This is a genomic window from Marinobacter sp. ANT_B65, from assembly GCF_002407605.1.
In the GTDB taxonomy this organism is placed as follows: Bacteria; Pseudomonadota; Gammaproteobacteria; order Pseudomonadales; family Oleiphilaceae; genus Marinobacter.
In genome coordinates, this window is sequence record NZ_NXGV01000002.1 from 518,555 (window position 1) to 576,225 (window position 57,671).

Sequence of the window (57,671 nt, forward strand, 5' to 3'; positions counted from 1 at the left end):
TTCACCCGGGTTGCGGTGCAGAACATCTTCGTAAATCAGTTCCAGTTTCTCATCAAGTCGGGCGGTCATAGGGTGTTCCTCGTTTCGGATCTTGCTTATTGCAGGAAAATGAAAAAGGTGTGCGCAAAAAAGGGGCGCTGATTTGATCACATTGTGCCCGATTTGGCAATAGCGCTCCTTTTTGGTGCCTACCTCCCTGTCTCTACCCCTACTACCACCAGAGAGATGCGGCATTGTGTCTCATGCGTGCAAACGCTGGCGCGTCTATTATTGCCCTCCAATATTCTGATTCAGACGGGTCCGCCCACGGGGACGCAGTAGTATGAAGGGTCGAGCATTTGCCAGATTTACACAGATGGCTGTGATTGGTTTCGCCGGGTTTCCGGCGCTGACGCTGGCACAGACTGCCGCAGAAAGCGTTCTTATCCGGGTGACGGAAGGGCAGCTGAGCGGCAGTGCTGATGGAGTGTTGGCCAGCGAGCCGGTGAACCGGTTGGTGTCTGATCCGTCGGTATCTCTTTCCCGAATGGGAGGTCGTGGTCTGGAGCCGGTAGTGCGGGGTCAGAGTCAGGACCGGGTGGATGTGCTGCTGGATGGTATTCGTGTCGAAGGTGCCTGTCCTAACCGGATGGACCCGCCAACCAGTCGGCTGAGTAGTGCCCTGGCCCCGGTTCTGGAGGTGAGAACCAATAACCGTACTTTGCGCTGGGGCCCGATCGCCGGAGGGCAGATTGTTGCGACTACTGCTGATCCCCGGTTCGATGACAACGCGACCACAGGCCAGGTAACGATTGGTGGATCGGACAATGGTAGCGGCAGGCTGATAAACGCCACGGCCGCCGTTGGCAGTGAGAATACATGGCTCAGGCTTTCTGGCGGATATGATGAAGCCGATGATTACGAAGATGGTGATGGTAATAAGGTGCGCAGTGCCTATGAAAACACCGAAGGCCGTGTTGATGGCGCCTGGACAGCCGGAAATGGGTTTTATATCAAAGGCATGGTCAGTCGTCAGGAAGAAGACGATGTGAAATACGCAGGCTCCGGCATGGATGCTCCGAAGACTGATACGGATATGTACCGTTTAGAGCTGGGCTCTCCGGTAGCTGATGGTGAGTGGAGTCTGCTTGCCTGGCAGGCAGACGTTGATCACATTATGGACAACTTCAGCCTGCGTTCTGCAGGCATGATGAAAATGCAGACGGATTCCACGACCGAGACACGTGGAATGCGCTTTATCCTTGATCAAAGCCCCGGCACTTCAACCGACTGGGCCGTCGGCGCAGACCTGGAGACCAATGACTGGGATGCGAAGCTGTCGAATCTTACCAACCCCATGCCGATGACGGTCTCATTCATGTGGCCCGGTGTGGAGCGGGAGCGTGTCGGGATTTTCGCTGAGGGTTTCCGGCGCATTGCCCGTGACGTAAAGGTTGGAGCCGGAGTCCGGTATGACCGTGTGGAAATGGATGCCACCAGGGCCGGCGATGTTGCGAGTATGGGAATGACTCCGGCCATGCTTTATCAGAGCGCATACGGCACAACGGATGTAAAGCCTGAAGATAACAACGTCAGCGGATTTTTATCCGGAGAATGGCGCCTGCCGCATAATCAGGCGCTGACACTGACGGCAAGCCGCAGCGTGCGTAGTCCCGGCGTGACCGAACGCTATCTGGCCCGGAATACCTCGAGTGGCAGTTGGATTGGCAACCCTGGTCTGGACACTGAAAAACACCACAAAGCTGAGCTGGCACTGAGTGGCAGCAAAGATCAGTGGAGCTGGAAGCCGGTGATCTGGGTTGATCAGGTGGACGATTTCGTAAGGCGTTATGAAGAAACACCGGCCGATGTTCGTTATGAAAATATTGACGCACGTCTGCTTGGCGTCGAGATGATGATCGGCTGGACGGACGGGACCTGGAACAGTAGCAGTACTCTTGCGTCAGTTCGCGGTGAGAATCGTGACAATAATCAGTCTCTCGCACAGATTCCTCCGGTGCAGTTTGTGCAAACTCTGGGCTGGCACCATATGGGACATAGTATTGAAGCCCGGTGGCAATTGGCCCGTCGCCAGGATCGTATTGATGCGGAATCCGGGCTGGATGCGGGAACATCGCCCGGATATGGCGTGTTCAGCCTGTCTGGTAGTCACCCGCTGATGGAGCACCTTACATTCAGCTGGGCTCTGGATAACCTGTTTGATAACACCTGGGCGCCTCACGTGAGCCGTGCAAACACAGATCCGTTCAACCCTGATGCGGTACGTGTGAATGAGCCTGGCCGCACACTGCGCGCTGCGTTGACGGCCAAATGGTAAACCAGGCAATGGCGGTTACCCGCTACTCATAGCCGGCGGGTGACATTCTGCCTCGCACAGGACTACCCTGTCCTGTGCGGGGCTTTTTTTTGAGCGCCTTTATGAGTTAACTATAGTGATGGCTGGAGCTGGATTTGTGGCGGGCTAATCCCGGGTCCGGAGTAGTTTGGTATGTCCTGGTCCTGAATATATTGATAACCTGTAGTTATTAGCTAATAACTGTTATCGGGGTGGCTGGTGGTGAAGCATATTATTGCGGTACTGGGCACGATCTTCCTTGGGCTGGCTTGCGCAGGCTCTGTTTCCGGTGACGAGACACCTGGCCGGCCAGAAACTGCTTCTGCTGCGCGGGGTGAGTTGCAGGAAATGCTTGTGCTGGATGGAGTGATCGAAGCCGTTCAGCAGAGCACTGTGTCTGCACAGACCAGTGGCACAGTTCAGAAGCTGCCGTTTGATGTGGATGACTCTGTGGTTGCTGGCGACTTGATCGTGCAACTGGAGAGCAGCGAGCAGCGCGCCCGCGTCAACCAGGCGCAGGCTGGCCGGGATGAGGCACGGGCTGCCTTTGCGGATGCTCAGCAGCAGTTCAGCCGGATTGAAGCCGTGCAAGCGCGCGGCCTTGTTTCACGTCAGGAATTTGACCGGGCCCAAAACAATCTGGCTGGAGCCAGGGCGCGCCTCGAGCGTGCAGAAGCTGCGTTGGCTGAAGCTCAGGAACAGTTGAGCTATACCCGCATAGTAGCGCCATATGGCGGCATACTGACTGAACGTCACGTGGAAATTGGCGAGTCAGTCAGCCCCGGCCAGCCCCTGCTTAGCGGTCTGTCTCTGGAGCAGTTGAGAGTTGTCGTAGACCTGCCTCAGCAGTATGCAGGCCTTGCCCGGCGCGACCGCCAGGCGCAGGTCACTCTTGCCGATGGCCGGGTGCTGGAAACCGGCGACATGACGTTTTACCCCTACGCCAATCCGGCTACCCATACTTTCCGTCTGCGAATGCGCCTCAGGGAACCCAACGGATCCCTGTTTCCTGGCATGCTGGTCAAGGTTGGTGTTCCGGTTGCAATCCGGGAGACTCTTTGGATACCCGCGAGCAGCCTTATTCGCCGTAGTGAGCTGAGAGCCGTCTTTGTGCTGGATGATCAGGGTCGTCCCCGGTTGCGGCAGGTTCGTACCGGTGTGAAGCAGGAAGGCCGCCTGGAAGTTCTGGCCGGCCTGAGTGAGGGCGAACAGGTTGTCATTCACCCGGCTGAGCTGGTTGGAACAGATCGTCTGAACCTGCCAAGGGCTCATGCTTCCGGAGAGGGAGTCAGGAATTGAGCCACGAACTGCCTCCGGTCGGTCCTTCCGGGGCGATTGCCCGGATTTTTCAGGATAATCATCTGACGCCCCTGCTTGCGCTGCTGTCCATCATTCTGGGTGTGCTTGCGGTGGTTGTTACGCCAAAAGAAGAAGAGCCGCAAATAGACGTCACCATGGCGGATATCATGATTGCTTTTCCGGGCGCCAGCACGCTGGAGGTGGAAAGCGCTATCGCTACCCCGGCCGAGCAGGTGATGAGTGAAATCGCCGGCGTCAAACACGTGTATTCGGTGTCCCGCCAGGGTCAGGCGGTTGTAACTGTACAGTTTGATGTTGGCATCCCGAGGCAGGAAGCGCTTGTCAGGCTTTATAACCAGGTATATTCCAATCAGGACTGGTTGCCGCAGGATCTTGGCGCCGCGCAGCCGGTGATCAAGCCCAGAGGCATTGATGATGTGCCGGTAATGACTCTCACCCTTTACGATCCCGTTAGTGGTCATACTGGTGAGGAGCTCACCCGTCTGGCTCACATGCTGGAAGTGGCGCTCAAACGCGTGCCCGGAACCCGGGATGTATACACTGTGGGTGGCGTGCCTGACCGGGTGGACATCCATTTTGACCCAGCTCTTCTGGCCGGGTTTAACCTTACCCTCGGCGATATCCGCGATGCCCTGAGAGCGGCTAACAGCAGCAGTCAGGAAGCCCGTATTACCCGGGATAATCTCTCTGTTCCAGTACAGGTCGGTACCTTGCTGGAAAGCGTAGGCGATGTGCGCCAGCTTGTTGTTGGTATGCACTCCGGCGCTGCGGTGCATCTGGATGATGTGGCAACCGTCAGTCGTGGCGGAACGGTTGTGGACCAGAGTGTCATGACAGGCTTCGGGCCGGCAGCGGGCGCCGGTAATGCCGGTAGGCCTGGCGATGTCTACCCTGCAGTAACGCTGGCAATCGCCAAGAAGCCCGGGCAGAACGCTGTGGATATCACCAGTGCTGTCAAACAGAGGCTGGACCAGATTCGCAACCGCGCCCTGCCGGAGGGTGTAGAGGTTATTGTCACCCGGGACTATGGCGACACAGCTTCTGTCAAAGCACGGAAGCTCATTTCCGATTTGATATCCGCTACCCTTTGCGTGGTATTGCTGGTGTTGATTGCCATGGGCTGGCGTCAGGCGTTGATTGTCGGTGTCGCGGTCCTGATTACCCTGTTGCTCACACTGGTATTTTCCTGGGCCTGGGGCTTTACCCTGAACCGCGTTTCTCTGTTCGCGCTGATATTTTCTATTGGTATTCTGGTAGACGATGGCATCGTGATAACTGAAAACATCAGTCGCCGGATCCGCAACTCCAACCATCCGGTGCGGGAAATCATACCGGTGGCAGTAGATGAAGTAGGCACGCCCACCATTATGGCCAGCCTGACCATTATGGCCGCATTGCTACCCATGGCATTTGTAACGGGCCTGATGGGGCCCTATATGAGTCCTATCCCCATCAATGCGTCTGCCGGTATGGTGCTGTCCCAGGTCGTAGCCTTTGTGGTTGCTCCATGGCTGGCGTTCCGGTTACTGAAGCATCAGAGAGGCGTAGCTGCACCAGAGGCTGGTGAGGCAGGTAGCTCAGCTGATGGTGTCAGCCCAGTATCCTTGAGAATTTTCGGCGGCATGCTTGCGCCATTCCTGGGCGACCACCGCTGGCGCCGGCGACTGCTTGCACTCGTGGTAATTCTGTTGACGCTGGCCGCGTCCTCATTGCCAGTGTTTCAGGCGGTCATCATGAAAATGCTTCCTTTCGATAATAAATCGGAGCTTCAGGTTGTCGTTGATATGCCTGAACGCACGCCAGTTGAGCAGACCCAACGGGTACTTATGGAAATGGGGCACTATCTGGAGAGCGTCGGTGAAGTAACCAGCTGGCAGAGCTATGCAGGCACTGCCGCGCCCATTAACTTCAACGGGCTGGTGCGCCAGTATTACCTTCGCAGCGACCCATACCAGGGCGACATTCAGGTTAACCTCAGTGATGAGGGCGAGCGATCCCGCCAGTCACATGATATTGCTCAGGCGTTACGGGAACCGTTGCTCGCCATTGCCAACCGGTATGGTGCCAGCGTAAAAATTGTTGAAGTGCCACCGGGACCTCCGGTGCTGTCGCCAGTGGTTGCAGAGATCTATGGTGCGGATGCGGGTCAACGTGCTGAGCTGGCTCGCTCCGTAGCTGTTGGTATGGCTGAGGTGGAGGGGCTGGTAGATATAGATACCACGCTGGAAGCGCCAACCCGCCAGTGGGAAATTGCTGTGGATCGTGCCAGGGCTGCCCGTTATGGAGTGTCGCAGGCCCAGGTGGTTGAGGTTTTGCAGCTGGCGCTTGGGGGTATGAATGTCAGCTTTCTGCATGATGATCATGCCAAATACTCAGTACCTGTCCGGGTAACTCTGAGCGAGGGCGACAAGGCGCAGCCGGCTGTTCTTATGTCCCTGCAGGTGCGCAGTCGTGCTGGTAATCTGGTACCTCTGGCCAGCATTGCTCAGGTGCGCGAAGCCGACTGGATGGGTGCCATTTATCACAAAAACCTGCTGCCGGTGACCTACGTAACCGCGGATATGGCAGGTGCAGTGGACTCCCCCCTGTACGGCATGTTCGCTATGGTATCGCGCCTGACGCAGCAGGAAGGCGCGCCCGGGCAGTTCTTTATCGATCAGCCACCGTTACCGGAAAAAGGCACGCTCAAGTGGGACGGTGAGTGGCAGATTACCTATGAGACTTTCCGGGACATGGGGGCTGCATACAGCGTGGGCATATTCATGATTTTTGTGCTGCTGGTCGCCCAGTTCCGTTCATATATCCTGCCGCTGGTTATTATGGCGCCGATTCCGCTGACCATGATCGGTATCATGCCGGGACACGCCATGCTGGGCCGCGAGTTCACCGCCACCAGCATGATAGGCATGATCGCTCTGGCCGGGATTATCGTACGTAATTCCATATTGCTGGTGGTGTTTATCCGGCAGTTACTGGACGAAGGTATTGAACTGGACCGGGCCGTGATTCTGGCGGGCGCTGTGCGTATCAAGCCTATCGCCCTGACAGCCATATCTGCGATGGTGGGTGCCTACTTTATTCTTCATGACCCTATTTTCAACGGGCTGGCAATCTCTCTGGTGTTCGGGCTCACGCTATCCACCTTGCTGACTGTATTGGTTGTGCCACTGCTGTACTACACGCTTGCCAGGCGGGGGTGGATCTAGTGGTTTTAGCTGCCAATCCAGTAACGTTGCATTTTTACATACAGGAATGAGGCGCTCCAGGTAATCAGTACCAGCCCTGAGAGCCCTTCTATTCCGGTCAGGAACCTCAGGTCACCGACGGGTTCGATATCACCGTAACCGACAGTGGTGAAGGTGCTGAAAGAAAAGTAGACGCAATCCAGAAAGCTGCCGTTGAAGTTACCCGTCAGCGAACCCCAGGCGTCTGCGTGGTGCATGTAAAAGTAGGCTCCGGCAAATACCCACACTTCTGCCATGTGGGCGATGAGCACGCCAAGAACAGCAATGACCAGGCGGAAGTGGTGGCTTTCATGCATTTTAGCCAGCAAGGCGCTCAGGCGAACAAGCACTTCGTGATGCATAAGCACAACGAACACCACGATGAGAGAGTTGATGGCGGTTGCACTGAGCAGGTTGGCATGATGCTCTGTAAACAAGGCGTATAGCGCTCCTGAGCGGTACGTTCGGAGTCCGGTTGGTAATATTCATCATATTACTCTTTATTGTACCCCGAAGGTGTCTTCCAGAGAGACCATACTGATAACCTCTGTCCTGAGACAGATCTGTATTTAACTTAGCTGGCCAATACACCATGTCCAAACGACTCATACCTCTGATTATTCTGGCAGCCGGTGTTCTGGGTTTCCTGTATCTGAAAATGACCCGGCCGGAGCCTGCGCAAGTGAGCGCTACGGAGCGCAGCTGGCGGGTACAGGTGCAAGTCGTTGAGCCCGGAGTTCATACACCCGTGTTGCCTTTGTATGGGGAGGTGGTTGCGCCGGAAAAACTGTCGGTGGTGGCTGCTCTGGCCGGGCGAATAGCAGAACGGCCCGTGGCAGAAGGTCAGCGAGTGAGTTCCGGGGAACTGTTGGTGGCTTTGGATATCCGGGACATTGAGCCGGCACTGGCTCAGGCGGAGGCCCAGGTGGCCGATCTTGAGGCTCAGATACGCGCTGAACATGTGCGTCATGGCAATGATCAGGCGGCGCTGAAAAGCGAGCAGGCAATTCTGTCCAATGCCCGCCGGCAGCTGGAACGTACCCAATCCCTGGCAGGCCGTAACCTTGCTTCCCGTGAGAGCCTGGAAAGCGTAACGGATGCAGCGGTGAGAGCCGAACTTACCGTCAGCATTCGCCAGCGTGCTATCGACGAGCACCCCGCGCGGCTGCAAAGCCTTGACGCCCGACTGGCCCAGGCAGCTGCAACGCTTGCAACAACGCAGCGTGATGCTGAGCGGTCCCGGGTTACAGCTCCTTTTGACGGTGTTGTAACGGACGTTCAGGTTGCCGTGGGTGATCAGGTGACACAAAACCAGAAACTGCTCTCGGTTTATGCCAGCGATGGGCTGGAGCTTCGGGCGAGGGTGCCTAACAGGTATAGAACTGAGCTGATCAGTGCTCTGGAAGAGGGTGCAGATCTTTATGCTTATGGGGATCGGCGGGAGTTTCGCTTCCGGCTCGGGCGTTTTGCCGGCACCAGTGATCCCGCCGGAACCGAGGCGATCCTTGAGTTGACCGGAGAGACAGTGGGCTTACGCCCGGGTGCACTGGTACCGGTTAATCTGGAACGACCGGAACGGAGCGGGACCCTGGCCGTTCCGTTCAGTGCCCTGTATGGGGCAGACAGCGTGTATCTGGTTACAGACGACAACCGCATGCAACGTGTCATTGTGGAGCGTGTGGGCGAAGTAATCTCTGCCAGTGGCGAGCACAGTCTTCTGATCGCTGGTGAGGCCCTGAAACCTGGTGCAAGCCTGGTTGTCACTCATCTGCCTAATGCTCTGACAGGGTTGAAGGTAGACATTGCCAGTGCTGGCGAAGATAAACGGAGCTCTGCTCCATGAAGCGCAAAAAAGGCGTTATAGGTTTCTTTGTACATCACAAGGTTGCTGGCAACCTTGTGATGCTGATGATGCTGCTTGCCGGCGCACTTGCCCTTACCCGCATGAATATCCAGTTTTTCCCTACATTTGCACTGGACGTGGTCAGTGTACAAGTGGTCTGGAGCGGTGCCTCTGCAGAAGATGTGGAACAAGGCATAACCAACCCTCTGGAACAGCGCCTGCGTAGTCTGGATGGCCTCAAGAAAATGACCTCCACCTCGGCCCAGAGCATAGCGTCCATTACTCTCGAATTTGAAGAGGGCACTAACCCGATCACAGCACTGGATGATGTTCGCCAGCAGGTGGATGAGTTCACAAACATGCCGGCTGACGCTGAGGAGCCTCAGGTTGCCCGGGTTGAGCGCTATGAACCCGTTGCCCGGTTGCTGGTGTTTGGTGACATGGAGCGCAGTGAGCTTCGGGCTCTGGCCTATCGCTATGAAGATGAGTTGCTGCAAAGAGGTATAGACCGGGTGTCGTTTACCGGATTGCCGGAGCAGCAGATCAGCATTGATGTGCCCGTGGAAAGGCTGGAGACGCTGGGGTTGTCTCTTGGGCAGATTGCCGACCGGGTGGCTTCGGTTTCACGGGATTTGCCCGCTGGAATTATGGCTCAGCAGGATGCAGCCCGGGAACTGCGGTCTGTCGAGCAACGGCGCAGCCCGCAGGCATTTGAGACTGTACCTGTGCTCAGCGATGAACGTGTACAGCTGCGCCTCGGGGATATCGCGACGATTCGGCAGGAAGATCGTGACAGTCAGGTGTCTTTGATGCGCAACGGCTTTCCGGCCATAGAGCTGCAACTCCAGAGAGCGGAAAACGGTAACTCCCTCGCTGCAGCAAAGGTTCTGGAAGCGTGGCTGGATGATACGCGGGCAACGCTGCCTCCGTCTTTGCAGCTCGAAGTTTACGATGAGTCCTGGCAACTGCTGAACGACCGTATTTCTCTTTTGACCACCAACGGGCTGAGCGGACTGATTCTTGTGGTCTGTCTGTTGTATCTCTTTCTTCCCGGCCGGGTTGCGCTCTGGGTTGCAGTCGGGATACCCACCGCCTTTCTTGCCGCTTTGGGAGTGCTCTGGCTGATCGGAGGTTCTATCAACATGATTTCCCTGTTTGCGCTGATTATGGCGCTGGGGGTCATTGTGGATGATGCCATTGTGGTCGGCGAAGATGCAGACGCCCATGCCCGTATGGGGGAGGACTCCATCTACGCCTCTGAAGGAGCTGCCAAGCGCATGGTCTGGCCAGTGTTGGCGTCTTCTCTGACCACTGTTGCTGCCTTCATGCCCCTCCTGGTTGTGGGAGGAGTGATTGGCAACATTCTGGGCGATATCCCCGTTGTCATGATCTGTGTACTCATTGCCTCGCTGCTGGAGTGTTTCATCGTGCTCCCGTCGCACTTGAGGCATGCATTCAGCCCACGGAATTCGGGCAAAGCTGATGCAGAACCGGTACGCCCAAGCCGGAATCCGGTTGTGCGTTTTCGTGACGGTTTTGAACGGCGGTTTGATCATTTTCGTGAGGGGCCGTTCCGCCGGTTTTCCCGGCGTAGCCTTGAACACCGGGGAATTACCATGGCCAGCGTACTGGCTCTGGCCATCTTCACCGTTGGTTTGCTTGCTGGCGGGCGTCTTGGCTTCAATTTCTTTCCGACCCCGGAACCTTCAGTGCTCTACGCCAATGTGAGCTTTGTGGCGGGTACAGACAGTGCCACGGTAGACCGCTTTATGGGTGATATGCAGAAGGCGTTGAATGAGACGGAAGCAGCGCTGGGCGGCAACCTTATTTTACACGCGGTTACCACAGAAGGGGCGACTCTGGGCGCTGGAGGAAGCTCCCGGTCCGGTGATGAGCAGGGCGCGATCATGATTGAACTGGTGCCCTCGGATCAGCGCCAGATACGCAATCTTGAATTTATCACTGAATGGCGTAGTCGTATGATTCTGCCGGCCGGGCTGGATAATCTCGCCATTTCAGAGCGCCAGTCGGGGCCGCCGGGCCGGGATGTGAACGTGCGTCTGACCGGTGATGACTCAAGAAATCTGAAACTTGCGGCAGAAGAACTGACTCAGGCGTTATCGACCCTGCCCGGTGTACTGGATGTGGAAGATGATATGCCCTGGGGACGGGAACAGCTGATTTATCAGGCGAGTGCATACGGCGAAGCCCTGGGTCTTACCACCGCGGATCTTGGCGGCCAGTTACGGGCAGCGTTTGATGGCCGGGTCGCCCAGATTTACCAGGACGGGAGGGATGAAATCGAGGTGCGGGTTCAGTTGCCGCGGGATCAGCGCGAGCGATTGTCTACCTTTTCCCGTATGACGGTACGAGTACCCGATGGGCGCTTCGTGCCTTTGGATCAGGTGATGAATCTTGATCACCGCCAGGGGTTTGAAGCATTACGCCATGCGGATGGCAAGCTGGCTATAGAAGTAACCTCAGCCCTCAATACCCGTGTCAGCACCGCGGCACAGATTCTTGAAAGCCTGCAGGCCGACGCGCTGCCGGACATCGCCAGCCGTTTCAATGTTCACTACAGTTTTGAGGGCCGGGCAGCGGACCAGCGTGAAACTATTGCGGATATGCAGACCGGCCTGCTGGTGGGCATAGCGTTGATGTATGTGGTGCTGGTATGGGTGTTTGCATCCTGGAGTCTGCCGCTGATTGTGATGGCGATCATTCCTTTCGCCCTGGTAGGCGCCTTGCTAGGCCACTGGCTGATGGGGTTGCAGCTTACAGTTTTGTCTCTGTTCGGGCTTTTTGGTCTGGCCGGTATTGTGGTGAATAACGCGATCATTCTGGTGTCTTTCTACAACCAGCAGCGTCAAAAGGGGCTGGATATCAATCAGGCACTGAACGAAGCTGTGGTTCAGCGGGTGCGTGCTGTATTACTGACATCCCTGACCACAATCGGAGGTTTGCTGCCTCTGCTTTTTGAAACCTCCCTGCAGGCTCAGTTTCTGATACCTATGGCGACCTCCATAGCTTTTGGTCTGGGGCTGTCCACGGTACTGGTGCTGCTGGTTATTCCGGCTTTGTTATCCTGGCTTGAGCAATTTCGGGAGTGGCGTGCCCGGCCTACCAGGTAATTGTGCCAGTATCCGTATCCGGACTGACGGGGCGTATGTCAATGACAGCCTCGTTCTCGCCGGCCTCTTTTTCAATCAGTTCCCGAAGCCGAACTCCCTGCTCTTCCATGGGGTCGGAGAGATCAATGATGATCTCAACGCGGCGATTTTTCGCGCGATTTTCTGCCGATATATTTTCCACCCTGGGTTCGGTATCGGCTAGTCCTTTAACTGCCAGGCGCGTGGGCTCAACATCGCCGGTAGCCAGCAATACGTTTGCGACAGCGGCTGAACGGGCAGCGGAGAGATCCCAGTTGCTGTAGAAGCGGGATGTTCGTATAGGTATATCGTCGGTGTGCCCTTCAACCATAAGCTTGCCGGGCATCTCAGCAAGCACTTCTGCCATTTCCAGTAGCAGTCCTTCAAACTCATACGTCAGGTCTGCAGAGCCGGAGGGGAAGGACCCTTTCTCCTCAACCCGTATAACGATACGGTGCTGATCCTGATCTTTTTCTACGGTAATGCGGCCATCGTCAATGGCCTCCTCAAGAACTTCCTGAATGCTGGATGTACTGGCCTCAAGGAATTCCTTTGCAGCTGCTTCCAGCGCCTCGTCTGTAGGGCTTTTCAGGGTCTGCAGCTCGGGTTGCTGATCAGTTGTGGTTTGCTTTACTTCGTTGACCAGCGTGGGCTCGGGAGGCGCGGGCGAAAACTTGTCGAAAATCGGACTGGTGCCCTGGGGGATTTCGAGTGCCGGTACATCACGCTGGACGCCGAACGCTTTTGAGAGCTCACCAGCAATCTGTTTGAACTTCATTGCGTCAATTTCGGAAAACGACAACAGAAGCACAAAGAAACACATCAACAGTGACATCAGGTCGGCAAAGGTCACAACCCAGGCCGGAATGCCCGGTTTTTCCTCTTCTGGCATCTCGTCCATGGGGCTTATCCGCTGGTGGCCTCTGCATCAGGCGCTTTGTCTCGCTTGTTCGGGGGCAGGTAGCTGGAAAGCATCTGTTCGATAATACGCGGGTTTGTGCCCTGCTGAATGGCCACCAATGCATCGGTGTAAAGCATTTGCAGGCGAGCCTCTTCGGTCATGCGCAGGGAAAGTTTGTCCGCAATCGGGGTGGCGATCATGGTCGCAATCATCGCACCGTACAGGGTGGTAAGCAGAGCAACAGCCATTGCCGGCCCGATGGACTTCGGGTCTTCCATGTTAGAGAGCATCTGTACCAGACCAATCAGCGTGCCGATCATGCCCATTGCGGGTGCCACGTCTGCCATGGCCATAAATACCTTGGAGCCTGAGCGGTTGCGGTCCAGAGTCATCAGGCGTTCCTTGTCCAGGAGCTGTTTGATGGTTTCGCTGGTCTGGCCATCGACCAGCATCTGGATACCGCTATTCAGGAAAGGAGAAGCGACGTCCCGCCCTTCAAGCCCCAGCGCCCCTTCTTTTCGGGCAATGTTCGCAACTTCCACAAGCTCTTCAATACTGGCCTGGGTTTCCGGAAGTTTGAATTTGAAGGCCCGGGCAGCCGCTTTAAAGGCGCCGAGGAACTGCGGAATGCTGAATTTGGCGAGCACAACCAGCATTGTCCCGCCAACAACGATCAGCAGTGATGCAGAGTTGAGGAAAACATCGGGGGCCGCACCAAGAACAACGGCGGTTACGATAAGTAAGATGGCGCCAAGAAGGCCTATCAGTGTGGCGAAATCCACATGTTCTCCGGGACGTTTGACGATTTATAGTGAAGGCGGTCAGATTACCTGTAGTTCATAATTCAATCAATCCGCTTGTGCTGATTGCCCGGCGTCTTTTTTGACCTCTTTCCAGGCTGCGTACTTGTGCAGGTCAGACTCGACCAGCTTCAAACATAGTGCAACCACGCCCGCATCGTCCAGAAAACCAAAGCCAATAATGAGGTCGGGAATAAAATCCAAGGGATTCATCACATAAATAAGTGCCCCTGCAACCGCGGCAATGCTTTTCCAGGGAATGTCTCTGTAACTTCCGTTCCAGTAGTCCCTGAGCATGGAAAACATCAGTTTGATATCGGCACTGAACCGGTTCAGTTTACCACTGTTTTTGACCTTTTCTTCAATAGCCCGCTGTCGCTCGAGCAATGTCTCCAGGTCGGCGCGGTTTACTTTCTCTGCCTCGGCATCTAGTTGTTCCTGCGCTTTCTTCTGGCTGAACAAAGCCATGAACAAGTGTCCTCTCTTGATTTAGTGGGATAATCCAGACTAATAATGTCACGAAATGAGCTGGTATGCTGCACCAACTGCACGCGATGCGAAAAGACGTAAAAATCCGGACGGAGCTCTCCGGTTATCTGGAGAAAGGTGAAATTCGGCCGGAAAAGACCACCAAGGTCTTTGAATTGGTGCGTGAAAGCAGGAGCGTCAGCTCTGTGATAAATTTCACACCATCTGTCTGATGAGCTTGGGCTGTGGATACGAAGAATCTGTAATGTGATTTCTTCGGGACGAGTGGATAAAGAGGCCTTTTTATTATGCTGAATATACTCATGATTGGCGCCGGGGGGATTGGTGGTTATTACGGCGCAAGGCTGGCTGAGGCGGGACACCGGGTTGTGCTTACGGCTCGTGGCGAGCATCTTGCTGCCCTGCAGAAAAAGGGCCTGACCGTTCACTACGAAGGACGAGTGATGGAGTGCCAGGTGCCTGCTGTTGATCACACAACCCTGGTGCAGAACTATCAGTCTGGCGATTTTGATGTGATTGTCATTGCTCTCAAATCCACTGCGACAAAAGCCGTGCTGGATGAGCTAAGCCCCTGGCTGGGGCAAAGTGATGTGTTGGTTTTGTCGTTGCAGAATGGAGTAGATAACGAACCCATGATTGCCCGGGCACTTGGTGAAAGCCGTGTTCTGGGTGGGTTAGCGGTACGTATTGGCGGCCATATTGTTGAGCCAGGAGTCGTGGAAGCCGAAGGCGTTGCCCAGATTGTTATGGGTGAGTGGCCTTCTGTACCAGAGGCACAGGATGCCCGGCGCCCGGTACTGGAAATCCTGCAGAATGCTTTTGACAAGGCAGGCATTCCTGCAACGGTTTCAGACAACATTCGCTACGAGCTATGGCGTAAGCTTGTGATCAATAATGGTGTTAATCCGATCTCTGCATTGACAGGTCTGGATACACAAAGCCTGACCCGGCACCCCCGGTTCAGCCACGTTGTGTACGGCATGATGGCAGAGACTGCCGCTGCTGCAAAAGCTGATGGACTTGAGCTCAGCAAGGACGACGTTGACGAGATGTTCGCCCTGATCAGCAGCTTTAACGCGATCAAAACCTCCATGCTGGTTGATAAAGAAAAAGGCCGCCCCCTGGAACTGGACAGCATCGCGGGGGCTGTACTCCGCCGTTCTGAAAAACTCGGTATTGATGCCCCCTACACAATTACCGTCAATGCCCTTCTGGAACACGGGTTGGGCTAGCGGTCCGTCAGTTTTATTTCTATGCGCCGGTTTTTCCGCAAGGCTGCCGGCGTGGCACCATCTGCTACCGGGAAGAACTCACCAAAGCCTGCTGCCACCATGCGGTTTTCGGGCACGCTCCGGGCAGCCAGGTAGCGCACGACTGCCACAGCGCGAGCAGTTGACAGTTCCCAGTTAGAGGGAAACTGCGGTGTGTTGATGGGAATCAGATCGGTATGGCCATCAATGCGCAGAATCCACTCAAGATCTGCGGGGATGGTTTTGACCACCTCCAGCAACACTTTGGCCAGTTTGTCGAGCTCCTGCTTACCTTCCGGGCCCAGGCGGGCGGAACCGGATGCAAACAAAAGCTCGGAAGGCAAAAGAAAACGATCACCGACAATGCGGATGTTTTCATTGGCGGCCAGGATGTCTCGCAGCCTTGCGAAGAATTCAGACTGGTACTGTTCCAGTTCGTTGACCCGCTCAGCCAAAAGAGTATTGAGGCGTCTGCTGACATTTTCCAGTTCCCCCTCTTTGTCTGCCGTCATTTCTTTCTGCAGCTTGAGTGCAGCGGTTATTTGTTGCAGCTGGTTCTGGAGTGATGCGATCTGACTGGACAGTTGCAGGATCATGTTCTGCTGGCTGGCAGAGAGTTCATCCTTGTCGTCCAGCTCCTGATTCATGTTCGCCAGCCTTTCTGCCCGGGCTTCGGCATCAGCGGTCTGCTGCATTAACCGGTTGCGGGAAGCCTCCAGGCGTTGTTGCAGTTCTTCATTTTGGGCCAGGCTGTCGCTGAAGTTGTTCTGAACGGAGAGCATTTGCTGCTCCAGGGCTTCTGTTTTGCTTTGTTCCAGCCCCAGGAGTTGAGAAATTTCGCTCAGCCTCTGGTTCAGGCGAGCCAGTTCAGAATTACGGTCAGAAAGGGTCTGCGACAGGAACAGCTGGCTGACTACATAGATCAGCAGCATGAAGATAACCAGCATTAGCAGGGCGGAGAGCGCGTCTACGTACCCTGGCCAGACGTTGGTGGTGCTCCGGCTTCGGCGTCTGGATCCGATCATGGCTGGCGTTCGTCGCTGTTAAAGGGATCGACCAGATTGGTGACGCCGGTCAGCCATTCTTCCAGTCCGTCATAAAACCTGTTCTGGGCATGCCCGGCCTGGATATCGAGAAAGCCCAGTATCAGAGAGCCGCCAAGACCGAGCAGCGATGAGCTGAACGCTGTACCCATGCCCTGCAAGGGCGTTAACAAGCCTGTCTGAAGGTTTGCAAACACCTTACCAAAATCACCCTGGCCCATATCCAGATTGGTAATTACCTCACCAACCGCATTGATGGTGCCCAGCAAACCCCAGAATGTGCCCAAAAGTCCCAGAAAAACCAGAAGGTTTATGAAGTATCGGGTTATTTCCCGTTGTTCGTCCATTCTGGAATGAATGCCATCCAGAACTGTGCGCAGTGAAAGGGTTGAGAGGGTAAAGCGGTCCCGCTTGGATTCTTCGCCCAGCTGTCGCGCCAAAGGCTTGAGCAAACGGGGCTCCTCCAGCACAGACAGGCCGGAATGTCCGGTGCGGAACTGGGAGATCCAGCGCAGTTCGGGAAACAAGACAAATACCTGGCGATAGGTCAGGCCAATGCCGACAAACAGGACCCCGACAATCAACAGGTTGAAGACCCAGTTTGCCATAAATGCAGTTATCAGGGGCTTGTGGACCAACACGCCAACAATCGCAACAATCGCGAGGAAAAAGGTCATCCAGAAAAGGGTGTGTTTTGGATTACTCATGAAAAAGGCCAGCCTCTTGAGATGTTCTTCAAAACGTTAGCACAGACTGGCGCATGTTGGTGCTTAATTGGCGGGAGATTACATGAGTGGCAAGCCCCTGACGGGGCAAGGGGCCGCGCCAGGGGGTGGGCTGTGGATTTCAGTCTTCCTGTAAAGCCTGAACCACTGCCTTGGCAGCACCCTCGGATGAGGCCGGGTTCTGCCCTGTAATCAGCTTTCCATCCACCACAATATGTGGCGCCCAGTCGTCGCCCCTGGAGTAGGTGGCGGTATTTTCCTTGAGCATGTCTTCGAGCAGGAAAGGTACGATCTTTGCTAGGCCAACGGCTTCCTCTTCGCTGTTGCTGAAGCCTGTCACTTTCCTTCCCCCAACCAGGTTCTGCCCTGGTTTGATCTCCACGTTTTTGAAGACCGCTGGCGCGTGGCAGACAGCACCAATGATCTTGTCCTGTTCGTAGGCGGCTTTGATCAGGGCAATCGATTTATGATCGTTGACCAGATCCCATAGTGGACCATGACCACCCGGGTAGAAGACGGCATCAAACCCGTTCATATCAACATCACTCAGCTTTTTCGTGCTGGCGAGTGCTTCTTTGGCGCGAGCATCCGCCTGAAAGCGCCGGGTAGTTTCTGTCAGGGCCTCTTCCGCCTCGCTGTTGGGATCAACCGGAGGCTTGCCGCCTTTTGGCGACGCAATGGTAATGTCTGCGCCTGCATCGCGGAATACGTAGTAGGGAGCGGTGAATTCTTCCAGCCAGAAGCCGGTTTTATGGCCGGTATCGCCCATCTGGTCGTGAGACGTCAGAATCATGAGGATTTTCATAGTGCCGGTCCTTTTCGTTGAGGAATTGGAATCACCTGTTTCATCGGACTCGATACCTTTCCTTGTGCTGCCAGCCCGGTAATTCAACTGTTGAGACTGGCTTCTTTTTACGCAGTCAGACCTTACACAGATCTGTAAGCGTCTATACTGTACACATGTCACAGCCATGTGTTCGTTTGAAACAGTGTTCAGAGGCAATAGACAATGCGAGGACTGATTGCCATTTTGCTTTCGGTGATGGCGCTTTCTGCGAACGCTCAGCAGGGAACGGAGACCATTCCCGCCCTTACGGTTACGGTAGGGGCCAATCATGCACCACCGTACCGGATTGTTAATGGTGGTGAGCCGTCAGGCCTCCATGTAGATATTTTCCGGGAAATCACGAAACGGATGGGGTGGAATACCCATTATCGGGAGGCTCCTTTCCGGCGGGTTCTGAAGATGATTCGCCTGGGTGAGGTAGACGTCGCGCTTGGAGTGCTGAAAACCCCGGAAAGGGATGAGTTGATGGAGTTTGTTGTGCCGGCTTTTCCGCCGGAACGGAGGTTATTTCTCTACGCCAGAGACTCCGACCGTATTGAGCGTTATGCGGATCTTTACGGTAAGACGATCGGAGTGATGGAGGGGGCCCGTTTCTTCAAGAGGTTTGATAATGATGAGCGGTTGCGTAAAGAAGTCGCGCCCCGGTATGAGAATCTGCTTCTGATGATGGAAAAAGGTCGGGTTGATGTTGTTATTGTCCCTGAACTTGTAGGCTTGTATACGGTCCGAGAACTAGGGCTGTCGGTTAAGGTGTCGCCCTTCTTTGTACCTGGGAAACGAACCTGGATTGCTGTTGCCAGGACATCACCTGTGCTGGAATATTCAGACGACATGCGCGCGGCGTTCAAGTTGATAAAAGCGGAAGGTATTTACGAAGATCTGGTGCTCAAGTATATGGACCAGTACGCTCTATAATCCACTAAGGCAAAACAGGATGATAGGTTACTTGTCAGGCTTAAGGAAAAATATGACTGCCACTGTCTGCAGGCTCTTGCCCGTCCTGCTGGTTCTGATCGCTTCTGGTAAAACAGATGCATCAACGTCGTTTTGCAAAACGCTGACAGTGAGTGGCAACCCAGAGTATCCGCCACTGCTGTGGGAGGAACCCCGGACGCCTGAGACTCTGACGGGTGCAGCAACAGCTTATCTGCAGGAAATTCTTGAACCCCTTGGAGTGACGCTGGATGTCCAGAATCTTGGTTCATGGGCCCGGGTACAGCGCGTTGCCAGAATGGGTGAGATTGATATGGTGGCCGGAGCTTTCATTAATTCAGAACGTATTGAGTACATGGATTATTTATTGCCTCCTTTCACTCGCCTTTCTGCTGCGGTATGGGTGCCCAAGGGGAAGGAGTTTGAATATCGCCACTGGCCGGATCTGAGTGGCAAAATAGGTGGCACGCTGATCAATAACAGTTTCGGGCAAGGCTTTGATCGCTATGCTGAACAAAATCTGGAAATTGTCAGCGTCAGAACCATAGAGCAATCCTTTGAAATGGCCCGGGCTGGTCGCCTTGATTATGTTTTGTACGAGCGGCTACAGGGGCAGGTAAAGCTTCAGAGGCTTGGCCTGGAAGACGAATTTGTTCCCCTGGATGTGCCGGTCAGCACTGAAGGGCTTTTCTTTGCGTTTTCCAAAAAATCAGAATGTAACACCTTCGAGTTCCGTGAACTCATTGCAGACCGCCTGTATACATTGAATAATTCAGGCCGTCTGGCGGAGCTTATCAGTGAATTTACCGCTCGTTACATGTCTCTGCAGCTATAGCGACTGCGGAATATCTTTTTAAACCCATCAGAGAGTTTCTATCAGTATGGCAATCTGGACCCGTAAACCGGACCTTGAAAATTTGGCTAAAGCCAGCGCCAACACCGCAGTCAGCCACATGGGTATCGAGTATACCGAGATTGGTGATGATTATGTGAAAGGCCGTATGCCGGTTGATGAGCGCACAGTCCAGCCTTTCGGGATCCTTCATGGGGGCGCATCGGTTGTGCTGGCAGAAACATTGGGCAGCATGGCTGCCAACTGTTGTCTGAAAGATCCGGGTACTGTTGCAGTAGGGCTTGAAGTTAACGCTAACCACATCCGTCCGGCTACTAAAGGTTGGGTTTATGGCACGGCCAGGGCCGTCCATATTGGCAGCGCGACTCAGGTGTGGGAGATCCGTATGGAAAACGAAGAGGGTAAGACGACCTGTATTTCCCGTCTGACAATGGCGGTGACAAAACGACGGTAAGTCCTCTTGTGTGGCCCCGGGTCAATCAGGAACTACGGAGAAAGGTGTACCTTGTTCCGGCCCCGTGCTTTTGACAGGTACATGGCTTCATCGGCTCGTGACAGCAGTGCCTCAAGCCGGTCGTCGTCAGCCGACAGCATAGCAACACCAAAACTGGCGGTTGGGTGAAGCTCAACCTGCCGGTATTGAATCTGCAGTTCCTGCAGCAAGAAGCGTAACCGTTCAGCCAGTTCCATAGCCTGATCCTGAGAGGTGTCTGGCAGCAATACGCCGAACTCTTCGCCGCCAATGCGTGCAGCAATATCGGACTCCCGGACTTTGGCCAGCAGCATGCTGCCAACCATTCTGAGAACCGCGTCTCCTGCTTCATGGCCGTGGCTGTCATTGATCTGTTTGAAGTGATCCAGATCGAACATGATAGCGGCCATGGACGTCTGATGCCGGCGAGCCTGTTTGAGGAATTGATTCCCGAACTGGAAAAACGCCCGGCGGTTATTCAGAAGGGTAAGTTCATCCTGCAAAGAGGCAGCTTCCGCTTTGTGCTGGGCATCTTGCAAAGCAAGTTCCATATGCTTGCGATCGGTGATGTCTGTGGCGATTTCCAGACGGACCAGCTTCCCGTCAGTCCACTCAATGGCCTGGTCCCGACACTGATACCAGCGTTTATCAACCTCATTCTGAAATTCCCAAACATGGGGGCCAGTTGCCTCCCCATGGCTGTTTATGAGCAGATGGTTTGTGCAGAAACTACAGGGGCCATCATTGTTCTGCAGAACTTTCCAGCACTTCTGAGCTTTCTGGCCTTTCTGAAAATCGCCCCAGACGTTGCTTCCATAAGCATTCAGATACAATATCTCGTGTGTATCGAAATCTGAGACGTACACCAATGCATCAAGATTATCGAGGATCGTCCGAAGCGCTTTCGTAGCCAAAGAGGGTTCGGCAGGATCAAGGCTTTGGGCATGAATGAGATGCCCGGGATCACGAGTCGTCATTGGCGTCAGTTTTGGGGGATGTTCCTGGCAGTATAGCAACGATTGATCGAACGGGAGCAATCCGGATCAAGCGATATTACTCAGGCGTAACCCCCATCCGGTATGTTAAGTTCAGCGCAACAACATAATTAGAACGCTACGTATATGGCCGATCAGGAAACCAGTAAAGGTGTTGCATTCGGGGTGTCTGCCTACACTATGTGGGGCTGCTTTCCGCTTTATTTCGCCTTGTTTGATGGTGTGCCAGCATGGGAAGTGGTGAGTCACCGGGTGCTCTGGTCCTGTGTCTTTCTTGCAGTTGTTGTTACCTTGCTGAAGCGTTGGCAGCCCGTAAAAACGGCTCTGGCGCGTCCTAAAAAGCTCGGTTTTGTTCTTGGCTGTGCAGTACTTATTGCAGTTAACTGGGGTGTTTACATCTATGCGGTGGAGTCCCGGCAGGTGCTGCAGGCCAGTCTTGGCTATTTTCTGACGCCCCTGGTTAATGTCGGGTTAGGCATGCTTGTGCTCAAGGAAACCATATCCCGCCTGCAGGTGCTGGCTGTGGTGCTGGCTACCATTGCAATTCTTTACCAGCTGTTTCTGTTGGGGGTAGTGCCCTGGATAACACTTGTGCTGGCATTCAGCTTCGGAACCTATGGCCTGCTTCGCAAGCAGGTTGCGCTGGATGGGCTTTCAGGCTTGTTCGTGGAAACACTTCTTTTGCTGCCAGTGGGGATGCTGGTGCTTGCGGCATTAAGTTATGCAGGGGTATCCCATTTCTTTGAGACTACTGAATCCACTCTTCTGTTACTTTCCAGTGGCATTGTAACCGCAGTTCCTCTGTTGCTTTTTGCCGGAGCGGCGCGCAGATTGCGGTTGTCGACTGTCGGCTTTCTTATGTATATCAATCCCAGTATTCAGTTTCTGATTGCGTTACTGGTATTCAATGAATCCCTGAGCCCGGAAAAACTGATGAGCTTTGTCATGATCTGGGTGGCGCTGGGACTGTATTCGTGGTCGGCCTGGGCCGGGCGTTCCAGGCTTGCTGCACGGTAAACCCTATTCTACCGTTTCCAGATACTGTTCCAGTTCCGTGGCCAGCCATCCCAGCACCGCGCCGCCCTGTGCCTGTTCGGATTCCAGTACGCTGAACACCTTCCACCAGCGTGCGCTGCGGTGGTGAACAATATTGAGTTTTTCCTGCCTCAGGGCATCCGCAATCAGAGGCAGGGGAAGGTCGGCCCAGCCGGCACCATCTATTACCGAATCCCGGATCAGTTCGTATTGGGTAAAGGCCAGGTAGTTGGCCGTTTCCGGAGATTCAGCTTCCAGCCTGTCGTTCTGCATAAAGGCCAGAGTGACTTCGGTATAGCTGATGAGATCGTCTTGAGTTACCCGCTTGAGCTGGCTAAGTGGGTGATCCGGTGCGGCGACAGTGAGCATGCGCACATCTGCGAGTTCCCGAAACCACTGGTAGCCTTCGCTCACCAGAGCAGGCATAAGGCCGTAGGCTACATCCACGGACTGGTTTTTGACCAGGGGAGGGAGCTCCCGCGGCGTCGCCAGATAAACAGAAAGGCTGGTCTGAGGAAAGTGGATTTTGAGCCTGCGCAGAAGGTCACGCCATACGGGTTCAGGGATTGAATCGTCCCGGGCTATCCGTAAAACGGATTCTGCTCCGCTAAGGTGATGCTGGCAGCGTGCGAAAATCTGCGTTGCGACCTGATCAAACCGCCGGCAATCCGTAACTATGGCCTGGCCGATGGTTGTCAGTTGTAACTGGTTACCGCTGCGCTCAAACAGTGCTACTCCAAGCTCATCTTCCAGCGCCGCCAGGGCGGTGCTGACAGTAGTGCGGCTCCTGTTGAGCTCCCGGGCTGCCGCGGCGATAGTGCCGTTGCGCACCACCGCCAGGAATACCCTTACTTGCGATGTTTTCAACAGCTCTCTCCTTGGTGACGGTTTTTCCGTCGGTCACCGACTTATATATGCCAGGTATGCCGCGATAATATGCTGTTAATTCACGGGAGATCAAAATGTTTAAGTCTATAGCGCGGGAAAATATGGCGCTGAGTTTGTCTGCGGTTGCGGCCGGCCTGTTTGCTCTGGCCGGAATTACCTGGGGTTTATGGATTGATTCGCTGGTTATCCTGTTTGATGGCGCCTACTCACTGGTGAGTCTGATGTTGTCGCTCCTGTCCTTATACGCAGCAAGGGTTGTGCGCCGCCCGGCCAGTAAAGAATATCCGTTTGGACATGGTGCCGTTGAGCCTTTGGTCATTGCCATCAAAGGGCTGGTAATTACGCTGGTGTGCTTGTTATCTCTGGCATCGGCGATTGCTGCGATGCTTGAGGGAGGGCGCGCTGTCAGTGCCGACAGGGCTCTGGTTTTTGCTTCTGTAAGTGTTCTGGGCTGTGCCGCGGTATGGGTATACCTGAATTGGGCGGAATGTCGTGAATCTTCCGGCCTCCTCGTTGCCGAGAAACGGCAGTGGTTTATGGATTCGGTACTTAGTGCAGCAGTGTTGCTGGGATTCGGTATTGCCTGGTGGCTGGAACAGAGCGCCTGGTCTGCCTGGGCTGTGTATGCCGATCCGGTGATGATGATTGTTATTTCTGCCTACTTCATACTTGTACCGATAAAAATGACCGCTGGTGCGGTGCGGGAGCTTATGCTGGCAGCGCCTTCGGCAGAGTTTGCCGAAGAGGTTCATGAGGCGCTCCATTCTGTAGGTCTTGCTCCGGAACAGGTGAAAATGGCCAAGGTTGGCCCGAGCCTGATGATGGAAATCAGCCTTCCTGCCAACTGGCCCGGGCACTCAGAACGTCTGAAAGGGAATATTTTAAGGCATCTGGAAGACCTTCCCGTACGCCCGGCGATTTTCATGCGCAGACTTATCCGTTAACTGGGGTGTTATGAAACAAGCGATAACCGGGTACCACAAAGATGAAGAGGGTCATTGGGTCGCCCGACTTGCGTGTGGCCATAATCAGCATGTGCGTCATACCCCGCCATGGGTGAACAGGCCCTGGGTGACCAGCGAAGAGGGGCGGGGTTCCATGCTTGGCTTTGAACTTGATTGCCGGAAATGTGATGACGGTGCAGATCCCGATGTTGTGCAGAATAATTGACAGGTTTGCTCAAGATCATTCAGATTTTGCCGATACAGTCTGAAGACAATGCCCCCTTGAGGATTTGGCGTAATGAATTTTTTGAACCACCTGCATATACGAACCCGTTTGCTACTGGCTGTTCTGATACCAGTGCTTGTTACAGCCGCGACTGTAGCCTGGATTTCAGTCAGTCAGATACAGGCTAATGGAGAGGCAGAGTTACAGCGCCTTGAATCCAGTCTTCTGGATGCCCGGAAACTGGGCCTGAAAAACCTGATTGATGCCGCCAAAGCGGTGGTTCTGGAAGCGAAAAATAATCCGGCACTGTCTGAAGACGAAGCGAAGGCCCAGGCAGCGTCCCGCATACGTGCCATAAGGTTTGAAAAGACCAATTACGTTTTTGCATACACGCGGGACGTATACAACCTTGCCTATGCTCCTGATCCTTCAAAAGAAGGTCCGAGCAGTAACCCCAGGCTCAGAGGGCTAGTAGAGGATCTTTTCAGTGCAGGGGCATCCGGAGGTTACTACGGTTACGACTGGATGAATCCGGCATCCGGTAACGAAGAGCCCAAGGTGTCCTACTCCACGATTATCCCGGGGTGGGACTGGATGATTGGATCGGGTGTCTACATTACCGATATTGATCGAAAAGTCGCGGCTGCCCGCCTGGAAATCGAAGAAAATATCGTTTCAACACTCGGCTTTATCCTGCTTGTTACCGCCATCGTTGTGTTCATCTCCTTGGTAATAGGTGTTTTGGTTGGCCGCACAGTAACCAGGCCCTTGAGAAACGTCAGTGAGATGATGAAGGAAATTGCTGATGGAGAGGGTGACCTGCGCCAGCGTTTACCGGAAGAAGGTACGGATGAAATTTCGGAGTTGGGTCGTCGTTTCAATGCCTTTGTTATCAAAATCCAGACGACTATCCGGGAGGTCGGTGCGACAACGGATCAGGTGGCATCTGCTGCTGAAGAGTTGAGTCGCGTAGCGAATGAAACGCGGGCATCTGTGCAGGAACAAGGGTCCGAAACAGACCAGATTGCCTCTGCAATAACTGAGATGGCAGCAACCATTCAGCAGATTGCCGGTAACGCCAGCGAAGTTGAAAGTGCTGCATCGGATGCAGACCGGATGGCCCGGGATGGCGGCGAAACCATTGCCAGTGCGCAGGGCGCTGTAAACAAGCTGTCAGAAGAAATTCAGGAAAGTGCTGTCAGTATCAATGCTCTGGCTGAAAAGTCAGACGATATCCAGAGGGTCCTGGATGTGATCCGGGCGGTCACTGAACAGACCAATCTGCTTGCACTGAACGCGGCAATTGAGGCTGCCAGAGCAGGTGACCATGGTCGCGGATTCTCGGTAGTTGCAGATGAAGTGCGCCAGCTTGCCCGGCGCAGTGCGGAATCTGCAGATCAGATCCGTGAAATGATCGATGGCTTTGTGAGCGAGACCCGCTCGGCGGTTGAGCGGATGAACAGCTCCCGGGACCGATCATCTGAAACAGTGGAGCGGATTAACCACGCGACGGGCGCCCTGACGACCATTGAGAAATCCGTCGGACAGATTCACGATCAGGTTACCCAGATAGCAACCGCGGCAGAGCAGCAAAGCCAGGTGGCGGACGAAATTAATCAGAACGTGGTACGCATTGTTGATGCAGCACAGCGCAGCGATACAGGTGTTACTCAGACGAATGAGGCCAGCCTTGAGTTGGCACGACTGGGTGAAAGTCTGCGGGATCTGGTGAGCCGCTTTAAGGTCTGATTCAGGCATTACAGGTTCTGTATGCCTGAATACGATAGAACAACTCTTGGCGCAGGGTGTCATCACGGGCTAAGATTATGGGCGCTTTTGCGATAAAGATATAACATAACAACACGATAAATGGTGCTAACGATGATGACTCGTCTTTTCAGAATGGCCGCGGCGACGCTGCTGTTCTCTGTTAGTTCGCTCGGCATAGCCGCAGAAAACTACACTCTGCGCCTTGCGCAAACCTGGGGGCCCAACTCGCCAATTCTTGGGGAAACCACCGAGAACATGGCAAAAATGGCCGAAGAAATGTCTGGCGGACGCCTGAAAATCCGTATCGACAGCTCCAACAAGCATAAAGCGCCTTTTGGCATTTTTGATCTGGTGCGTAATGGTCAGTACGACATGGGACACACGGCCTCTTATTACTACAAGGGCACCATTCCCAATGCGATGTACTTCACCACAATACCCTTTGGCCTGATTGCGCCGGAAATGTATGCCTGGTTTTACCACGATAAAGGCATGGAGTTGATGCAGAAGGTCTACGAACCATACGGCCTGCTCTCCTTTCCTGGCGGTAATACCGGCAACCAGATGGGCGGCTGGTTCAACAAAGAGATCAACTCTGTAGAGGATCTCAAAGGCCTCAAAATGCGCACCCCGGGGTTTGCGGGTGAAGTAATGGCCGAGCTTGGCGTAGCAGTAACCAACCTGCCTCCCGGTGAGCTTTACACGGCGCTTGAGCGCGGTACGGTTGACGCGGTTGAGTGGGTAGGGCCGGCTCTTGACTTCCCTATGGGCTTCCACCAGATTGCAAAGTACTACTACTCAGGCTGGCAGGAGCCAGGTGCGGAAGTACAGTTCCTTATTAACCAGAAAAGCTGGGATAAACTGCCGAAAGACCTGCAGGCAATTCTGCGCGTAGCCATGCGGACTGCCGCTTACGATATGTACATCCAGACCACTCACGACAGCGGTGTAGCCTGGGATCGTATGAAAGAAGATTATCCGGATGTAACGCACAAGACATTCCCACCGGAAGTTATCGAAGCGATGCGCGCAGCGACCAACAAGCTGCTGGCTGAAGCCGCTGCAAAAGATGAGCTGGCAAAGGAAATTATTGACTCTCATTTCGGCTACCTGAAACAGGTCCGTCAATGGACCAATATTTCAGATAAGGCCTATCTCGACAGCGTTGCTGGCGAATAAAACCTTCCAGAAGACCCCGGCTGCCTCAGCAGTCGGGTACTTTTTAAAGCAAAACCTCCCCCGCATAAATGTCACATTTGCCCAATCTGGGCTCTTCGGGTAGTACCCGGATGAATATTATTGTGTAAAAAAACGACACTGGCCTTTTTATGTAACGCTCTTTCTGAAAAAATACGCCGCTTATTATCTGGACCGGGCTGATGACTAAAACACTCCTATCGCTGAGCGGTATCAGCAAGCAGTTTGACGGTAAAACCGTACTGGATGAGCTCAGTCTGGCAATTGACGATGGCGAATTCATCACCCTTCTTGGGCCATCTGGCTGTGGTAAAACCACCCTTTTGCGCATGATGGCAGGCTTTGAACTCCCTGATCAGGGCAGCGTTACCCTGTCTGGTGTGGATATAACCCAGATGCCGCCAGAAACCCGCCCGTTAAATACGGTTTTCCAGAATTACGCGCTGTTTCCACACATGTCGGTTTTCGACAATGTGGCCTATGGCCTGAAGATGGAGAAGCGGCCGAAAGCGGAAATACGCGAGAGGGTTAAGGAAGTTCTGGCCATGGTCCAGCTGGAGGACTTTGCCGGACGTAAACCGCACCAACTCTCCGGCGGCCAGCAACAGAGGGTCGCAATCGCTCGCGCAGTGGTCAAGCGGCCCAAAATGCTGTTACTGGATGAACCTCTCTCGGCGCTGGACTACAAACTGCGCCGCACCATGCAGGTAGAGCTCAAGCGGCTCCAGCGTGAGCTGGGCATCACCTTCGTGTTCGTCACTCATGATCAGGAAGAAGCGCTGTCGATGTCTGATCGTATCGTGGTGCTCAAGGATGGCTATATTCAGCAGCTTGGCACGCCTCGGGAAGTCTATGAACGCCCGGCGAACGTTTTTACAGCGCGGTTTGTGGGCCAGACCAACTTTTTCCCCGGCCGCGTTACCAAAATTGAGGGTGAGCGCATCAGTGTGGATGTGTTTGGCCTGAACCGGGAACTGAGCAAGCCATCGTTCCGCGTTGCGATGAATCAGTCATTGCATGTTTTGCTGCGCCCGGAAGATATCCGGGTACTTGCACCGGATGACACTGAGGGTGTCGCAGGCAAGATCGTAGAGCGCAACTACAAAGGCAGTACTCTGGACTCGGTTATCGAACTGGAGGATGGCAGCCATGTAATGGCCAGCGAATTCTTTGACGAGGACGATCCAACGTTCGATTACAGTATTGGCGAGCCGGTGCGCGTAAGTTGGGTAGATGGCTGGGAATGGTTGCTGGCAGAAGAGGGTGACGAGCCGTTGACCGACGAAGAGGAGCTGGCAGCCGATGATGCAGAGCATTAAGCAACAGCCGTTCAGAGCGGCTGTTCTGGTGCTGGTATGGGGGTGGCTGCTGTTCCTGGTGCTTGCACCCAACCTGCTGGTACTGGGGGCGAGTGTGATGACACGAAACCCCGGAACCTTCATTTCCCTGCCATTGAACCTGGATGCATACCGGCAGCTGTTCAACCCCCTGTATCTGGAGGTATTTCTTCATTCCCTGTACATGGCAACAATGACCACGCTGGCGTGCCTGCTGATTGGCTATCCTTTCGCCTGGGCTTTGTCGCGAGTGGAAAAACGGCGGCAGATGCTGCTGATTTTTCTTTTGATTGTGCCTTTCTGGACAAACTCTCTGGTACGAACCTACGCTTTGAAGCTGATTCTGGCTACCAACGGCTTGTTGAACAGTGCTCTGATGTCCCTGGGCGCAATCGATGAGCCAGCACAGCTTTTGTACACGGAAGGTGCGGTGATCGTGGGCCTGGTGTATCTCTTGCTACCGTTCATGATTCTGCCGCTGTATTCAGTATTTGAGGATCTGCGCGAGGACGTTCTGCTGGCCTCTCACGACCTGGGCGCCGGCCGGTTTGCTACCTTCAAAAACGTTATAGTGCCCTTGACGCTGCCCGGGGTTCTGGCCGGGGTCATGCTGGTATTGCTGCCCGCCATGGGGCTGTTCTTTGTACCTGATATTCTGGGAGGTTCGCGCAACCTGCTGGTGGGTAACGTAATTAAAAACCAGTTTCTGGATGCCCGGAACTGGCCGTTTGGCGCAGCCGCCAGCATCGTTCTGACGGTCACTATGGCGTTGCTGATGTTTGCTCACCGGCTGAGCAAACGCCGCCTGGGCGAGGAGGGTGCCTGATGCGATGGCTTCCCCGTAGTTACCTCACGTTGGTATACCTGCTCTTGTATGTGCCGATTATTGTGCTGGTGGTGTTTTCCTTCAACGACTCGCGCACCGGTTATAACTGGGGCGGCCTTAGCCTGCGCTGGTACGAATCGCTGTTCAATAACCAGGCCATGGTGCAGGCCATGTGGAATTCGTTGTGGCTGGCGCTTACGGCCGCCACTGTATCCACTCTGATCGGGGCTCTGACCGCGCTGGCTCTGCACCGCTACCGTTTTCGTGGCAAGAAAGTCCTGAATGGCATGCTGTTTGTTGTCATGATGTCGCCGGAAATCGTGCTGGCCATCTCATTGCTCGGGCTGTTTCTGTTGTTGGGACTGCACCTTGGATACGTATCGCTGCTGTTGGCTCACGTTACTTTCTGTCTGCCGTTCGTGGTGATTACAGTGATGGCCCGGCTGGCTGGTTTTGATGAGCGCTTGCCGGAAGCTGCGCGGGATCTTGGCGCCAGCGATTTTACAATGACCAGAACTGTACTGATCCCGGTTATCATGCCGGCATTGATGGCTGGCTGGCTGCTCGGCTTTACGCTGTCCATGGATGACGTTGTTGTGAGTAGTTTTGTGAGCGGACCAAGTTATGAAATTCTTCCTCTGCGCATCTACTCTATGGTGCGCGTAGGTCTGAAGCCTGAAGTAAATGCACTGGGTACTCTGTTACTGGTGTTTTCACTGGTGATGCTGATGTTGTCGCAATGGATTCTTTCAAGGAGTAAACAATGAAGAAACTCGCACTGGCCGGCATGCTGGCACTGGGCCTGACGGGCTGCAGTTCCGATGATCCGCAGGTACTGAACCTGTATAACTGGTCGGAATATATGCCCCAGGAAGTACTGACCCGCTTTCAGGAAGAAACCGGAATTCAGGTGGTCTATACCACTTACGACAGCAACGAAGCCATGTACGCCCGCCTGAAACTGCTGGATGAGAGTGCTGCCTATGATCTTGCGGTGCCTTCTACATACTACGTCAGCAAAATGCGTAATGAAGGGCTGCTGCTGCCCATCGACAAAAGCAAGATCAGTGGGCTTGATCAGGTTGACCCTGAGCTTACTGGCCTGGACATTGATCCGGGCAACCAGTTCAGCGTCCCTTACCTCTGGGGCACAACGGGTATTGGTGTCGATACTGCAGATATTGACGGTGAGCCGGTTACTGCCTGGAGCGATCTCTGGGACGAGCGTTTCAAGGGCCGGGTAAACCTGACAAACGACATGCGTGAAGTCTTCCACATGGGCCTGCGTGTTCTCGGATACTCTGGTAACAGTACCGATCCGCAACAGATCGAAGAAGCCTATGAAAAGCTGACAGAGCTGATGCCTTCCGTAAGAACCTTTAATTCAGATGCGCCACGCATGCCTTTTCTGGAAGGGGAGGCTGATGTAGGTATGATCTGGAATGGCGAGGCCGTCATGGGGAGAGAAAGCATGGAGTCGCTTGAGTATGTGTATCCGGAAGAAGGCGTTATTGTCTGGCTGGACAGTTTTGTGATTCCGAAGAATGCCAAAAACCCGGAAGCTGCCCACAAATTCATCAGTTTTGTGCTGCAGCCGGAAATTGCTGCACTGATCAGCGAAGATATCGGCTATGCCACACCGGTACTGGCTGCCCGTGAGTTGCTAGACGAAGAGGTTGCAGGAGATCGTGCCAGCTACCCTGGATCGGAAGATATGGTGAATGCCGAGTTTCAGACAGATCTCGGTGATGAAGCCTTGCAGGTATATGCCAGGTATTGGGAAAAGCTGAAGTCCGGGCTGTAAAGACCCCTCTCCAGCCTGAGATGACAGGGTCTTCTCTTGCCCTGGCTCTGTCATCTCAGGTCGTTTTATGGGCTTTACTGTATTATATTTGTACACGTATTGGGTAAGGTATTCTATACTTGCCGCCAACGCTCTAATTGGCAGGACCCCAGCGTCAATGGCCACATCGTGTCTGAGCTTCCTGATTATCGTGTTTGGTATTCTTTGCGGGTTCGGTCCTGCTGCCGCTGCAGTTGGGCCTCAGCCTGTGACCGAAGGTTGGGAATATCACTGGGGAGATTTTCCTTTTACTGCTGAAGGAGTGCCTGATTGGTCTGTTGCGCAACAGCCAGAGCAATGGCACTCCATTGATTTCCCTGCCAACCCCCCCGGCCGCGACGGTCGGGATCAGGTGTGGTATCGGGTAAATCTGCCCGCAGGTGACTGGCAGGCACCTGTTTTTTACGTTTTGAGTGTTGATCTGATTGTCCAGGCCTGGCTGGATGGTGAAAAGATCTATCAATATGGAACTTTTGACAGGAATGGGCGTGGCAAGTTTGAAGGCTGGCCCTGGCATGAAATGCCATTGCCGGGGGATTACGAGAACAAAACGCTCTATTTCCGTGTTTTCTCTGACTACAAGGATATCGGTTTCTGGGGTGAAATCGGCATTCTGGATCACTCGTCGCTCACTCTCCATATTCTTGAAAACTCTCTTGAAGCCTTGTTTGTTGCCACTTTTTCGTTGCTGGTAGCACTGCTCGCGCTGACCCTTTCCCTGCTTCAGGGGGGTAAGAAAACGTTTTCCAGTATCGCCCTGTTCGCACTGGCCTCATCTGTCATGCTGGTGGCAGAGAGTCCGGCCAGTCAGCTCATTATTTCTCACGCCCTTTTGTGGGATTACCTGGCCGCTGGAAGCTATTACCTGCTGCCTGTGGCCCTTGGGCTTATGCTGGATCAATGGCTCTCTACCCGCCCCTCCCGCCTGGCGATCAGCCTGATCTGGAAGCTGCACCTGGGTTACATGGTGGGTGCGCTGGGTCTGGCTTTGGCGGGGATAGTGCCTCTCTCGTCTACCTTTCCTGTGTTTGATGTTCTGCTCCTGATTTCATTATCAGCCATGGGTATATTGACAGTGCCTCGCCTGCGATCATTTACCGGTGAACAGCAGGTACTTGTGATTGTGTGCGGTGTTTTTGGAGCCCTGCTCATCGCCGATATGGCAGTTGCGCATACTGTTTTGCCATGGGGGCAGGTCCCTGTCAGTTTTGGTCTGCTTGCCTTTACGCTGGCAGTTGTACTTATCTCCTTGAGACACTATGCAGGCACTCAGAAAGCGCTGCAGGAGTTAACAGTGACTCTGGAACAACAGGTGGCGAATCGAACTGAAAAAGCAGAAACCCTTTTACGGAGGGAGCAGGCGAGGGCAGGTTTACTGGCATTCGAGAATGAGAAGAGCCAGGTGTTTGCGGGTATTGTTGCCGAACTACAGGCATGTGTCGGCCTGAATCAGGCGTTTCAGGTGCTCACCAAAGCAATGCCCAGGCTCTGTAGCCCGTTCAAGGGTATGATCTACCGGCAAACCGCCGGCAGCAGTTATGAGCGTCTCGTACACTGGGGTTATGGTGACGAGCCCCCGGAGTTTCCACCAGTTATTGCCACGCTTGATAAGCTGCCGGATCCGGTTCAACTGATGCCAGGGTCTGTGGAGGATGCTGAAGCGGCCAGGAGCTTGCAGGGATTACTGTGCTTTCCTGTCAATGTTGAATTCGCAAGCCATGGAACCGGGCTTGAAGGCTTGTTGTTGCTTGATGGCAGGAGTATCAGCAACTCCATATACACGGAATACGGCGCTGCACGGCTGATGACTTCCATGAATCTCGTTGCTGAACGCATCGGGATTACACTTTCTGGCATTTCCTTGAGGGAGGATCTGCAGCGCCTGTCATACGAAGATGCACTCACCGGCCTGAAAAACCGCCGGTATTTTGATCAGCTTTTTATGCATGAAACCGCCGTAGCGCTGCGTAACAGCTTGCCACTGTCGCTAATGCTTATGGATATCGATCATTTCAAGCATTTTAACGATACCCATGGTCACGAGGCGGGGGATATGGCCCTGAGGGCTTTTGCCTCGATACTGAAGACCCGTTTCCGTGGCAGTGATATTGTCTGTCGTTACGGGGGCGAAGAATTTGTGGTGATTCTGCCAGGTTCAGATCTGGCGGGAGCCAAAGACCGTGCGGAAGAACTGTGTGAATCGGCAAGGAGAGAACCAGTGGTGTTTGAGGGCAACAACCTGGGCCATCTGACCGTTTCCATAGGTGTGGCTAACTGGCCGGAGAGTACGGACGAGCCGGGACAGTTGTTGAAGCTTGCAGATGAAACACTGTACCGGGCTAAAGCATGTGGACGCGATAATGTTGCGGTGTTTTCGGAGTCCTAGCCGGCGTCAGCCAGGTTTCATACCACAAGAACCGGGCACTTGGCGTGAGAGGCTACTCTGTGTGAAACGCTGCCGAGGATCATGCCGTCCTTATCGCTGTGAGTACCCCGGGTACCCACCACGATCAGATCAGCTTCCTTCTCCTGCGCGAATTTGATGATGACCTTTGAAGGGCGTCCTGCTTTGACGAAGCCGCGCACTTTGGTGGCCCCATGCTCTTTCGCCATATCCTTGGCATGATTGACTACCCCTTTGGCGTATTCTGAAAGAACCTTGTCCGGGATATCCATGTCCGCTGGCCGGCCGATGGAGAGCGATGCCTCAAACAGGCTATGGTGCTTGTAGACGCAGATAATAAAGATCTCCGCATCCGGGATCAGTTTTTGCAGGCCTATGGCCTTGTCCAAAGCCTTGAGTGAGGTTTTGGATCCGTCCACCGCTACCAGTATCCGCTTGAACATCGTTTTCTCCTTGAAAGTCCAGATCCGGTTATCTGTCAGTCTGCAAAGGCGAGATCACGCAGGAACAGAGCAATGTCCGGGAATGCAATAATCAGCCCGGCGGCAGTGATCAGCATCAAGATAAACGGAGGCGTTCCCCGGATAACTTCAAGATACGGCCGCTTGAAAATAGCAATGGCTGTGAAAATATCACAGCCAAACGGAGGCGTGGCAGAGCCGATTGCAACCTGCAAGGTAATGAGTACCCCGACCAGCACCGGGTCCAGACCTGTTGCCTGAATGGCTGGAGCGAAGATAGGTGTCAGTACCAGGATGACAACAATAGGGTCAACAAACATACAGGCAATGAAGAACGAGACGCAGATTGCGATAAGTACGCCTGTCGGCCCCGCTTCGTTAACGCCCACAGATTCCAGTATCGCCTGAGGGATCTGGGCAAACGAAATGATCCAGGAGAAGCCATTGCCTACGGCCACCAGAATGAAGACCACGGCGGTGATCAGGCCGGTGGATTTGGCGATCTTGTAGATTTCTCCAAGCTTCAGAGAACGGAAAATAATGAATTCCAGCAGGAATGCATAGAGCACGCAGACTGCTGCAGCCTCGGTCGGGCTGAAGATACCTCCGTAGATACCACCAACTATAATGACCGGGAAAAACAGTGGCCAGATGGCATCGCGCACGGAGGTAGCGCGTTGGCTCCAGGTTGCCTTGGGTTCTGTAGGAACATTGTTTTTGTAAGCGTAAAACAGACAATAGAGCGAGAACATGAGCAGGATCAGAAGGCCTGGGCCGACACCTGCGATGAACAGTTCGGCAATGGATGTCTGGGAGATAACCCCGTAAATGATCATGCCGATACTGGGGGGGATCAGGAACGCAATGTCACTGGCGTTGATGATCAATGCCAGAGTAAATGAATCGGAATAGCCGGCTTTGAGCATCTTCGGGCGCAGAGGTGAGCCAACGGCGACAACTGTTGCCTGAGTAGAGCCTGAGACCGCACCAAAGAGGGTGCAGGATGTTGCAGTGCTGATCGCCAGCCCGCCTTTTATATGGCCAATAAAGGCCATTACCATGTTGATAAGCCGGTCAGCTGACTGGCCACGGGTCATAATATCTGCGGCGAGAATGAACATAGGTACGGCAATGAGGGATGCGGGCCGGATGCCCCCCATCATCTGCTGAATGAAGGTGCCCATCTGGCCGAAGCCATCGAACATCATTACAAAACCAACGACGGCGGCGGTCGTTAGTGGAATCATCATCGGGAAGCCGAGGAGCAGCAGCCCGATCATGATGATCATTAGAATTGTCGCCATAGGTGAGCCCTTTTTGTCGTGACCGGTGCGAAACCGGGTCAGACTTCCGATTCTGTGTCAGCGTAACCGTCAATCACACCGGTGGAGAGATAAACGTCCTCACTGGTGAAGTTCTTGATGGCGGTGAGGAGATACTGGATACCGGTAACGGCGAAGCCCACGGGAGCCCATATATAAATCCACCAGATTTCAAAGCCCAGTGCCGGCAAAATACGGCCCCTGCTATACAGTGTTTCTATGTATCCATAGGAATGGTAGCAAAGGAAAAACATCACAACTGAGGTGAAAAGGGCAATGAAAATCATCAGTACTTTTCGGCCCTTCGTCGGAAGTGAGTCGTAAAGCGCGGACATCCGGATGTGACGCCCGTATCTGGCTGCGTAGCCGATACCGGCAAACGTAACCAGGATAATGAGGATGCGGTTGATTTCCCCGGAAAAGAACAGGCCTTCTCCGAATACAAACCGGGCAATAACATTTACGCAAGTGTTAACGGCCATCAGGATTACCCCGGCAGCCAGGATGACGGCTTCAGCGTTGGCTATCCATCCGTCCAGTGTTCCCAGAAACCCGGGCAGGCCGGACTCGAAAGATCCGGTATCGTCTTCTAACTCCGGGGAATTCTCGGGCATGGGGTTTGCTCCAGATCATATCGCTCCCTGCCGGTTACCGGGTTCGACAGGGGCGTGGTTAGTTCAATAAAACATCCGCCGGCGGGCGCCGGCGGACAAGAACGATCAGGGATCAGTCGTTCTGTACTGCTTCCAGATCCTGTTTGAACTGCTTCAGCAGGTCTGCACCGCCTTTTCCGGCCATCTCGATGAACTTCTTCTCAACCTGCGGAGCCCTGTCCTTGAAAGCTTTGATCTGCTCTTCGTTCAGACGGGTGACAGTTACCTTGTCACTGGCTTTCTGGATTTTTGCCAGAGCTTCATCTGCCAGGCCATCGATGTGCACAACAATTTTCTCGAAAGCATAGTCCGCAGCATCCTGAACCAGCTTCTTGTCCTCGTCTGACAGGCCGTCGTAGAAATTCTTGTTGGCCATAGCAGCTGTAGTGAACCAGCCGTGGCCTGTGTAAATCAGGTTGGGGGATACTTCATACAGACCGCCAGACTCGATCCAGAAAATCGGGTTTTCCTGGCCGTTGATCATGTTGGTCTGCAGGGCGCCGTATACTTCACCCCAGGGCAGCGGCGTCGGGGTGGCACCGAATGCAGAATAGGTTTCCGACAGCAGCGGGTTGGTCATAACCCGGATTTTTTTGTTTTTCAGTTCCTCCGGGGTAGTGATTGGCTCATCCAGAGTGATAACAAATTCGCCTTCCGGGTACATCTGCAGAAGCTCAAGGCCCTTTTCGGCATAAAGCTTCGGGAAGTCCTTGTTGATGGCGTCACTTTCTCGGAAGAACTTGACGACCGTGTTTATGTCGGTAGGCATGAGGTAAGGAATGAAAAAGATCTGAGCTTCCGGGATCAGAGCACCGGTAAAACCAGGCGACTGGTTAACAAAGTTCAGGATACCTGCCTGGGTTTGCTCCATGATGTCGTCGGACTCACCGAGTTCACCGAATCGGTATATCTGCAGGGTGTGATCGGAGTTTTCTTCGATGTATTCTTTGAACTTGTAGGCATATACGTCCTGGACGTCGCCTTCATATTCTTCATGTGCGTAACGCCAGTTAGCTGCATTCACTGAGTTTGCGGCGGTCATTGCCGCGAATGCGAACGCTGAAAGTCCGGCCAGTTTCTTGAATTTACTCATGCTGCTCATCGGGTTTTCTCCGTTCGTTTTTTTACAGATATCTATCGTTACATCACTAAAGACTGGCAAAACTCAGCGACTTTCGCAAGAAATTGGCCTTATTGGTTTATTTCTGACCAGTATCTGTTTCTTTAATGCCTGCCCTCAATAGAAATGCCCGGAACTCCCCGATCACCCGGCCAAGGCTTTTTGCGAGTCGGTGGCCGTCGGGCAGCATCAATACCGGAAGCTCCTGCTGTCGTGCGAGTTCAATTACCGGCATGGGAGGCACAATGTCATCGTCCCATCCATGGATAATCTGTACGTGCCGGGCCAGGATGCCCGGGCTGGATTGAGGGTAGTCTGGAAGTGCGAGTGCCGGAGCCAGCAGAAAGCAGCCGAGAACCGGTGTTTGTTCACTGGTCTGGGCACAGACCCAGCCACCCATGCTGGAGCCGGCCAGGATGATGTTTTCGGGTGCAGCGCCGCTGGCGGCAATCGCATCCTGCATCTGGGCAAGGCGAACGGCGGGATCCCTGCTGCTCCGGTGGTCAATTGCATGGGCCCTGACGTCTGCGAATGTTTCTGCCGATGCCTTCAGGGCCTGGATTTTGGTGCCGCCGGGGCCGCTTTCGAGGCCATGAGAGAGAAAAACATGGATTGTGTCGGTATTCATAGAGCATCAGCCCTGTCGGGTGTCGTCGAGTATATCCAGCGCATGACGGCGCTTTTCAGGAGCGTATATGTCTACCGTGAACATGAGCTCGTCTACCCTTACACCCTCCAGCCGTTCACTTAGCTGTTTTTTTATGGCGGCGGCATCGCCGAGCAGTTGAAGTGCCAGAAAATCCTTCACCCCTGCTTGCTCGCCGGCGTTCCACAGTCCGTCCATAGATTCCACGGGAGGCTTCATCCAGAGCGGCTGGCCTCTGAAAAGCGCGAGGATACGCTGGAAGCTGGTAGTTGCCAGGTATCGTGCTTCTTCCATGGTTTCTGCAGGCACTGCGGGAAGCGCAAGAATGGAGTAGGGCTGTTGCAGTTGTTCAGAAGGCTGGAAATTATCCCGGTAGACCTTCAGAGCCTCACGGTAAAGGCGTGGGGCGAAGTGTCCGGCGAAGGCATAGGGTAAGCCGCGCAGGGCCGCCAGTTGGGCGCTGTAGAGACTGGAGCCCAGCAGCCAGATGGGGACTCTGGTACCGGCGCCGGGAATGGCTTTAACCGCCTGGCCCGGCTGCAGAGGAGCGAGCAGGGCCTGTAGTCTTGCTACGTCCTCGGGGAACTGCTCAGCGCCAAGGCCGTCGCGGCGCAGGGCCCGGGCTGTTACCGGGTCAGTGCCCGGCGCCCGCCCCAGGCCCAGGTCTATCCGGCCCGGGTAGAGGCTTTCCAGTGTGCCGAACTGCTCGGCGATCACCAGTGGAGGGTGATTGGGTAGCATTACGCCCCCGGAGCCAACCCGAATAGTCCGGGTCTGTCCGGCAATATGGCCGATCAGCACTGAGGTAGCAGAGCTGCTGATGCCTTCCATATTGTGGTGTTCTGCGAGCCAGAACCGTTTGAAACCGAGCTTTTCTGCGTGCTGGGCATAGGCCACGCTGTTTGCCAGCGTGGCTCCTACGGTATCACCTTCGCGAACCGAAGCGAGCTCCAGCAGCGAGTAATCGGGAGAACGGCTCATGGGGCTCCGGGTTATCATTGCATTTTAAAACCCTGCTTCTGCAGAAAGTCTTTCATATGCGGGCGTAGTTTGCTGGTGAACAGGGGCTTGAGTTGTTCTGACCAGCTTGTCTCTTTGTTATTGCCTGTGCGCGCCATGTAATACTTGCTCATGGTCTCGTCGAAACTCGCGACCTGTGCCTCGTCCTGTTCGTCCTGGTAGTAGTCTTCCTTGAGGATGGTCTCTGTAGGCAGTCGGGGTTTTACTTCCGGATTCTGGTCAGGGTAGCCGAGGCACATCCCGAATACCGGGTAAACGTGCTCAGGCAGGCGAAGAAGCTCACTGATTTCAGCGGGATTATTTCGTATTCCACCTATATAGCAAAGCCCCAGACCTTCGGATTCCGCAGCAATAGCTACGTTCTGAGCCATCAGTGCGGCGTCGACACTGGCAACCACCAGTTGCTCTGTCATTCCACGGATCACGTCTGCACCGGCTTTTTCCGCCGCTTCAGTGGATCGCTTCATGTCGGCACAGAACACCAGGAAATCTGCGCATTTGGCAATGTAGGGCTGTCCACCGGCCAGGGCTGCGATTTTCTCCCGGTTTTCCGGATTAACCACGTGAATCACCGAATAGGCCTGAACGTGATTGGATGTGGCTGCACTCTGGCCAGCACGGATAAGCTCCAGAAGCAGCTCACGGGGAATCTTTTGTTCGGTGAATTTCCGGATAGAGCGGTGGGAGTTCAGTAGTTCGATGGTCGGATTCATGACGCCTCACAAAGGGTGTATTTCAGATAGCATACGAACGATATTCAAGCGCCGAGGATAAGGTGTTTGCAGGCAAGCTGCAAAGAATTATCCGCAACCAGTGAGGGCATTTGCATGAGCTCTACGCCTGCCGGGAGCTGCGTTACCGGCCAGAAAAAGTGGCAGGCCGCTTGGCGAGAAAGGCAGACACGCCTTCGGCGAAGTCGTCTGTGTGCGCAGCTTTCAGAAAGGCCTGCCGCTCGGCTTCCAGTTGTTCGGCCAATGACCGTCCGCCGGCCTGATCCAGGAGTTGGCGAAAGGCGCCGAAAGCTTTGGTCGGGCCACTGGCAACCTGATTTACAGTGGTTGCCAGAACCTCGTCATAGGAATCTGCGGACGCTGTGCGGGTTATCAGACCCCAGCCTTTGGCTTCCTCAGCACTGAGTTGGCGGCCAAGCATCATCATTTCAGCGGCCCTTGTAGCGCCGACCTTGTGTGGCAGAAACCAGGTGCAGCCGCAGTCTGGTACTGCACCTATGCCATTGTAGGCGATGAGAAACTTCGCGTGTTCTTCTGCCACGATGATGTCTGCCATCAGCGCCAGGCTCAGCCCGGCGCCCGCAGCCGGACCTTTCACAGCGGCAATCATCGGTGCATCCATATTCCTCAAACGGAGAATGGCTTCGTTGAGGGGCACCAGTAACCCGTTGATGAAATCTCTGGTCTGCTCCGGGGTACCCTCCATGCTGGCGACGTCGCCGCCAGCCATAAACGCTCTCCCGGAGCCGGTCAGCACAATGCAGCGTAAACCCGGTTGATGGCTCAGTGTTTTTACAGCATCCAGAAACGCCTCCGCCATGGGGATACTGATCGCATTCAGTATTTCTGGGCGATTGAAGGTCAGAGTGGCGACACCGGTTTGGTTATCAAATGCAGAGATTATCGGGTTGGCTGTCATGGTGCTGGATTCCGTCGGGGTGAGTGCTCAGATAACTAATAGAACAGACTCTTTTGGTTTTTATGATGAAAGTAGGCTACTTTAACATTCGATCAGGAACATAGCCTGACGTTGACGTAAACAACAATAACCATAATCGCCGATGTGCGGGGAATAATGTCCAGTATCCTCGAAATTACTAATCTGTCGCTTTCGTTCGGTGGTGTTAAGGCATTACAGGATGTGAGCTTTCACGTGCCGGAAAATACCGTTACCACGGTCATTGGCCCGAACGGTGCCGGCAAGACCTCCCTGTTTAACTGCATCTCGGGTTTCTACAAGCCTCAGCAGGGTTCTATCCGTTATCAGGGCGAAGTGCTTGGCGGAATCAAGCCGCCGGTCCGGGCTGCCATGGGACTTGCTCGCACCTTCCAGAATATTGCCCTGTTCCGGGGTATGACTGTGCTCGACAACATCAAACTCGGCGCCCACGTGCACATGAAAAGTGGTCTGTTGGGTTCACTGGCGTACTTCGGTGCAGCGCGCCGGGAGGAAATGGCAGTACGCAGGCATGTGGAACAGCACATTATTGATTTCCTTGAGATTGACCATATACGACGCCAGCCGGTAGCCAGCTTGTCCTATGGGCTTCAGAAACGAGTGGAACTGGCACGTGCTTTGGCCATGCGTCCGAAAGTGCTCATGCTGGATGAGCCTGTAGCCGGGATGAACCGGGAAGAAAAAGAAGATATGGCACGGTTTATTCTCGATATTCGCGAAGAGTGGGGCGTGACTGTGCTTATGGTTGAGCATGATATGGGCATGGTTATGGATATTTCCGACCATATTGCGGTACTCAACTTTGGCCAGGTAATTACGGAAGGCCTGCCGGAAGAGGTTCAGAAAAATCCGCAGGTTATCGAGGCGTATCTGGGTACCAGCGATCTGGACAGTCTGCGCAAGAAGCTGAATCCAGAAAGAGAGGTGGCTTGAATGGATTGGCTGTTTTTCGGGGAAATCAGTCTGGCAGGCCTGGCCATGGGTGGTCTCTATGCCCTGATCGGTCTGGGCTTTGTGATTATTTACAAGGCCACCCGGGTCATTAACTTCGCTATTGGCGAAATCATGATGTTTGCTGCCTATCTGTTTCTGGCCTTTGCCGGGGCCATGGAAATGTCGCCCTGGGTAGCTTTGCCATTGGCGGTGCTTGGCGGAAGTGTGCTGGGTGGGGTGATTGAAAAGGTGATGATCCGCCCGATGCTGGGAGAGTCCTCCATTTCTGTGGTTATGGTCACTATCGGTATCGCCAGTATTCTGGTGGGGCTGGTGGAGATGATATGGGGTGCAGATCCGCAGCTTCTTCCGGGTTTTCTGCCTCGCAAACCTGTGTTTATCGGCGAGATGTATCTGGCTCCCAAGATTGCTTATGGCTTCCTCATTGGTGCCGCGCTGCTCATTGTTTACCTGCTGTATTTCCGCTTTTCCCGTGGTGGTGTTGCACTGCGGGCCACAGCCTCAGATCAGGCTGCGGCTTATTCCATGGGGATTAACGTGCGCCGTGTGTTCAACCTGGCGTGGGTATTTGGCTCACTCGCAGCCTCGCTAGCAGGTGTACTGGTGGCGGCAACTGGAGGGCTTAGCCCACAGTTTGGGGCCATCGGGCTCAGCGTGCTGGTGGTCGTGATCGTCGGAGGACTCGACAGCATTGTTGGTGCGCTGATTGCGGGGGTATTTATCGGCTGGCTGGAAACGGTTGCAGGCGCCTACCTGGGTGGCGAGTACCGGATGCCCGCAACATTTGCAGTGCTGGCAGTGATCCTTGTGCTCCGGCCCTATGGCCTTTTTGGCACCCACGACATAGAGCGAGTATAAGATGCGCATTGGTGACGCCAAACAGAGTTATGAAGCCGACGAAGCTATCTGGACGAGTTCTACCCAGAAAATCTGGTTTGCAGTCTTATTGCTGACCCTTGCTGTCTTTCCTTTCATGGCTGATGCCTACCTGCTGTATCTGGGTTGCCTCGTCGGTATTGCGGTTATCAGCACCACGGGACTTAACATCCTGACCGGGTTTACCGGCCTGATATCTCTCGGGCAGGCGGGATTTATGGGTGTGGGTGGTTATACGGTGGCCTGGTTGTCCATGAACACCTCCCTGCCTTTCCCCATAACGCTGTTGCTTGCCGGATTGCTTGCCGCTGCCGTGGGTATTCTGGTGGGGCTGCCTTCCCTGAGGGTAAAAGGTCTGTACCTGGCAATTGCTACCCTGGCAGCCAGTGTTTTTCTTCACTTCATCTTTGCCGAGTGGGAATCTGTAACCGGTGGTATGGCCGGCTTGAGCCTGGAGCCGGCGCACCTGTTCGGGCTCACGTTTCAGAGCGACTTTGGGATGTACTTCATCATTGTACCGCTGGCGGTACTGATGGTGTTTGCTGCCAAAAACGTATTCCGGACCCGTATTGGGCGGGCATTTATCGCGATCCGGGACCGGGATATTTCGGCGGAAATACTCGGCATCAACCTGTTGCGCTACAAGCTGATGTCTTTTGCGCTCAGTTCATTTTATGCCGGTGTGGCCGGCGGCCTGTTTGCTTATTTTTACCGGGTTGTCACGCCTGAAAGCTTCCCTCTGTCCATGTCCATTTTCTATCTGGCTGCGGTCATCGTTGGCGGCATGGGTAACCTGCTTGGCGGTATTCTGGGCGCGGCCTTCATGACACTGATTCCGGAAGTTCTCAAGCTGCTCACGGCAGCCCTTACGCCGTTTTATCCAAACGCACCGATATTCATGTCGCCGATGCTGGAAATCATTTTCGGCGCTTTGATTGTCGGGTTTCTTATTTTTGAACCGCACGGGTTGGCGGAGATCTGGCACCGCATACGGCGCTTTTTCAGTATTTGGCCCTTCAGAAACTAGTGGATTTAACAACAATAAGCCGCAAGGAGAAGAAACATGCTTAAAAACATCTTCAGCAAAGGCCGCAGGCTCGCAGGTATCGGTAGTATTGCCGCTGCTCTGATGGCAGCGGCGCCTGCAATGGCGCAGGACAAGGAGCCCATCGTATTTGGTGGTTCTATCCCGCTGTCCGGGGTATTTGCCTTTGCTGGCGTGCACATCCACGCCGGTCTGACTGATTATACAACCTGGATCAACAACAACGGAGGCATCAACGGTCATCCGGTGAAGTATGTAATGGAAGACACCGGCTATGAAGTAGACCGGTCCGTCGCCGCGTTCAAGAAAATTACAGGCAGCAACAAGGTCCCGGTTTACTACGGTGACAGCACCGGGTTCATGAAAACCATTGCCTCTGAGCTGAACAGCAGGGGCACTACGCTCATGAGTGGTGCTTCGTTTGCGACTGCGCTGACAGACAATGAACAATACCCGTATCAGTTTGTTCCTGGCCCCAATTACACCCAGATGCTCGGGATCATTCTTGAATACATTGCGACCCAGGGAAAAGATGGCAAGAAGCCGACCGTTGCCTTTGTTTACAGTGATACCGAGTTTGGAAAGGACCCTATTGAAAACGGGAAGGCCAAAGCTGCCGCGATGGGGATTGAAGTTGTAGAGGAAATTATTACCAAACCTGGCAGCGTAGACGTATCTGCGGAGGTGCTGAAAATGCGCCGGGCGCGCCCGGACTTCGTGGTATTCCATGGCTATGTATTATCTCCCATCAACGAGTTTATGGTGCAGATGCGTCAGATGGGACTGGATACCCAATTCATGGGTACCTTCTGGTCTACTGACAAACTCATCATCAACAAGATGGGCGCAGACGCTGATGGTTACATGGGCGTTATGCCCTACAACTACTATGACAGCGCGGAAGGCGGACCCATGCTTGATGCACTGCGAGCCACGGCAGAAAAGAGCGATCCGGAGGCAGGCTACCGTCCGACCGGATACATGCAGGGCTGGTTTAATGCCATGGTATGGACTGAGGTGGTCAAGCGCACCATGGATGCCGGCAAAGAGTTGACGGCGGAAAACATGGCTGAGTCTCTTGCTTCTATTAAAGACTGGGACACAGGCGGCATTATCGGTATTCCGGTTACCGTGAAAGACATGTCCTTCCCGGTTGGCCGCATTTGGCGTGTAAATGCCAAAGAAGGCCGCTACGAGCCAGTATCTGACTGGATTCACCTCGACTGAGACGCCGTATGGAAGCCTTGCTGGAAATCGATAATATTGAAGTGGTTTACAACAAGGCGGTGCAGGTCCTCAGGGGCCTGTCACTGCGTGTTCCCCGAGGTGCCATTGTGGCGCTGTTGGGCTCCAATGGTGCCGGAAAGTCCACCACACTGAAAAGTGTATCGGGCCTGCTGGCTCTTGAGGATGGTGAGGTGACCGCCGGAGAGATCCGCTTCAAGGGCCACTCTTTAAAAGGACGGGCGCCGGAAAAGCTGGTTCGTGATGGACTGTTTCATGTAATGGAAGGTCGCCGGGTGTTCGAGGACCTCACCGTTGAGGAAAACCTCGTTGCGGCGACCTACGCTCTCAGCGGCCGGAAAGTGTCGCTGGGTGATTCCTATGAGCTCGTCTACGACTATTTCCCTCGTCTCAGGGAGCGTCGCAAGCAGTTGGCAGGTTACTTGTCCGGTGGTGAACAACAGATGTTGGCGCTTGGCCGGGCGCTGATTGCCCAGCCAGAACTGATCATGCTGGATGAACCCTCTCTGGGCCTGGCGCCGCAACTGGTTGAAGAGATATTTACCATTATTGCCCGCATAAACCGGGAGCAGGGCACTGCAATACTGCTGGTGGAGCAGAATGCCGCTGTATCCCTCGCTATTGCTTCTTACGGTTACATCATGGAAAACGGCAAGATCGTTATTGATGGTCCTGCGGACAAACTGTCATCCAATGAGGATGTACAGGAATTCTATCTCGGGGTCGGAGGCAAAGAAGGAGAGGCCCGCAGTTACAGGGATATAAAACACTACAAACGCCGCAAGCGGTGGCTGTCATGACAATGCCGCAGATTCGTGATCTTACTCTGGTGCAGATGCTCCGGGCCCACGCAAAAGAGCGGCCTGGCATGCTGGCGCTTCGTCAAAAGGATTTTGGTATCTGGCAGGCGTACTCCTGGCAGGACTATTATCGGCGGGCACGGCATTTCGGGCTTGGTCTGCGTGCACTGGGGCTTTCTGAAGGTGGTCACGTAGCCATACTTTCGGAAAACCGGGTGGAATGGGTGATTGCCCAGATGGGCATAGGCCTGGTGAAAGGTATCTGCGTCGGGATATATCCCACGAGCCCCTGGAATGAGGTGGCCTATGTGCTAGAGCATAGTGCTGCCGAAATGGTGGTCTGTGAAGATCAGGAACAGACCGACAAGGTTCTGGAAGCCTGGCCCCAGCTACCACACCTCAAACACAACATTGTCATCGATCCCAAAGGGTTGCGTTCATACTCGTCACCGCCATCTTCGTTTGAAGAAATCGAGACCCTGGGGCGGGAGTTTGAAAGTAGCCATCCCGGATTGATTGATGAGCTGCTGGACAGCCAGCAGATGGATGATATTGCGCTGATGGTTTACACCTCCGGGTCTACCGGCCGGCCTAAAGGTGCGATGATCAGCTGGGGTAATCTGCAGGCTGCCGCACCCGGGCTGATCGAGTTGTTGGGCGTGGATCAGCACAGCACCAGTCTGTCTTACCTGCCGCTGTGCCATGTGGCCGAGCAGGATATGACCAATATTGCGCCTGTTTATGTGGGCAGTGCGGTGAGCTTTGGGGAAAGCCTGCGAACGATTCAGGAGGATCTTCGGGAGATTGCCCCAACGTTTTTCCTGGGGGTCCCGCGAATCTGGGAAAAGCTTCATTCTGCTATTTATATCAAGATGCAGGAAACGGGGCGTTTCCGGCAATGGCTTTTTAACCGGGCCATGAAAGCCTGTGAGCCAATGATGACCAGGCCGAAAGCAGAGTGGAGCCTTGGTGAACGTCTTACCTATGGTGCTTACTATTGGCTGGTTTTCCGTGCCTTGCAGAATTTTATCGGACTACGCCGCTGCACCATTGCACTTACCGGTGCGGCACCGATTTCCACGGGGATTCTTCAGTTCTTCCGCACTTTGGGGGTCCCCCTGGTTGAAGTATACGGCCAGACAGAAAGTACCGGTGTGGCCACCGCACAGCGAGTGGATAATGTGTGTCTTGGTACGGTCGGTACAGCAATTTCCGGGCTTGAGGTAACCCTCGGTGAGCAGAATGAGATCATCATGCGTGGCGGCACGGTTTTCAAAGGTTACTACAAGAACGATGAGGCAACAGAAGCTACTCTCAGGGATGGCTGGCTGCATACCGGCGATGTCGGCGAGTGGCAGGAAGGGCAACTCAGAATCGTTGACCGGCTCAAGGACATCATGATTACCGCCGGTGGCAAGAATCTGTCGCCCACGGAAATTGAAAACACGATCAAGGCGAGCCCCTATATCAAGGAGTGTATTGTCATCGGTGAGGCCCGAAAATATGTCTCGGCGCTGATTCAGGTTGATTTCGAGACCGCCGCAAAATGGGCAGAGCAGGAACGCATTGCCTACACGACATTCCGTAGTCTGACAGAGCACGAGAAAGTGCAGGAGTTGATTCAGGCAGAGGTAACCAAAGGCAACGACAGGCTTCCGCAAGTGGCGCAGATCAAGCGGTTCCACCTGCTGAGTAAAGAGCTGGATCACGATGATGATGAAGTGACCGCCACCATGAAAGTGCGCCGGAGCAAAATCTACGAGAAATACGCGGAGGTGATAGAAACGCTTTATGGCTGAGAAGCCATGGGCAGGACGCAAAAGTTAAACGGTATGAGAAAAATCAAATCTGACGGCTGGCGAGCAACCTGGGTCAAGCCTATTTGACTGAAGTTATGGTTTGCAGGGGTTATTTTGATTGATAATGACCTCCCCAAACTTTTGAGCCAGCTATCATGACTGAAAATCACAGCTTCGAAAAACTACCTGTCCCGTGGGTCCACCGGCGGTGCTTTGCCCGGCATGGCATCGTCACAACCATGGCCCTGGTTCTGTCCTTTCTCTTTTCCATGGGGTTCAGCGCGTTTGCCAGCGCTGCTGAATCCGGTGCCCAGAGCCTTACCCGCCATCCAGTGGGTTATATGGCTATAGCCATATTCGTTGTTGCATATGCGTTTGTAATGCTTGAAGAAAAGCTGCACCTTCGCAAGTCCAAGCCGGTGCTTCTGGCGGCGGGCCTTATCTGGTTCCTGGTTGCTGGTGTCGCGGCCATGAATGGCGATACCGAAAGTGCCAACGAAGCACTGAAGCACAACCTTCTGGAATACTCTGAACTCCTGCTGTTCCTGCTGGTGGCGATGACTTACATAAACGCCATGGAAGAGCGTCAGCTTTTTGATGCACTTCGTGGCTGGCTGGTGAGCAAAGGCTTCAGTTACCTCAGCCTCTTCTGGATTACAGGCTTATTGGCATTCTTCATCTCGCCCATTGCCGACAATCTGACCACGGCGCTTCTGATGTGTGCGGTATTAATGAAAGTGGGTGAAGACAGCCCGCGGTTTATAGGCCTTGGCTGCATCAATATCGTGATCGCTGCAAACGCCGGTGGGGCCTTTTCCCCATTTGGAGACATCACAACCCTGATGGTCTGGCAAAAAGGTGTGGTTGAGTTCACCGAGTTCTTCAGGCTGTTTATTCCTGCTGCGGTCAATTTCCTTGTACCTGCCGTGATCATGAGTTTTGCTGTTCCGAGTGAACCACCGAAAGATGCTACGGAACCTGTGATCATGAAGCGCGGTGCCCGCCGGACAGTTGTGCTGTTTCTGCTCACCATCACGACAGCAGTTCTGGGTCACAACTTCCTGCATCTGCCTGCAGTCGTTGGCATGATGATGGGGCTCGCGTACCTGCAGTTGCTGGGTTACTACCTGCAGCTCAGTTTCAAGCGTGGAGTGGCCCGCGAGCGGGTCTGGGCGGAAAATCACAAGAATACCCGCTTGCTTGAGCGGCTCGACAAAGCGGTACCTTTCGATATTTTCAATCCGATGGCCCGTACGGAGTGGGATACGCTTCTGTTTTTCTACGGTGTAGTGCTTTGTGTTGGCGGGCTTGGCTATATCGGTTATCTGGCCGAAGTATCCCAGCTGATATACGGCGACTGGAACGCCACGGGCGCCAATATTGCAGTCGGTGTCATGTCGGCCATCGTTGATAACATTCCGGTGATGTTTGCAGTGCTCTCGATGGAGCCGGATATGTCACATGGCCAGTGGTTACTGGTTACGCTTACGGCGGGTGTGGGTGGTTCCATGCTGTCAATTGGTTCAGCTGCCGGTGTTGCGCTTATGGGGCAGGCCCGGGGCTATTACACCATCATGACGCACCTGCGCTGGACACCTGTAATCATGCTTGGCTACGCGGCATCCATAGCTACGCATATGTGGGTTAACGCTAACCTGTTCTGACTGCGTCTGCACGGAGCCCGGAACAGGCTCCGTGCAGCAATGCCCTTTTGCCCAAGTCTTTCACCGCATGCTTTTCAGGGCCGTGGCCCACCTTTCCAGCTCAGCCAGCATGGCGGTAGCTGACGGGTCTATCAGATCGTTGGAGTGGAATACCTTGCTGTCATCCAGGTGGTTCCACGCCATGGGCACCATGACCCCTTCAACCATCGGCATCATCTTCAGTGTCGTCACCAACTGGCGGGCCAGAGTTGCTGCACGAACTCCGCCGGATGCGCCACCGTAGCTCACGAATCCGCAAGGCTTGTAGTTCCACTCGGTGTACAGGTAATTCAGTGCGTTCACAAATGCCGGTGGCGGGCAGAAATTGTACTCCGGCATCACAAACACATATGCGTCGGCTGAATTAACACTTTCAGACCAGTTTTTGGTGTGAGCATGCTCGTAAATGCCAGTGCGAGGATGATTGGGTTCGTTGTAAACCGGAAGGTCGAACTCTGCCAGGTCCACCAGTTTACAGTCAAAACCGGAGTTGTCTGCAGCAAAACCATGAAACCAGTTTGCTACAGATGGCCCTATGCGGCCGGGTCGTGTGCTGCAGATTATGATATTCAGTTTAAGTGCCATATACGGTGCTCCGGGTTAGTGTAGGTGCCAGGGTGGAGGTTGCAGTTGTTTAACAGGTATTGAATCTAAAGACCCGGGGGCGCGCGATCAAGCGAAGTATTCTGAGAGACATGAACAGGAAATCCGATCAAGTTGGCAATCGCCTCTGGCCGGTTCATAGGCCCAGTAGCAGGGGCGTAAGTAACAGCCCTTCGCCGATCAGAACCACGAACAATATCAGGGCCAGTAAGAAGGGTTTGAAACCAAGGCTGCGCAGTTTGTCGATCCGTGTTTCATAGCCCAGAGCTGCCATTGCCATTGCCAAGGCTATCTGGCCCGCCAGAACGAGGCTGTGATGAGCGGTCGGAGGCAGAGTAATCATGCTGTTAACAATGACCATGGCAACAAATCCGAAGGCGAACCAGGGAATTGTCAGGCGGCTGGCGCCCGCCTGCTCTGGTTGCGGTGTTTTATCGCGCCTTAACCACCACTGACCAACAATCAGCAGAAACGGAACCAGCAGCATAACGCGCACGAGCTTCACGATGACCGCATTTGCCAGGGCGTCGGTGCCGACAGCATCTGCTGCCGCAACTACCTGTGCCACTTCATGTACCGTTGCGCCGATATAGATGCCATAGAGGCTCTCATTCCACCCGAGAACAGAATACAGCGCCGGGTAGATGAACATTGCCAGACTACCAAACAGCACAACCGTTGCGACAGCCATGGACGTTGCTGCAGGCCTGGAGCGTATCGTGGCTTCGGTAGCAAGAATGGCTGCTGCGCCACAGATGGCGCTTCCGGCGCTGGTGAGTAAAGCCGTCTCTGCATCCAGTTTCAGAACCCGGGTGCCCAGTTGGTAGCCAAGCACGAGTATTGTGGTCATAACCATGATGTCCAGCGCGACCACTCCCGGGCCAAGAGCCAGAATCTGGCCAAGTGTGATTGAGAAGCCGAAAAGCACAATGCCTCCGCGAAGCAGCCAGCGTGTGGCGAACTTCAAACCCTGCTCAAGGCCGCCGGCTTTGCGGGCCCATGGCAGATTCCCGGCGAATATCCCCAGCAACAGTGCGAAGACCAGAGGGCTGACCCCGCTTTGCTGGATGGCAGGAATTCCCGTGAGAGCGAACCCGCCGATGGTAAGCATCGCGCAGACGCCTAATCCTTTCCACATAACAACCTGCTCCAACTAAATCGATATATGGATAGAATGCGCCGGAATATATGATTTGAAAAACAGGTAAAATACATAAAATAATCCTGAAAAATCGATATAGTCGTTCAGTGGCGGGCAGGCGGTACCTGATATTCGCTGATCTGTCGGCGAGTTCTGTACCCACGGCTGAGGCTGGTCTACGCTTTAGCAAAACAAATATTGTGAGCTGCTAGGCTGATATTCTGGGCGTTTTGATCAATTCTTTGTCGGTTGCGGTTCGACACCTGCCTCTATGCTCTTTGATACGCCTGATAACATAATGAAAAAGGAACTTTCTATGCGTAACACCCTAAAGGTGCGGTCTGGTCTGATGGCAGGTTTGACTGCATTCCTGCTCAGTGGCTGTTTCGATGGCTCTGACAGCACTTCCGGGTCCACTCCTCCTGATCTTGGCCTCACCAGCTTGTCCAGCGCGCCGGACCAGGTCAGTGGTGATGATGTCCTGATAGGCCTGGAAGGTGACTCAGCCACGATTGCGGCGGAAAAAAACAACCTGGAATTCTGGCTTAATGACGCCAGAATCAGTCCGGTGATGAGGGCGGGGCGAAATGGCCCGGAAGTTCTCGTGACAGGGCTTGCCGAGGGTGAGAACCGGCTGGAGTTGCACCACGTTGATTACGGCCCGTTGAGCGACCTGACTCTGGATGTGCATCCGATAACCGGGCCGATTTTCTCGGGCCCTCACCAGTATCCGTTTGTCTGTACGGTAACAACAGAGTTGGGGAAGCAGCCTCGGGTGGATACAACCGGGACGACAGGCTTCCCGGTACTGGACAGCAATGGCAGCCAGATTGGAGTGAGCAAGGACTGTTCGATCGACTCGTATGTGGAGTTTATCTATCGCACGACCGGGGGAAACTGGGCGCCTTTGCCGGCTGATGGTTCCCGGCCTGTGGACATGGCGACTACCGAGCTGACAGATGGCCGCACTGTTGATTTCATTGTGCGTCAGGAGCGCGGCACTATTAACCGCTTTATTTACAGCTTTGCCACCTTGGCTTCGTTGGGAGATGAAGCGGATGATGCCTCTACAGAAAACTGGAACGGCCGGTTGCTGTTCCAGTTTGAAGGCGGCGTTGCCATTGGACATTCCCAGGGGCGGATCAGTGGTCGGGCCCTTGAGCCGGAGGTGCTCAAAAAAGGCTATGCGGTTATCTATTCCACGGGCACCCGGACCGACACCCACTATAACCTTCAGGTCGGTGGCGAGACTGCCCTGATGGTAAAAGAGCACTTCATCAAACGCTTTGGTGTGCCGGAGTACACTGTGGCCATCGGCGGTTCTGGTGGTGGTATCCAGCAGTATGTCTATTCCCAGAATCACCCGGAGCTACTGGATGCAGGTGTCCCCCAATACTCATACCCGGACATGGTGACCCAGACCATTCACGTCGGGGACTGTGAGTTATTGGAGTACTACATGGACGTTACTGACAAAGATAACGCCAAGTGGCAGACAACGACTAACCGCAGCTGGCTTGTAGGGCTGAATGCTACGGATGAATACCCGGATCCGTTTGCAGGTGTAAAGCAGATGCTTGGTTATAGCAGTGCGCCCGGAATGACTGAGTGCGTCCCGGCCTGGCGTGGGCTGACGCCACTGGTGATGAACCCGGCTTTCGGTGCGGCGCGAAACCAGGAACTGATGCAGCCGGCCGGGGTGATGAACGAGGTCCAGTGGACCCACTACGATGACCTGAGAAATATTTATGGCCTAGATGGGAATGGCAATGCCCGCGCCCTGTTTGACAATATTGGTGTGCAATACGGGCTTGGAGCACTCCTGGCAGGCAATATTTCAAAGTCCGAATTTTTGAAACTGAATGCTCAGGTTGGTGGCTGGAAGCACCCTTCAGACATGGTGCAGGAAGGCTTTCCATTTACTGGTGGAGTTGACGATGTAATGGCCGATCCCGGCAAGTTTGATCCCTGGAGTTCCCGCAATATGAACCTGAGCCCGGATGGCATGCAACCGGCGCCCCGGACACAGGGTGACCTGGCAGCTATGGAAGCGGCCTATACATCGGGCATGGTTTTTGATGGCCAGCTCAATATGCCGGTCATAGACTGGAGGCATTACCTGGAGGAAGTACTGGATATGCACAACAGTCACCAGTCCTTCTCTGTGCGTCAGCGCATCATCAATAAAATGGGACATGCGGGCAATCAGGTGATCTGGTTTACCGACACCCGGCCCACTGATACATCCGACCCTGAGGAACCAAAGCCACTGGAAGAATCCGACCCGACCTGGGCGGCACTGGATGTACTGCACGAATGGCTAATGAATATCCGGGCGAATCCGGAGCGGAGTATTGCCGAAAACAAACCGGCAGAGGCTGTGGATGCCTGCTATGAAGCTGACGGTACAGTCATCGCCGCTGGAGAGGGTGTCTGGAATGGCATCCTCGATGGCCAGTCCGACGGCGACTGCACCACGAAGTTCGAAACCCACACCACATCCCGTATTGTGGCGGGAGGCCCGATTGAAGGCAGCGTGTTCAAGTGCAGCCTGAAGCCTGTAGCAACAGCGCTGACAGATAACACCTATCAGGGTGTTTCATTTACGGAAGACGAAGTGATCCGGTTAAACGAGATCTTTCCCGACGGGGTTTGCGATTACAGCCGGCCGGATCAGGGGCGCCCTGCTGGCTGAAAAACCGGCGGAAGCGTCAGGCTGACTCTTCCGCCAGGTTTTCACTGTTACTGGATGCATTTTCTTCTGTCAGGCCACCGAAGCGGCGATAAAAACCCTGGCTTGGCCCGGGTAGCGGGCCTGATGCGTTTTCCAGTACGGTTGCCAGGTGTTCATCCGCACGGCTGTATATGGCCCGGTAGAGGTTACGGCAAAGCTGCTTGGCGCTTCGCCCTTCCCAGTCGCCGGGCAGGAGTTCGTCTGGTAGCAGTGGGTCCCGCAGAAGTATTTTCCGGTATTCATGAACCAGCAGGATACGCGCTGTAACGCAGTCTTCCGGGCTCAGGTTGTCATCGGTACAGAGTTCCCGCCACAGCGGCCGGAATGTTTCCAGGAAGCGTTTATATCTGAAGCCAAGCTCGTCCAGATTCCAGCTTTCTTTGACTTGCCTGCGCAAAGCCCGCGGACTCCGCTGTTCCAGTGGCTGGGTCTGCATAACGATGGTGTCTTCCAGTGCGCCCCATTCCTGAAGCAGTGGCACCAGTTCGTTGCGGGTAAAGCGTGGATGCTCCATAACCCCCGTTGCCATGCTGCCGAAGCTCAGCCATTTCAGCTCTTCACGCACTTTGGCGCGGGTTTCCGGTTCAAGCTGATTGAGGAATACCAGGCACCAGCTGCCGTTCCAGTCGTCGGTGCCAAGCGTGTAGACATGAGCGAATGCCTGCTGGAAACGCCTCAGGCCGGCACCAGTTACGCTGTAATAGCTGCACCGGCCCACTTTTTCAGCTTGTAGCCAGCCGTCCTGAATCAGCCTGTAGACGGAAGTACGGACCAGCCGCTCACTCACGCCCATGGATGTCAGCAGTTTCATCAGACTTCCGAGCCAGACGTTGCCGCCGCGCGGGTGAACGATGTCCCCATAGGTTGTTATGATCAGAGAGCCCGCACGCAAAGGGCGTTTTTTCTGGAAGTCCCGGATCAGGCCATCGAGCTGTTGTTTTGCAGACATGGGTCTATTATTCCTTCGATACTTTCCGTCATGCTGTTTTCGCAGACTTGACGGCATTCGGGTGCTCATTATCCCCGATACAACCATTGGGTAAAGTGGTATGTGTTCAGGACGAAATGTCAAAAAGGCACTTAATGTACTAATACATTGGTATTGGTTGTTGTAAAAGTTATGTGCCTGAAGGCAGTCCCCAGTTGACACCGGTTTAGTGATACAATATTTTCCATTGATATTCGTCAACGGTATCGTATTATCGGGGTGACGGATAGCCAGTAATGGCAGTGATAGACTAATGTCTGTCACGCTGCGCTGAAGATGGGGCGCTGCAAGGTTGCACGTGATACGAAAAAGAGCAGCATTTGCAGAGAAAATCGTTCTGTTTTCGGAAATTCGGGGGTCTATAAAACCAAAACGCCCTCACCACATATGGGAGAACAACAAAAATGTTCAAAAAGATCACGCGTCGTGCAGGCAAGTTTACAGCCATTGCAGCGGCTGGCCTGCTGGCAATGAACGTTCAGGCAGCTGACCCTATACGTATTGGTTCCTTTCTTTCTGTTACCGGCCCCGCATCTTTCCTGGGTGACCCAGAGCTGAAAACTCTGGAGATGTATGTTGAAAAAATCAACGAAGACGGCGGCGTTCTGGGGCGTCAGCTCGAGCTTGTTCATTATGATGACGCAGGCAACGCTTCCAAGGCCCGTAACTTCGCAAGCCGGCTTATCCGTTCAGACCGGGTAGATATCATTGTAGGCGGAAGTACGACAGGTGCCACTATGGCTGCTGTCCCGATGGTTGAGCAGGCGAAGATTCCCTTTATTTCCCTGGCGGGTGCCGTAGTTATTACCACTCCGGTTAAAAAGTGGGTTTTCAAAACTCCGCAAACTGACCGTATGGCGGCAGAGCGCGTCCTGAATGATATGAAATCACGTGGCCTGACCAAGGTTGGTCTTATCTCGGGCACTGGTGGCTTCGGCAGCTCCGGGCGTGAGCAGACTCTTGCAGCAGTCAAGGAAATGGGCGGAATCGAGATTGTTGCTGATGAAACCTACGGCGGTTCAGACACCGACATGACAGCGCAGCTCACCAATATCCGTAGCACAGAGGGTGTTCAGACTATTCTCAACTTCGGTTTTGGTCAGGGCCCGGCGATTGTTACTCGTAACTACGCCCAGTTGGGTATTGATCTTCCGTTCTATCAGTCCCACGGTGTTGCCTCTGATGGTTTCCTCGAACTTGCAGGCAGCAGTGCTGACGGCCTGAGATTGCCTGCCTCGCCGTTGCTGGTGCCGGAATCCCTGCCTGCCTCGGATCCGCAAAAGCCAGTGGTTGAGGCTTACAAAAGTGAGTACGAAGCACGCTGGAACTCAAAGGTTTCTACCTTTGGTGCCTATGCCTATGACGGCCTGATGCTGGCGGTAGAAGCCATTGAGAAAGCAGGAAGCACCGATAAAGAAGCTGTGCGCGATGCTCTTGAAAGCATTCAGGGTCACGTAGGTGTGACCGGTACTTTCAATATGTCAGCTGATGACCATAACGGCCTGGAAGCTGATTCCTTCCGCATCCTGGAAGTTCAGGATGGCGGCTGGGAACTGATCAACTAAGCCCATTCCCATCCGTACTACAGGCAGACGGTCTCCCTAAGGGGTGACTGTCTGCCGCTGCGCGAGCGGACCTGATTATGTTTTCTGAATTTCTGCAGTACCTGTTTACGGGTATCACTATTGGTGCTACCTACGCCCTGATTGCTTTGGGCTTTACCCTGATTTATAACGCCAGCCATGTCATTAACTTCGCCCAGGGGGAGTTTCTGATGATTGGCGGTATGGCGACAGTATCTTTAACAGCCATGGGTGTGCCCATGCTGCTCGCGATTGTACTTGCTGTAATTCTTGCCGGGGTGCTGGGCATTGCTCTGCAGCGTCTGGCTATAGCGCCTGCTAAAAACGCAGATGTAGTTACACTGATCATTATCACCATCGGTGCGTCCATTTTTATCCGTGGTCTGGCCCAGCTGGTATGGGGCAAGGAATACCATGTGATGCCTAACTTCAGCAGCGACGAACCGATTGAAATTTTTGGAGCCGTGCTGAACAGCCAGAGCCTTTGGGTGCTGGGTGTCGGTGCGGTTCTTGTTGCGGTACTGGTATATTTCTTTACCCGCACGCTGACCGGCAAGGCGATTCTCGCCACTTCAATGAATAAAGACGCTGCCCGCCTTGTAGGCATTCGCACTCAGGTTGTGCTGATGCTGGCGTTTATGGTTTCTGCGTTGCTGGGATCCATAGCCGGCATTGTGGTAGCACCTATCACCTTTACTTCCTATGACATCGGAATAATCCTCGGTTTGAAGGGCTTTGTGGCCGCGGCCATTGGTGGGTTGGGCAGCGGCATGGGCGCCGTAGTCGGCGGCCTGGCTCTGGGGGTGGTTGAAGCCATGGCGGCGGGTTACCTGTCGTCCGATTATAAGGACGCAGTTGCCTTCTCAATGATACTTCTGGTGCTGTTCTTCATGCCCCGGGGCCTGTTTGGCGCCAAGATCGTGGAGCGGGTGTGATGATGGCTTCATTTTCGCAGTTCCGTCTAAAGGGCCTGGTGCTCCTGGCCATCGTAATCTTTGCGTTGCCACTGTTTATCACTAATCCCTTTCATTATGGCCTGGCCACGCAAATTGCGTTGATTGCCGGTGCGGTTGTGGGCCTTAACCTGCTGGTCGGTTTTGCCGGCCAGATCAGTCTCGGCCATGCCGGATTTTTCGGGATGGGTGCTTATTTCAGTGCCCTGATGACCAGTAATTACGGCTGGTCTGCAATTCCTGCTCTAATCGTGGGTGCCGTTGGCGTCGCGATCATTGCCTGGGCTGTCGGTCGTCCGATTCTGCGTCTCAAAGGCCATTATCTGTCCATGGCCACCCTTGCCGTGGGTTTTATTATCGCCATTATTCTGAACAATGAGCGGGAAATAACCGGTGGGCCGGACGGCATGCCAGTTCCTCCGTTTGATGTGTTTGGCTGGGAGCTTAGCCCCTTTGGCCAGTATTCCCTGTTTGGTATGGAGATCAGTGGCGATCTGGCCTGGTATCTGTTCGCCGGAGTGGTATTGCTGGCGGCAGTCTGGCTTGCCCAGAACCTGATCGATTCTCCTATTGGCAGGGCTTTACGTTCTGTCCACGGCTCGGAAGTCGCTGCCAGTGTAGTGGGTGTTAACACCGCAAAATACAAAAGCCTGGTGTTTGTGATCTCTGCGGTATATGCCAGCGTGA

At 54.2% G+C, this 57,671-nt stretch carries 51 protein-coding genes (2 of these 51 running past the window's edge); 30 read left to right on the forward strand and 21 right to left on the reverse strand.

Annotation, left to right across the window (positions count from 1 at the left end):
* Positions 1-69, reverse strand: partial view of an NADP-specific glutamate dehydrogenase gene (gdhA, locus tag CPA50_RS12505; protein WP_096782839.1) — the start only. 1,281 nt of this gene lie to the left of the window's left edge; only the first 69 of its 1,350 coding nucleotides appear in the window; its start codon is at positions 67-69; its stop codon lies off the left edge, out of view.
* Positions 70-322: 253 nt separating this feature from the next.
* Between gdhA and CPA50_RS12510 the strand changes: the two genes are divergently transcribed.
* The 3 genes from CPA50_RS12510 to CPA50_RS12520 all read left to right on the forward strand — a co-directional run bounded on the left by CPA50_RS12510 (position 323) and on the right by CPA50_RS12520 (position 6,861).
* On the forward strand, positions 323-2,317 hold the full coding sequence (locus tag CPA50_RS12510) for a TonB-dependent receptor domain-containing protein (RefSeq protein WP_179397216.1): 1,995 nt from the start codon (positions 323-325) through the stop codon (positions 2,315-2,317).
* Positions 2,318-2,557: 240 nt separating this feature from the next.
* Complete coding sequence (locus tag CPA50_RS12515) at positions 2,558-3,634, forward strand: efflux RND transporter periplasmic adaptor subunit (RefSeq protein WP_227519629.1); 1,077 nt, start codon at positions 2,558-2,560, stop codon at positions 3,632-3,634.
* Entirely contained in the window at positions 3,631-6,861 is a 3,231-nt protein-coding gene (locus CPA50_RS12520) for an efflux RND transporter permease subunit (protein ID WP_096782840.1), read from the forward strand. Before CPA50_RS12515 ends, CPA50_RS12520 begins: the two co-directional genes overlap by 4 nt.
* A 5-nt stretch (positions 6,862-6,866) precedes the next feature.
* Here CPA50_RS12520 and CPA50_RS12525 read toward each other — a convergent pair whose 3' ends face one another.
* The gene (locus tag CPA50_RS12525) at positions 6,867-7,292 is read right to left on the reverse strand and encodes a potassium channel family protein (protein ID WP_227519649.1); all 426 of its coding nucleotides are present in this window, start codon (positions 7,290-7,292) and stop codon (positions 6,867-6,869) included.
* A gap of 179 nt (positions 7,293-7,471) precedes the next feature.
* On the opposite strand from CPA50_RS12525, the gene CPA50_RS12530 reads away from it, so the two are divergent.
* Together CPA50_RS12530 and CPA50_RS12535 are read left to right on the forward strand one after the other, a co-directional pair.
* Complete coding sequence (locus CPA50_RS12530; RefSeq protein WP_096782841.1) at positions 7,472-8,722, forward strand: efflux RND transporter periplasmic adaptor subunit; 1,251 nt, start codon at positions 7,472-7,474, stop codon at positions 8,720-8,722.
* Positions 8,719-11,853: an efflux RND transporter permease subunit gene (locus CPA50_RS12535; RefSeq protein WP_096782842.1), complete on the forward strand. Its 3,135-nt coding sequence runs from the start codon at positions 8,719-8,721 to the stop codon at positions 11,851-11,853. Before CPA50_RS12530 ends, CPA50_RS12535 begins: the two co-directional genes overlap by 4 nt.
* Here CPA50_RS12535 and CPA50_RS12540 read toward each other — a convergent pair.
* The 3 genes from CPA50_RS12540 to CPA50_RS12550 all read right to left on the reverse strand — a co-directional run bounded on the left by CPA50_RS12540 (position 11,843) and on the right by CPA50_RS12550 (position 14,040).
* Positions 11,843-12,772, reverse strand: coding sequence for a flagellar motor protein MotB (locus CPA50_RS12540; protein ID WP_096782843.1), 930 nt, complete (start codon positions 12,770-12,772; stop codon positions 11,843-11,845). The two genes, CPA50_RS12535 and CPA50_RS12540, sit on opposite strands and share 11 nt — an antisense overlap.
* Before the next feature lie 5 nt (positions 12,773-12,777).
* Positions 12,778-13,554, reverse strand: coding sequence for a MotA/TolQ/ExbB proton channel family protein (locus CPA50_RS12545; RefSeq protein ID WP_096782844.1), 777 nt, complete (start codon positions 13,552-13,554; stop codon positions 12,778-12,780).
* 66 nt (positions 13,555-13,620) lie between these two features.
* On the reverse strand, positions 13,621-14,040 hold the full coding sequence (locus tag CPA50_RS12550) for a YkvA family protein (RefSeq protein ID WP_096782845.1): 420 nt from the start codon (positions 14,038-14,040) through the stop codon (positions 13,621-13,623).
* 308 nt (positions 14,041-14,348) lie between these two features.
* On the opposite strand from CPA50_RS12550, the gene CPA50_RS12555 reads away from it, so the two are divergent.
* Positions 14,349-15,293 carry a ketopantoate reductase family protein gene (locus CPA50_RS12555; RefSeq protein WP_227519630.1) on the forward strand — a complete coding sequence of 315 codons (945 nt, stop codon included), beginning with the start codon at positions 14,349-14,351 and terminating at the stop codon, positions 15,291-15,293.
* Here the strand turns inward: CPA50_RS12555 and CPA50_RS12560 are convergent.
* The 3 genes from CPA50_RS12560 to CPA50_RS12570 form a co-directional block, all read right to left on the reverse strand.
* Positions 15,290-16,336 (reverse strand): peptidoglycan -binding protein, encoded by a 1,047-nt coding sequence (locus CPA50_RS12560; protein WP_096782846.1) that lies wholly within the window; start codon positions 16,334-16,336, stop codon positions 15,290-15,292. The genes CPA50_RS12555 and CPA50_RS12560 overlap by 4 nt on opposite strands.
* The gene (locus CPA50_RS12565; protein WP_096782847.1) at positions 16,333-17,061 is read right to left on the reverse strand and encodes a MotA/TolQ/ExbB proton channel family protein; all 729 of its coding nucleotides are present in this window, start codon (positions 17,059-17,061) and stop codon (positions 16,333-16,335) included. Before CPA50_RS12565 ends, CPA50_RS12560 begins: the two co-directional genes overlap by 4 nt.
* Before the next feature lie 139 nt (positions 17,062-17,200).
* Positions 17,201-17,884: a type 1 glutamine amidotransferase domain-containing protein gene (locus CPA50_RS12570; protein WP_096782848.1), complete on the reverse strand. Its 684-nt coding sequence runs from the start codon at positions 17,882-17,884 to the stop codon at positions 17,201-17,203.
* 204 nt (positions 17,885-18,088) lie between these two features.
* Here CPA50_RS12570 and CPA50_RS12575 point away from each other — a divergent pair, with 204 nt between their 5' ends.
* Genes CPA50_RS12575 through CPA50_RS12585 form a run of 3 tightly spaced genes read left to right on the forward strand, consistent with a single transcriptional unit; the run spans position 18,089 to position 20,166 of the window.
* Positions 18,089-18,841, forward strand: coding sequence for a transporter substrate-binding domain-containing protein (locus tag CPA50_RS12575; protein ID WP_096782849.1), 753 nt, complete (start codon positions 18,089-18,091; stop codon positions 18,839-18,841).
* 52 nt (positions 18,842-18,893) lie between these two features.
* Entirely contained in the window at positions 18,894-19,694 is an 801-nt protein-coding gene (locus CPA50_RS12580) for a substrate-binding periplasmic protein (RefSeq protein WP_096782850.1), read from the forward strand.
* Positions 19,695-19,740: 46 nt separating this feature from the next.
* Positions 19,741-20,166, forward strand: a complete 426-nt coding sequence (locus tag CPA50_RS12585) for a hotdog fold thioesterase (RefSeq protein WP_096782851.1) — start codon at positions 19,741-19,743, stop codon at positions 20,164-20,166.
* A gap of 32 nt (positions 20,167-20,198) precedes the next feature.
* Here the strand turns inward: CPA50_RS12585 and CPA50_RS12590 are convergent, their stop codons facing one another.
* Positions 20,199-21,161 (reverse strand): GGDEF domain-containing protein, encoded by a 963-nt coding sequence (locus CPA50_RS12590; RefSeq protein ID WP_096782852.1) that lies wholly within the window; start codon positions 21,159-21,161, stop codon positions 20,199-20,201.
* 144 nt (positions 21,162-21,305) lie between these two features.
* On the opposite strand from CPA50_RS12590, the gene rarD reads away from it, so the two are divergent.
* The gene (gene rarD / locus CPA50_RS12595) at positions 21,306-22,196 is read left to right on the forward strand and encodes an EamA family transporter RarD (RefSeq protein WP_096782853.1); all 891 of its coding nucleotides are present in this window, start codon (positions 21,306-21,308) and stop codon (positions 22,194-22,196) included.
* A gap of 3 nt (positions 22,197-22,199) precedes the next feature.
* Here rarD and CPA50_RS12600 read toward each other — a convergent pair whose 3' ends face one another.
* Positions 22,200-23,081 carry a LysR family transcriptional regulator gene (locus CPA50_RS12600; protein WP_096782854.1) on the reverse strand — a complete coding sequence of 294 codons (882 nt, stop codon included), beginning with the start codon at positions 23,079-23,081 and terminating at the stop codon, positions 22,200-22,202.
* A gap of 95 nt (positions 23,082-23,176) precedes the next feature.
* Between CPA50_RS12600 and CPA50_RS12605 the strand changes: the two genes are divergently transcribed.
* The 9 genes from CPA50_RS12605 (at position 23,177) to CPA50_RS12645 (ending at position 33,631) form a co-directional block, all read left to right on the forward strand.
* Positions 23,177-24,046 carry a cation diffusion facilitator family transporter gene (locus CPA50_RS12605; RefSeq protein ID WP_096782855.1) on the forward strand — a complete coding sequence of 290 codons (870 nt, stop codon included), beginning with the start codon at positions 23,177-23,179 and terminating at the stop codon, positions 24,044-24,046.
* Positions 24,047-24,056: 10 nt separating this feature from the next.
* Positions 24,057-24,272 (forward strand): DUF3565 domain-containing protein, encoded by a 216-nt coding sequence (locus CPA50_RS12610; RefSeq protein ID WP_096782856.1) that lies wholly within the window; start codon positions 24,057-24,059, stop codon positions 24,270-24,272.
* Positions 24,273-24,344: 72 nt separating this feature from the next.
* Positions 24,345-26,021 (forward strand): methyl-accepting chemotaxis protein, encoded by a 1,677-nt coding sequence (locus CPA50_RS12615; protein ID WP_096782857.1) that lies wholly within the window; start codon positions 24,345-24,347, stop codon positions 26,019-26,021.
* Between the two features lie 153 nt (positions 26,022-26,174).
* A complete protein-coding gene (locus CPA50_RS12620; RefSeq protein ID WP_413772164.1) occupies positions 26,175-27,221 on the forward strand; it encodes a TRAP transporter substrate-binding protein in 1,047 nt (348 codons plus the stop codon).
* A gap of 200 nt (positions 27,222-27,421) precedes the next feature.
* Positions 27,422-28,558 (forward strand): spermidine/putrescine ABC transporter ATP-binding protein PotA, encoded by a 1,137-nt coding sequence (potA, locus tag CPA50_RS12625; protein WP_096782858.1) that lies wholly within the window; start codon positions 27,422-27,424, stop codon positions 28,556-28,558.
* A complete protein-coding gene (gene potB, locus CPA50_RS12630) occupies positions 28,542-29,402 on the forward strand; it encodes a spermidine/putrescine ABC transporter permease PotB (RefSeq protein ID WP_096782859.1) in 861 nt (286 codons plus the stop codon). Before potA ends, potB begins: the two co-directional genes overlap by 17 nt.
* Positions 29,402-30,169 (forward strand): spermidine/putrescine ABC transporter permease PotC, encoded by a 768-nt coding sequence (gene potC / locus CPA50_RS12635; RefSeq protein WP_179397217.1) that lies wholly within the window; start codon positions 29,402-29,404, stop codon positions 30,167-30,169. The genes potB and potC overlap by 1 nt, the downstream gene beginning before the upstream one ends.
* Entirely contained in the window at positions 30,166-31,206 is a 1,041-nt protein-coding gene (locus tag CPA50_RS12640) for an extracellular solute-binding protein (RefSeq protein ID WP_096782861.1), read from the forward strand. Before potC ends, CPA50_RS12640 begins: the two co-directional genes overlap by 4 nt.
* Before the next feature lie 157 nt (positions 31,207-31,363).
* Positions 31,364-33,631, forward strand: a complete 2,268-nt coding sequence (locus CPA50_RS12645) for a diguanylate cyclase (protein WP_227519632.1) — start codon at positions 31,364-31,366, stop codon at positions 33,629-33,631.
* 17 nt (positions 33,632-33,648) lie between these two features.
* On the opposite strand, the gene CPA50_RS12650 is transcribed toward CPA50_RS12645, so the two are convergent.
* The 8 genes from CPA50_RS12650 to CPA50_RS12685 all read right to left on the reverse strand — a co-directional run bounded on the left by CPA50_RS12650 (position 33,649) and on the right by CPA50_RS12685 (position 40,521).
* On the reverse strand, positions 33,649-34,092 hold the full coding sequence (locus CPA50_RS12650; RefSeq protein ID WP_096782862.1) for a universal stress protein: 444 nt from the start codon (positions 34,090-34,092) through the stop codon (positions 33,649-33,651).
* 35 nt (positions 34,093-34,127) lie between these two features.
* On the reverse strand, positions 34,128-35,414 hold the full coding sequence (locus CPA50_RS12655) for a TRAP transporter large permease (RefSeq protein ID WP_096782863.1): 1,287 nt from the start codon (positions 35,412-35,414) through the stop codon (positions 34,128-34,130).
* A gap of 38 nt (positions 35,415-35,452) precedes the next feature.
* Positions 35,453-36,046 (reverse strand): TRAP transporter small permease, encoded by a 594-nt coding sequence (locus CPA50_RS12660; protein WP_096782864.1) that lies wholly within the window; start codon positions 36,044-36,046, stop codon positions 35,453-35,455.
* A gap of 112 nt (positions 36,047-36,158) precedes the next feature.
* Positions 36,159-37,187, reverse strand: a complete 1,029-nt coding sequence (dctP, locus tag CPA50_RS12665; RefSeq protein ID WP_096782865.1) for a TRAP transporter substrate-binding protein DctP — start codon at positions 37,185-37,187, stop codon at positions 36,159-36,161.
* Between the two features lie 97 nt (positions 37,188-37,284).
* Positions 37,285-37,833, reverse strand: a complete 549-nt coding sequence (locus CPA50_RS12670) for an alpha/beta fold hydrolase (RefSeq protein WP_096782866.1) — start codon at positions 37,831-37,833, stop codon at positions 37,285-37,287.
* Between the two features lie 6 nt (positions 37,834-37,839).
* Entirely contained in the window at positions 37,840-38,832 is a 993-nt protein-coding gene (locus tag CPA50_RS12675) for an LLM class flavin-dependent oxidoreductase (protein ID WP_096782867.1), read from the reverse strand.
* 14 nt (positions 38,833-38,846) lie between these two features.
* On the reverse strand, positions 38,847-39,584 hold the full coding sequence (gene nfsA, locus CPA50_RS12680; RefSeq protein ID WP_096782868.1) for an oxygen-insensitive NADPH nitroreductase: 738 nt from the start codon (positions 39,582-39,584) through the stop codon (positions 38,847-38,849).
* Positions 39,585-39,726: 142 nt separating this feature from the next.
* Positions 39,727-40,521, reverse strand: coding sequence for an enoyl-CoA hydratase/isomerase family protein (locus tag CPA50_RS12685; RefSeq protein ID WP_096782869.1), 795 nt, complete (start codon positions 40,519-40,521; stop codon positions 39,727-39,729).
* Between the two features lie 156 nt (positions 40,522-40,677).
* On the opposite strand from CPA50_RS12685, the gene CPA50_RS12690 reads away from it, so the two are divergent.
* The 7 genes from CPA50_RS12690 (at position 40,678) to nhaD (ending at position 48,943) form a co-directional block, all read left to right on the forward strand.
* Positions 40,678-41,493, forward strand: coding sequence for an ABC transporter ATP-binding protein (locus CPA50_RS12690; RefSeq protein ID WP_096782870.1), 816 nt, complete (start codon positions 40,678-40,680; stop codon positions 41,491-41,493).
* On the forward strand, positions 41,494-42,372 hold the full coding sequence (locus tag CPA50_RS12695; RefSeq protein ID WP_096782871.1) for a branched-chain amino acid ABC transporter permease: 879 nt from the start codon (positions 41,494-41,496) through the stop codon (positions 42,370-42,372). It begins immediately after the preceding gene.
* A gap of 1 nt (position 42,373) precedes the next feature.
* Positions 42,374-43,417 carry a branched-chain amino acid ABC transporter permease gene (locus tag CPA50_RS12700; RefSeq protein WP_096782872.1) on the forward strand — a complete coding sequence of 348 codons (1,044 nt, stop codon included), beginning with the start codon at positions 42,374-42,376 and terminating at the stop codon, positions 43,415-43,417.
* Positions 43,418-43,453: 36 nt separating this feature from the next.
* Positions 43,454-44,662, forward strand: coding sequence for an ABC transporter substrate-binding protein (locus CPA50_RS12705; protein ID WP_096782873.1), 1,209 nt, complete (start codon positions 43,454-43,456; stop codon positions 44,660-44,662).
* Positions 44,663-44,670: 8 nt separating this feature from the next.
* The gene (locus tag CPA50_RS12710; RefSeq protein ID WP_096782874.1) at positions 44,671-45,480 is read left to right on the forward strand and encodes an ABC transporter ATP-binding protein; all 810 of its coding nucleotides are present in this window, start codon (positions 44,671-44,673) and stop codon (positions 45,478-45,480) included.
* On the forward strand, positions 45,477-47,279 hold the full coding sequence (locus CPA50_RS12715; RefSeq protein WP_096782875.1) for an AMP-dependent synthetase/ligase: 1,803 nt from the start codon (positions 45,477-45,479) through the stop codon (positions 47,277-47,279). The genes CPA50_RS12710 and CPA50_RS12715 overlap by 4 nt, the downstream gene beginning before the upstream one ends.
* Positions 47,280-47,434: 155 nt before the next feature.
* Complete coding sequence (gene nhaD / locus CPA50_RS12720; RefSeq protein ID WP_227519633.1) at positions 47,435-48,943, forward strand: sodium:proton antiporter NhaD; 1,509 nt, start codon at positions 47,435-47,437, stop codon at positions 48,941-48,943.
* Between the two features lie 60 nt (positions 48,944-49,003).
* Here the strand turns inward: nhaD and CPA50_RS12725 are convergent, their stop codons facing one another.
* Together CPA50_RS12725 and CPA50_RS12730 are read right to left on the reverse strand one after the other, a co-directional pair.
* The gene (locus tag CPA50_RS12725; protein WP_096782877.1) at positions 49,004-49,567 is read right to left on the reverse strand and encodes an NADPH-dependent FMN reductase; all 564 of its coding nucleotides are present in this window, start codon (positions 49,565-49,567) and stop codon (positions 49,004-49,006) included.
* A 154-nt stretch (positions 49,568-49,721) separates the two neighbouring features.
* On the reverse strand, positions 49,722-50,723 hold the full coding sequence (locus CPA50_RS12730; protein ID WP_096782878.1) for a YeiH family protein: 1,002 nt from the start codon (positions 50,721-50,723) through the stop codon (positions 49,722-49,724).
* A gap of 319 nt (positions 50,724-51,042) precedes the next feature.
* Between CPA50_RS12730 and CPA50_RS12735 the strand changes: the two genes are divergently transcribed.
* The gene (locus CPA50_RS12735; protein WP_096782879.1) at positions 51,043-53,421 is read left to right on the forward strand and encodes a DUF6351 family protein; all 2,379 of its coding nucleotides are present in this window, start codon (positions 51,043-51,045) and stop codon (positions 53,419-53,421) included.
* A gap of 16 nt (positions 53,422-53,437) precedes the next feature.
* Here CPA50_RS12735 and paaX read toward each other — a convergent pair whose 3' ends face one another.
* A complete protein-coding gene (gene paaX, locus CPA50_RS12740) occupies positions 53,438-54,409 on the reverse strand; it encodes a phenylacetic acid degradation operon negative regulatory protein PaaX (protein ID WP_096782880.1) in 972 nt (323 codons plus the stop codon).
* 443 nt (positions 54,410-54,852) lie between these two features.
* Between paaX and CPA50_RS12745 the strand changes: the two genes are divergently transcribed.
* The 3 genes from CPA50_RS12745 to CPA50_RS12755 form a co-directional block, all read left to right on the forward strand.
* Positions 54,853-56,013, forward strand: a complete 1,161-nt coding sequence (locus tag CPA50_RS12745) for an ABC transporter substrate-binding protein (RefSeq protein WP_096782881.1) — start codon at positions 54,853-54,855, stop codon at positions 56,011-56,013.
* Between the two features lie 77 nt (positions 56,014-56,090).
* Positions 56,091-56,966 (forward strand): branched-chain amino acid ABC transporter permease, encoded by an 876-nt coding sequence (locus CPA50_RS12750; RefSeq protein WP_096782882.1) that lies wholly within the window; start codon positions 56,091-56,093, stop codon positions 56,964-56,966.
* Positions 56,966-57,671, forward strand: the 5' portion of a protein-coding gene (locus CPA50_RS12755) for a branched-chain amino acid ABC transporter permease (RefSeq protein ID WP_096782883.1). 302 nt of this gene lie beyond the right edge of the window; 706 of the gene's 1,008 nt are visible here — the first part of the coding sequence; the start codon lies at positions 56,966-56,968; the stop codon falls past the right edge of the window. The genes CPA50_RS12750 and CPA50_RS12755 overlap by 1 nt, the downstream gene beginning before the upstream one ends.

Coding starts and splice junctions, on each gene's coding strand:
- CPA50_RS12510 (WP_179397216.1), top strand. CDS start 323: ATGAAGGGTCGAGCATTTGCCAGATTTACACAGATGGCTGTGATTGGT.
- CPA50_RS12530 (WP_096782841.1), top strand. CDS start 7,472: ATGTCCAAACGACTCATACCTCTGATTATTCTGGCAGCCGGTGTTCTG.
- CPA50_RS12535 (WP_096782842.1), top strand. CDS start 8,719: ATGAAGCGCAAAAAAGGCGTTATAGGTTTCTTTGTACATCACAAGGTT.
- CPA50_RS12540 (WP_096782843.1), bottom strand. CDS start 12,772: ATGGACGAGATGCCAGAAGAGGAAAAACCGGGCATTCCGGCCTGGGTT.
- CPA50_RS12550 (WP_096782845.1), bottom strand. CDS start 14,040: ATGGCTTTGTTCAGCCAGAAGAAAGCGCAGGAACAACTAGATGCCGAG.
- CPA50_RS12555 (WP_227519630.1), top strand. CDS start 14,349: ATGCTGAATATACTCATGATTGGCGCCGGGGGGATTGGTGGTTATTAC.
- CPA50_RS12560 (WP_096782846.1), bottom strand. CDS start 16,336: ATGATCGGATCCAGACGCCGAAGCCGGAGCACCACCAACGTCTGGCCA.
- CPA50_RS12565 (WP_096782847.1), bottom strand. CDS start 17,061: ATGAGTAATCCAAAACACACCCTTTTCTGGATGACCTTTTTCCTCGCG.
- CPA50_RS12570 (WP_096782848.1), bottom strand. CDS start 17,884: ATGAAAATCCTCATGATTCTGACGTCTCACGACCAGATGGGCGATACC.
- CPA50_RS12575 (WP_096782849.1), top strand. CDS start 18,089: ATGCGAGGACTGATTGCCATTTTGCTTTCGGTGATGGCGCTTTCTGCG.
- CPA50_RS12580 (WP_096782850.1), top strand. CDS start 18,894: ATGACTGCCACTGTCTGCAGGCTCTTGCCCGTCCTGCTGGTTCTGATC.
- CPA50_RS12585 (WP_096782851.1), top strand. CDS start 19,741: ATGGCAATCTGGACCCGTAAACCGGACCTTGAAAATTTGGCTAAAGCC.
- CPA50_RS12590 (WP_096782852.1), bottom strand. CDS start 21,161: ATGACGACTCGTGATCCCGGGCATCTCATTCATGCCCAAAGCCTTGAT.
- rarD (WP_096782853.1), top strand. CDS start 21,306: ATGGCCGATCAGGAAACCAGTAAAGGTGTTGCATTCGGGGTGTCTGCC.
- CPA50_RS12605 (WP_096782855.1), top strand. CDS start 23,177: ATGTTTAAGTCTATAGCGCGGGAAAATATGGCGCTGAGTTTGTCTGCG.
- CPA50_RS12610 (WP_096782856.1), top strand. CDS start 24,057: ATGAAACAAGCGATAACCGGGTACCACAAAGATGAAGAGGGTCATTGG.
- CPA50_RS12615 (WP_096782857.1), top strand. CDS start 24,345: ATGAATTTTTTGAACCACCTGCATATACGAACCCGTTTGCTACTGGCT.
- CPA50_RS12620 (WP_413772164.1), top strand. CDS start 26,175: ATGGCCGCGGCGACGCTGCTGTTCTCTGTTAGTTCGCTCGGCATAGCC.
- potA (WP_096782858.1), top strand. CDS start 27,422: ATGACTAAAACACTCCTATCGCTGAGCGGTATCAGCAAGCAGTTTGAC.
- potB (WP_096782859.1), top strand. CDS start 28,542: ATGATGCAGAGCATTAAGCAACAGCCGTTCAGAGCGGCTGTTCTGGTG.
- potC (WP_179397217.1), top strand. CDS start 29,402: ATGCGATGGCTTCCCCGTAGTTACCTCACGTTGGTATACCTGCTCTTG.
- CPA50_RS12640 (WP_096782861.1), top strand. CDS start 30,166: ATGAAGAAACTCGCACTGGCCGGCATGCTGGCACTGGGCCTGACGGGC.
- CPA50_RS12645 (WP_227519632.1), top strand. CDS start 31,364: ATGGCCACATCGTGTCTGAGCTTCCTGATTATCGTGTTTGGTATTCTT.
- CPA50_RS12650 (WP_096782862.1), bottom strand. CDS start 34,092: ATGTTCAAGCGGATACTGGTAGCGGTGGACGGATCCAAAACCTCACTC.
- CPA50_RS12655 (WP_096782863.1), bottom strand. CDS start 35,414: ATGGCGACAATTCTAATGATCATCATGATCGGGCTGCTGCTCCTCGGC.
- CPA50_RS12660 (WP_096782864.1), bottom strand. CDS start 36,046: ATGCCCGAGAATTCCCCGGAGTTAGAAGACGATACCGGATCTTTCGAG.
- dctP (WP_096782865.1), bottom strand. CDS start 37,187: ATGAGCAGCATGAGTAAATTCAAGAAACTGGCCGGACTTTCAGCGTTC.
- CPA50_RS12670 (WP_096782866.1), bottom strand. CDS start 37,833: ATGAATACCGACACAATCCATGTTTTTCTCTCTCATGGCCTCGAAAGC.
- CPA50_RS12675 (WP_096782867.1), bottom strand. CDS start 38,832: ATGAGCCGTTCTCCCGATTACTCGCTGCTGGAGCTCGCTTCGGTTCGC.
- nfsA (WP_096782868.1), bottom strand. CDS start 39,584: ATGAATCCGACCATCGAACTACTGAACTCCCACCGCTCTATCCGGAAA.
- CPA50_RS12685 (WP_096782869.1), bottom strand. CDS start 40,521: ATGACAGCCAACCCGATAATCTCTGCATTTGATAACCAAACCGGTGTC.
- CPA50_RS12690 (WP_096782870.1), top strand. CDS start 40,678: ATGTCCAGTATCCTCGAAATTACTAATCTGTCGCTTTCGTTCGGTGGT.
- CPA50_RS12695 (WP_096782871.1), top strand. CDS start 41,494: ATGGATTGGCTGTTTTTCGGGGAAATCAGTCTGGCAGGCCTGGCCATG.
- CPA50_RS12700 (WP_096782872.1), top strand. CDS start 42,374: ATGCGCATTGGTGACGCCAAACAGAGTTATGAAGCCGACGAAGCTATC.
- CPA50_RS12705 (WP_096782873.1), top strand. CDS start 43,454: ATGCTTAAAAACATCTTCAGCAAAGGCCGCAGGCTCGCAGGTATCGGT.
- CPA50_RS12710 (WP_096782874.1), top strand. CDS start 44,671: ATGGAAGCCTTGCTGGAAATCGATAATATTGAAGTGGTTTACAACAAG.
- CPA50_RS12715 (WP_096782875.1), top strand. CDS start 45,477: ATGACAATGCCGCAGATTCGTGATCTTACTCTGGTGCAGATGCTCCGG.
- nhaD (WP_227519633.1), top strand. CDS start 47,435: ATGACTGAAAATCACAGCTTCGAAAAACTACCTGTCCCGTGGGTCCAC.
- CPA50_RS12725 (WP_096782877.1), bottom strand. CDS start 49,567: ATGGCACTTAAACTGAATATCATAATCTGCAGCACACGACCCGGCCGC.
- CPA50_RS12730 (WP_096782878.1), bottom strand. CDS start 50,723: ATGTGGAAAGGATTAGGCGTCTGCGCGATGCTTACCATCGGCGGGTTC.
- CPA50_RS12735 (WP_096782879.1), top strand. CDS start 51,043: ATGCGTAACACCCTAAAGGTGCGGTCTGGTCTGATGGCAGGTTTGACT.
- paaX (WP_096782880.1), bottom strand. CDS start 54,409: ATGTCTGCAAAACAACAGCTCGATGGCCTGATCCGGGACTTCCAGAAA.
- CPA50_RS12745 (WP_096782881.1), top strand. CDS start 54,853: ATGTTCAAAAAGATCACGCGTCGTGCAGGCAAGTTTACAGCCATTGCA.
- CPA50_RS12750 (WP_096782882.1), top strand. CDS start 56,091: ATGTTTTCTGAATTTCTGCAGTACCTGTTTACGGGTATCACTATTGGT.